The organism is Geomonas oryzisoli (assembly GCF_018986915.1).
Lineage (GTDB): Bacteria > Desulfobacterota > Desulfuromonadia > Geobacterales > Geobacteraceae > Geomonas > Geomonas oryzisoli.
Window position 1 is genome coordinate 948,581 of sequence record NZ_CP076723.1, and the last position, 57,671, is coordinate 1,006,251.

48 protein-coding genes, 1 tRNA gene and 1 riboswitch (1 of these 50 cut by a window edge) are annotated in these 57,671 nt (G+C 62.8%); of the genes, 42 read left to right on the forward strand and 7 right to left on the reverse strand.

Annotated elements, in window-relative coordinates:
- The 13 genes from KP004_RS04200 to KP004_RS04260 form a co-directional block, all read left to right on the forward strand.
- Window positions 1-1,001, forward strand: the 3' portion of a protein-coding gene (locus KP004_RS04200) for an efflux RND transporter periplasmic adaptor subunit (protein WP_216801142.1). The gene continues 217 nt to the left of window position 1, outside the view; the window shows 1,001 of its 1,218 coding nt (coding positions 218-1,218); its start codon lies off the left edge, out of view; it ends in the stop codon at window positions 999-1,001.
- A gap of 2 nt (window positions 1,002-1,003) precedes the next feature.
- Window positions 1,004-1,693: an ABC transporter ATP-binding protein gene (locus KP004_RS04205; RefSeq protein ID WP_216801143.1), complete on the forward strand. Its 690-nt coding sequence runs from the start codon at window positions 1,004-1,006 to the stop codon at window positions 1,691-1,693.
- Window positions 1,694-2,860, forward strand: coding sequence for an ABC transporter permease (locus KP004_RS04210; RefSeq protein WP_216801144.1), 1,167 nt, complete (start codon window positions 1,694-1,696; stop codon window positions 2,858-2,860).
- Between the two features lie 27 nt (window positions 2,861-2,887).
- On the forward strand, window positions 2,888-4,045 hold the full coding sequence (locus tag KP004_RS04215) for an ABC transporter permease (protein ID WP_216801145.1): 1,158 nt from the start codon (window positions 2,888-2,890) through the stop codon (window positions 4,043-4,045).
- Between the two features lie 257 nt (window positions 4,046-4,302).
- A complete protein-coding gene (locus KP004_RS04220; RefSeq protein ID WP_216801146.1) occupies window positions 4,303-5,046 on the forward strand; it encodes an MJ1433 family protein in 744 nt (247 codons plus the stop codon).
- Window positions 5,047-5,142: 96 nt separating this feature from the next.
- Window positions 5,143-6,222, forward strand: a complete 1,080-nt coding sequence (gene pheA / locus KP004_RS04225) for a prephenate dehydratase (RefSeq protein WP_216801147.1) — start codon at window positions 5,143-5,145, stop codon at window positions 6,220-6,222.
- Window positions 6,223-6,233: 11 nt separating this feature from the next.
- A complete protein-coding gene (locus tag KP004_RS04230; protein WP_216801148.1) occupies window positions 6,234-7,094 on the forward strand; it encodes a prephenate dehydrogenase in 861 nt (286 codons plus the stop codon).
- Between the two features lie 125 nt (window positions 7,095-7,219).
- Window positions 7,220-8,509: a 3-phosphoshikimate 1-carboxyvinyltransferase gene (gene aroA / locus KP004_RS04235; RefSeq protein ID WP_216801149.1), complete on the forward strand. Its 1,290-nt coding sequence runs from the start codon at window positions 7,220-7,222 to the stop codon at window positions 8,507-8,509.
- Window positions 8,506-9,207 (forward strand): (d)CMP kinase, encoded by a 702-nt coding sequence (cmk, locus tag KP004_RS04240; protein WP_216801150.1) that lies wholly within the window; start codon window positions 8,506-8,508, stop codon window positions 9,205-9,207. The genes aroA and cmk overlap by 4 nt, the downstream gene beginning before the upstream one ends.
- A gap of 2 nt (window positions 9,208-9,209) precedes the next feature.
- Window positions 9,210-10,061, forward strand: coding sequence for a 4-hydroxy-3-methylbut-2-enyl diphosphate reductase (gene ispH, locus KP004_RS04245; RefSeq protein WP_216801151.1), 852 nt, complete (start codon window positions 9,210-9,212; stop codon window positions 10,059-10,061).
- 68 nt (window positions 10,062-10,129) lie between these two features.
- Window positions 10,130-11,884: a 30S ribosomal protein S1 gene (locus KP004_RS04250; protein WP_216801152.1), complete on the forward strand. Its 1,755-nt coding sequence runs from the start codon at window positions 10,130-10,132 to the stop codon at window positions 11,882-11,884.
- Window positions 11,885-11,937: 53 nt separating this feature from the next.
- The gene (locus KP004_RS04255; RefSeq protein WP_183347696.1) at window positions 11,938-12,219 is read left to right on the forward strand and encodes an integration host factor subunit beta; all 282 of its coding nucleotides are present in this window, start codon (window positions 11,938-11,940) and stop codon (window positions 12,217-12,219) included.
- A gap of 23 nt (window positions 12,220-12,242) precedes the next feature.
- Window positions 12,243-12,329: transfer RNA gene (locus KP004_RS04260), tRNA-Leu, on the forward strand.
- A 129-nt stretch (window positions 12,330-12,458) separates the two neighbouring features.
- On the opposite strand, the gene KP004_RS04265 is transcribed toward KP004_RS04260, so the two are convergent.
- On the reverse strand, window positions 12,459-13,067 hold the full coding sequence (locus KP004_RS04265) for an outer membrane protein (RefSeq protein ID WP_216801153.1): 609 nt from the start codon (window positions 13,065-13,067) through the stop codon (window positions 12,459-12,461).
- A gap of 228 nt (window positions 13,068-13,295) precedes the next feature.
- On the opposite strand from KP004_RS04265, the gene KP004_RS04270 reads away from it, so the two are divergent.
- The 3 genes from KP004_RS04270 (at window position 13,296) to KP004_RS04280 (ending at window position 15,374) form a co-directional block, all read left to right on the forward strand.
- The gene (locus KP004_RS04270) at window positions 13,296-13,520 is read left to right on the forward strand and encodes a hypothetical protein (protein ID WP_216801154.1); all 225 of its coding nucleotides are present in this window, start codon (window positions 13,296-13,298) and stop codon (window positions 13,518-13,520) included.
- 62 nt (window positions 13,521-13,582) lie between these two features.
- On the forward strand, window positions 13,583-14,212 hold the full coding sequence (locus KP004_RS04275) for a DUF3109 family protein (protein ID WP_216801155.1): 630 nt from the start codon (window positions 13,583-13,585) through the stop codon (window positions 14,210-14,212).
- Between the two features lie 535 nt (window positions 14,213-14,747).
- Entirely contained in the window at window positions 14,748-15,374 is a 627-nt protein-coding gene (locus KP004_RS04280; protein ID WP_216801156.1) for a fibronectin type III domain-containing protein, read from the forward strand.
- An 81-nt stretch (window positions 15,375-15,455) separates the two neighbouring features.
- Here KP004_RS04280 and KP004_RS04285 read toward each other — a convergent pair whose 3' ends face one another.
- A complete protein-coding gene (locus KP004_RS04285; protein WP_216801157.1) occupies window positions 15,456-15,878 on the reverse strand; it encodes a pyridoxamine 5'-phosphate oxidase family protein in 423 nt (140 codons plus the stop codon).
- 233 nt (window positions 15,879-16,111) lie between these two features.
- On the opposite strand from KP004_RS04285, the gene KP004_RS04290 reads away from it, so the two are divergent.
- Together KP004_RS04290 and KP004_RS04295 are read left to right on the forward strand one after the other, a co-directional pair.
- Entirely contained in the window at window positions 16,112-16,471 is a 360-nt protein-coding gene (locus tag KP004_RS04290; RefSeq protein WP_216801158.1) for a VanZ family protein, read from the forward strand.
- Between the two features lie 16 nt (window positions 16,472-16,487).
- Entirely contained in the window at window positions 16,488-16,661 is a 174-nt protein-coding gene (locus KP004_RS04295) for a hypothetical protein (protein ID WP_216801159.1), read from the forward strand.
- An 80-nt stretch (window positions 16,662-16,741) separates the two neighbouring features.
- On the opposite strand, the gene KP004_RS04300 is transcribed toward KP004_RS04295, so the two are convergent.
- Entirely contained in the window at window positions 16,742-17,191 is a 450-nt protein-coding gene (locus tag KP004_RS04300; protein WP_216801160.1) for a BON domain-containing protein, read from the reverse strand.
- A gap of 222 nt (window positions 17,192-17,413) precedes the next feature.
- Here KP004_RS04300 and fusA point away from each other — a divergent pair, with 222 nt between their 5' ends.
- Window positions 17,414-19,483, forward strand: coding sequence for an elongation factor G (fusA, locus tag KP004_RS04305; protein WP_216802378.1), 2,070 nt, complete (start codon window positions 17,414-17,416; stop codon window positions 19,481-19,483).
- 49 nt (window positions 19,484-19,532) lie between these two features.
- Here the strand turns inward: fusA and KP004_RS04310 are convergent, their stop codons facing one another.
- On the reverse strand, window positions 19,533-22,340 hold the full coding sequence (locus tag KP004_RS04310) for a PAS domain-containing sensor histidine kinase (RefSeq protein ID WP_239026937.1): 2,808 nt from the start codon (window positions 22,338-22,340) through the stop codon (window positions 19,533-19,535).
- 579 nt (window positions 22,341-22,919) lie between these two features.
- Here KP004_RS04310 and KP004_RS04315 point away from each other — a divergent pair.
- The 12 genes from KP004_RS04315 to KP004_RS04370 all read left to right on the forward strand — a co-directional run bounded on the left by KP004_RS04315 (window position 22,920) and on the right by KP004_RS04370 (window position 41,606).
- Window positions 22,920-23,876, forward strand: coding sequence for a YbgA family protein (locus KP004_RS04315; RefSeq protein WP_216801161.1), 957 nt, complete (start codon window positions 22,920-22,922; stop codon window positions 23,874-23,876).
- Between the two features lie 103 nt (window positions 23,877-23,979).
- Complete coding sequence (locus KP004_RS04320) at window positions 23,980-25,983, forward strand: heterodisulfide reductase-related iron-sulfur binding cluster (RefSeq protein ID WP_216801162.1); 2,004 nt, start codon at window positions 23,980-23,982, stop codon at window positions 25,981-25,983.
- Between the two features lie 197 nt (window positions 25,984-26,180).
- A complete protein-coding gene (locus KP004_RS04325; RefSeq protein ID WP_216801163.1) occupies window positions 26,181-27,989 on the forward strand; it encodes a transporter substrate-binding domain-containing protein in 1,809 nt (602 codons plus the stop codon).
- Window positions 27,986-29,392, forward strand: a complete 1,407-nt coding sequence (locus KP004_RS04330) for a sigma-54-dependent transcriptional regulator (RefSeq protein ID WP_216801164.1) — start codon at window positions 27,986-27,988, stop codon at window positions 29,390-29,392. The genes KP004_RS04325 and KP004_RS04330 overlap by 4 nt, the downstream gene beginning before the upstream one ends.
- Before the next feature lie 398 nt (window positions 29,393-29,790).
- Complete coding sequence (locus tag KP004_RS04335) at window positions 29,791-31,104, forward strand: dicarboxylate/amino acid:cation symporter (RefSeq protein ID WP_216801165.1); 1,314 nt, start codon at window positions 29,791-29,793, stop codon at window positions 31,102-31,104.
- A gap of 165 nt (window positions 31,105-31,269) precedes the next feature.
- Complete coding sequence (locus KP004_RS04340) at window positions 31,270-33,519, forward strand: NADP-dependent malic enzyme (RefSeq protein WP_216801166.1); 2,250 nt, start codon at window positions 31,270-31,272, stop codon at window positions 33,517-33,519.
- Window positions 33,520-34,015: 496 nt separating this feature from the next.
- The gene (sucC, locus tag KP004_RS04345) at window positions 34,016-35,185 is read left to right on the forward strand and encodes an ADP-forming succinate--CoA ligase subunit beta (protein ID WP_216801167.1); all 1,170 of its coding nucleotides are present in this window, start codon (window positions 34,016-34,018) and stop codon (window positions 35,183-35,185) included.
- 10 nt (window positions 35,186-35,195) lie between these two features.
- Window positions 35,196-36,068 carry a succinate--CoA ligase subunit alpha gene (gene sucD, locus KP004_RS04350; protein ID WP_216801168.1) on the forward strand — a complete coding sequence of 291 codons (873 nt, stop codon included), beginning with the start codon at window positions 35,196-35,198 and terminating at the stop codon, window positions 36,066-36,068.
- A gap of 38 nt (window positions 36,069-36,106) precedes the next feature.
- Complete coding sequence (locus KP004_RS04355) at window positions 36,107-36,268, forward strand: DUF6290 family protein (RefSeq protein ID WP_216801169.1); 162 nt, start codon at window positions 36,107-36,109, stop codon at window positions 36,266-36,268.
- 59 nt (window positions 36,269-36,327) lie between these two features.
- The gene (gene nifJ / locus KP004_RS04360) at window positions 36,328-39,912 is read left to right on the forward strand and encodes a pyruvate:ferredoxin (flavodoxin) oxidoreductase (protein ID WP_216801170.1); all 3,585 of its coding nucleotides are present in this window, start codon (window positions 36,328-36,330) and stop codon (window positions 39,910-39,912) included.
- 198 nt (window positions 39,913-40,110) lie between these two features.
- On the forward strand, window positions 40,111-40,695 hold the full coding sequence (locus tag KP004_RS04365) for a DUF4124 domain-containing protein (RefSeq protein ID WP_216801171.1): 585 nt from the start codon (window positions 40,111-40,113) through the stop codon (window positions 40,693-40,695).
- Entirely contained in the window at window positions 40,692-41,606 is a 915-nt protein-coding gene (locus KP004_RS04370) for a M28 family peptidase (RefSeq protein ID WP_216801172.1), read from the forward strand. Before KP004_RS04365 ends, KP004_RS04370 begins: the two co-directional genes overlap by 4 nt.
- Here the strand turns inward: KP004_RS04370 and KP004_RS04375 are convergent.
- Window positions 41,551-42,510, reverse strand: a complete 960-nt coding sequence (locus KP004_RS04375) for a CHAD domain-containing protein (RefSeq protein WP_216801173.1) — start codon at window positions 42,508-42,510, stop codon at window positions 41,551-41,553. The genes KP004_RS04370 and KP004_RS04375 overlap by 56 nt on opposite strands.
- Before the next feature lie 84 nt (window positions 42,511-42,594).
- The gene (locus KP004_RS04380; RefSeq protein WP_216790678.1) at window positions 42,595-42,759 is read right to left on the reverse strand and encodes a hypothetical protein; all 165 of its coding nucleotides are present in this window, start codon (window positions 42,757-42,759) and stop codon (window positions 42,595-42,597) included.
- A 186-nt stretch (window positions 42,760-42,945) separates the two neighbouring features.
- On the opposite strand from KP004_RS04380, the gene KP004_RS04385 reads away from it, so the two are divergent.
- Together KP004_RS04385 and KP004_RS04390 are read left to right on the forward strand one after the other, a co-directional pair.
- The gene (locus KP004_RS04385) at window positions 42,946-43,338 is read left to right on the forward strand and encodes a hypothetical protein (RefSeq protein ID WP_216801174.1); all 393 of its coding nucleotides are present in this window, start codon (window positions 42,946-42,948) and stop codon (window positions 43,336-43,338) included.
- 374 nt (window positions 43,339-43,712) lie between these two features.
- A complete protein-coding gene (locus KP004_RS04390; RefSeq protein ID WP_216801175.1) occupies window positions 43,713-44,681 on the forward strand; it encodes a peptidylprolyl isomerase in 969 nt (322 codons plus the stop codon).
- Window positions 44,682-44,789: 108 nt separating this feature from the next.
- Here the strand turns inward: KP004_RS04390 and KP004_RS04395 are convergent, their stop codons facing one another.
- On the reverse strand, window positions 44,790-46,286 hold the full coding sequence (locus tag KP004_RS04395; protein WP_239026938.1) for a sigma-54-dependent transcriptional regulator: 1,497 nt from the start codon (window positions 46,284-46,286) through the stop codon (window positions 44,790-44,792).
- 726 nt (window positions 46,287-47,012) lie between these two features.
- Here KP004_RS04395 and KP004_RS04400 point away from each other — a divergent pair.
- The 9 genes from KP004_RS04400 (at window position 47,013) to gmk (ending at window position 57,653) form a co-directional block, all read left to right on the forward strand.
- Window positions 47,013-47,504 carry a tetratricopeptide repeat protein gene (locus KP004_RS04400; RefSeq protein ID WP_216801176.1) on the forward strand — a complete coding sequence of 164 codons (492 nt, stop codon included), beginning with the start codon at window positions 47,013-47,015 and terminating at the stop codon, window positions 47,502-47,504.
- Between the two features lie 58 nt (window positions 47,505-47,562).
- Window positions 47,563-49,575, forward strand: coding sequence for a PAS domain-containing protein (locus KP004_RS04405; protein ID WP_216801177.1), 2,013 nt, complete (start codon window positions 47,563-47,565; stop codon window positions 49,573-49,575).
- 185 nt (window positions 49,576-49,760) lie between these two features.
- Window positions 49,761-49,836, forward strand: a riboswitch (cyclic di-GMP riboswitch).
- Between the two features lie 186 nt (window positions 49,837-50,022).
- A complete protein-coding gene (locus KP004_RS04410; RefSeq protein ID WP_216801178.1) occupies window positions 50,023-51,804 on the forward strand; it encodes a putative bifunctional diguanylate cyclase/phosphodiesterase in 1,782 nt (593 codons plus the stop codon).
- A 23-nt stretch (window positions 51,805-51,827) separates the two neighbouring features.
- Window positions 51,828-52,547, forward strand: a complete 720-nt coding sequence (locus KP004_RS04415; protein ID WP_216801179.1) for a hypothetical protein — start codon at window positions 51,828-51,830, stop codon at window positions 52,545-52,547.
- The gene (locus tag KP004_RS04420; protein ID WP_216801180.1) at window positions 52,525-53,115 is read left to right on the forward strand and encodes a DNA-3-methyladenine glycosylase I; all 591 of its coding nucleotides are present in this window, start codon (window positions 52,525-52,527) and stop codon (window positions 53,113-53,115) included. The genes KP004_RS04415 and KP004_RS04420 overlap by 23 nt, the downstream gene beginning before the upstream one ends.
- Window positions 53,116-53,288: 173 nt before the next feature.
- A complete protein-coding gene (gene pyk / locus KP004_RS04425) occupies window positions 53,289-54,737 on the forward strand; it encodes a pyruvate kinase (protein WP_216801181.1) in 1,449 nt (482 codons plus the stop codon).
- A gap of 342 nt (window positions 54,738-55,079) precedes the next feature.
- Entirely contained in the window at window positions 55,080-56,066 is a 987-nt protein-coding gene (gene galE, locus KP004_RS04430) for a UDP-glucose 4-epimerase GalE (protein WP_216801182.1), read from the forward strand.
- A gap of 28 nt (window positions 56,067-56,094) precedes the next feature.
- Window positions 56,095-56,973 (forward strand): YicC/YloC family endoribonuclease, encoded by an 879-nt coding sequence (locus tag KP004_RS04435; protein ID WP_216801183.1) that lies wholly within the window; start codon window positions 56,095-56,097, stop codon window positions 56,971-56,973.
- Window positions 56,974-57,044: 71 nt separating this feature from the next.
- On the forward strand, window positions 57,045-57,653 hold the full coding sequence (gene gmk / locus KP004_RS04440) for a guanylate kinase (RefSeq protein ID WP_216801184.1): 609 nt from the start codon (window positions 57,045-57,047) through the stop codon (window positions 57,651-57,653).
- The last annotated feature ends 18 nt before the right edge of the window (window positions 57,654-57,671 follow it).

Consider the following 57,671-nt stretch of genomic DNA (forward strand, 5'->3'; position numbering starts at 1 on the left):
CAAGCGGCTACGTGGTGGCCCAGAGAAAGGCCGCGGTCTCCTCCAAGGCCACCGGCAGGCTGGAATGGCTCGGGGTGGAAGAGGGGAGCGTGGTACGCGAGGGGCAACTGCTCGCCCGCCTGGAGAACCGCGACGTGGCTGCCCAAAAAGGGCAGGCGTCGGCCTCGCTTTCGGCTGCGCGCGACAACCTGGAACAGGCCAAGGTGGAGCAAAAGGACGCCGCACGCGCCCTCACACGCGCCAAGGAACTGATCGGACAGGGGATTATCGCCCAGGCCGACTACGACACGGCCGAGGCGCGCTACCAGCGCGCGCAAGCCGCCGTGGCGGCCGCGCAGGCCAATATCAGCGGAGCGCAAAGCGCCCTGCGCGGTGCCGAAGCCTCCCTGGACTACACCCTGATCCGCGCCCCCTTCGACGGGGTGGTGCTCACCAAGAACGCCGATGTGGGCGACATCGTCTCCCCGCTAGCCGCCGCGGCCAACGCCAAGGCCGCCGTGGTCACCATGGCCGACATGGGATCGCTGCAGGTCGAGGCGGATGTCTCGGAGGCTAACCTGGGCAAGGTGAAGGTGGGGCAACCGTGCGAAATCGTCCTCGACGCACTCCCCGACGTCCGCTTCCGCGGCGCGCTCTCCACCATCGTCCCCACGGCCGACCGCAGCAAGGGGAGCGTGATGGTCAAGGTCCGCTTCCTGGACCAGGACAAGCGTCTGTTGCCGGAGATGAGCGCGAAGGTCGCCTTCCTGGAGCGTGAGTTGAAGGGGGGGGAAGGGGCGCCCCGCGTGGGGCTGCCACCGGCCGCGGTGCTGCATCGCGATGGCAGGGACTATGTCTTCAAAGTGGTCAAGGACAGGGCGCAGCTCACCCCGGTGGTGCTTGGGGGGAAGCTTGGCGACCTGGTGCAGGCGACCTCCGGCGTCAACGCCGGCGAGCGCATCGTGACCAAGCCCCTGGACAAGTTGCGCGACGGCAGCCGCGTGAAGACGGCGGAAAAGTAGCCATGGCCGAAGCGAGCGAGCCTATCGTCCGGATCAGGAACCTCACCAAGGCCTACCGCCGGGGTACCCAGCTGATCCCCGTGCTGACCGGTATCAACTTCGACATCGCGCGGGGGGAGTTCGTCGCCCTCATGGGGCCCTCCGGCTCCGGCAAGAGCACCCTTCTCAACCTGATCGCCGGCATCGACAGCGCCGATGAGGGATCGATCCTCGTGGGAGACGTCGAGATCACCCGCCTGGGCGAAAGCGATCTCGCCCGCTGGCGCGCCGGCAGCGTCGGCTTCATCTTCCAGTTCTACAACCTCATCCCGGTCCTGACCGCCTTCGAGAACGTGGAGCTTCCCCTTTTGCTGACCCACCTGAACCGCCGCGAGCGGCGCGAGCACGTGGAGGCGGTCCTGAACGTGGTGGGGCTTGCCGACCGGATGGACCACTATCCTTCCCAGCTCTCCGGCGGTCAGCAGCAGCGGGTCGCCATCGCCCGCGCCATCGTCACCGACCCGGAGATACTGGTGGCGGACGAGCCGACCGGCGACCTGGACCGGGCCTCGGCCGAGGAGATTCTGCAGCTCATGGACCGGCTGGTGCGGGAGTTCGGCAAGACCGTGATCATGGTCACCCACGACCCGCGTGCCGCGGAGAAGGCACACCTGATCCGGCACCTGGAGAAGGGTGAGCTGAGCGTGACCTAGATGGGCATCCCCTATTCCTACAGCTTTCGCAACCTCTGGACCCGCAGGCTCACCACGGTCCTCACCGCAAGCGGCATGGGGCTCGTGGTGTTCGTCTTCGCGGCCACCCTGATGCTGACCGAGGGGCTGCAAAAGACCCTGGTGCAGACCGGCTCCGCCGACAACGTGGTGCTGCTCAGGAAATCCTCCAACTCCGAGGTGCAAAGCGCGGTGGAGAGGGACCAGGCGTCCCTCCTGGAGAGCCAGCCGGAGATCGCCGTCGGAGCCGATGGGGAGCCGCTTTTGGCCAAGGAGCTGGTGGTTCTCATCAACCTGAAGAAGCGGGTGGGGGACAAGCCTTCCAACGTGATCATCCGCGGCATCGATCCGGCCTCGCTGAAGTTGCGCCCGGCGGTCCGGCTGAAGGAGGGGCGTATGCCGCGCCCCGGTTCCGCCGAGGTCGTCGCCGGAGAGAGCGTGGCGCGTCGCTTCAAGGGGTGCGGGCTGGGCGAGACCCTTCGGTTCGGCATGCGCGACTGGCGCGTGGTAGGCGTCTTCGATGCCGGTTCCACCGGTTTTTCCTCCGAGATATGGGGCGACCGCGACCAGATGATGCAGGCCTTTCGGCGGCCGGTCTACTCCTCGATCATCTTCCGGCTGCGCGACACCACCGCCTTCGACGCCTACAAGGCGAGGGTGGAGGCCGATCCGAGGCTCACCGTCGAGGCGAAACGCGAGACCCAGTACTACCTGGACCAGTCCGAGGCGATGGCGAAGTTTTTACGCATCCTGGGCCTGGTGCTCACAGTCATTTTTTCCATCGGCGCCGTCATCGGGGCAACCATCACCATGTACGCCGCAGTCGCCAACCGGGTCACCGAGATAGGCACCCTGCGCGCGCTCGGGTTCCAGAAAAAGAGCATCCTCTCCGCCTTCGTACTCGAGGCACTCCTTTTGGGGCTGTGTGGCGGAGTGCTCGGCGTCTGTGCCGCCTCGTTCATGCAGCTCATCACCATTTCCACCATGAACTGGAACTCGTTTTCGGAACTGGCCTTTTCCTTCACCCTCAACGTCAGCATCGTGTGGAAGTCGCTGCTCTTCTCCGCCGTCATGGGGCTTGTCGGAGGCGCACTCCCCGCCCTGCGCGCCGCGCGGATGAACATAGTCGAGGCCCTGCGGGCCACTTAAAAACGGTTTGGGTTTTTCGAGGTTTTGATGTTCTTCCTGAAATACATCCTCAGGAATCTCTTCCGGCACAAGCTCCGCTCCGTCCTCACCATCGTGGGGGTGGCCGTGGCGGTGCTCGCCTTCGGCCTTTTGCGCACCCTGGTGGGGCTTTGGTACGCCGGCGCCGAGCACGCCTCCGACACGCGTCTGGTCACCCGTAACGCCATCTCCCTGGTCTTCCCGCTCCCCATCTCCTACCTGGAGCGGATCCGCGGCACCGCTGGGGTGACCTCGGTCTCCTACGGCAACTGGTTCGGCGGGTTCTACAAGGACGAGAAGAACTTCTTCGCCAACTACGCCATCGAGCCGCGCGGGTACCTGGAACTCTATCCGGAGCTCGTGCTTTCCCCCAAGGAGAAGAACGACTTCCTCCTGGACCGCAAAGGGTGCATCGTCGGCGCACGTCTGGCCAGGACCTACGGCTGGAAGGTCGGCGACCTGATCACCCTCAAGGGAACGATCTACCCCGGGCAGTGGGAGTTCGTGCTGCGCGGCATATACCACGGCAAGGAGAAGGCGACCGAGGAGCGGATCCTGCTCTTTCACTGGAGCTACTTGAACGAGAGCATGCGTCAGACCGTCCCCCGCCGCGCCGACCAGGTGGGGTACTTCGTCGTGGGGGTGAAAAAGCCGGAGCTCGCCCCCGACGTCTCCCTCGCCATCGACTCGATGTTCAAGAATTCCCTCGCGGAGACCCTCACCGAGACGGAGAAGGCGTTCCACATGAGCTTCGTCTCCATGACCGAAGCGATCATGATCGCCATCCAGATCGTCTCCTATATGGTGATTGCCATCATCATGGTGGTCGCGGCCAATACCATGGCCATGACCGCGCGGGAGCGTATCGCCGAGTACGCCACCCTGAAGACGCTGGGCTTCAAGGGGGGGCACCTGGCCGGGCTCATCTTCGGCGAGTCGGTGCTGATCTCGGTGGTGGGAGGCGTGGTCGGGGTGGTTGCGACCTTCCCTGCCGCCCACTGGATCGAAACCGAGCTGGCCCAGTTTTTCCCCTATTTCAGCGTCTCGACCGAGACCATCCTGCTCGAATTGCTCGCCGCCCTGTCGGTGGGCGTGGTCTCCGGGATCTTCCCCACCTGGCGCGGCGCCACCATCCGCATCGCCGACGGGCTGAAGCGGATCGGGTAAGGCCAGAGCGTTAAAATCCTCAACGCAAAGACACCAAGCCGCAAAGGCGCGAAGAGAAACCAAATTCTTGTGTTTTCAAGCAAAACCCAGTATAAGACCCGCCTGTATTCCGCTTTCCAGCCGTACTCTTAGAGGTTCCCCCCTCGGCGCCTTTGCCTCTGATGTGCAATGCTCTTGGTTTTTTCTCAGCGTCTTAGCGGCTTTGCGCCTTCGCGTTAGAGCTTTTTCTTTGTGTTTTTGATTTTAGGAGGTACCCGTTGAGATTTTTTCGTCTGCCCAAGGACCGCATCGTCTGGCTGCTGCTGCTGGTTTCCCTGGCCCTGTACCTCGCTGATTACTTCCTGTTCCCCCGCGCCGAGGAGATCGGCTTCAACTTCATGTCTAACGTGGCCTTCCTCCCGGTCTACGTCCTGTTCGTCACCCTCATGATCGAGCGTGTCCTCAAGGAGCGCGAGCGCGAGGCGATGATCAAGAAACTGAACATGGTCATCGGCATCTTCTTCAGCGAGGTCGGCTCGCCGCTTTTGCGGGATCTGCACGATTTCTACCCGGACGGAAAGGAACTCTCGACCAGACTCGGCATCACGGTGCGCTGGCGCGCCGAGGATTACCGACAGGCCCGGGAGTTTCTCAAGGATCACGAGATTCGCCCCGATTCACGGGCCGGCGACCTCGCCGCCCTCAAGGCCTTCCTGGCCGAGAAAAAGGGGGTGATGCTGTCGCTCATGGAGAACCCGAACCTTTTGGAGCATGACTCCTTCACCGACCTGCTCTGGGCCGTGTTCCACCTGATCGAGGAACTCCAGGCCCGCCACTCCTTGTCCGACCTGCCGGCCAGCGACCTGGAGCACTTAAGCGGGGACATGAAGCGCGCCCACACCCACCTGCTCATGGAATGGCTCTCCTACATGGCGCACCTGCAGAAGGACTACCCCTACCTCTTCTCTCTGGCGGTCCGCATGAACCCCATGAACCCCGAGGCGCACCCCGAGGTGACCTGACAAAGAGAAAAAAAGTTGCATCTTTGCGGCGGGTGCCTTATAAGTATCAGCTCCGCAAAAAGTGCCACTATCCCTCCTGAAAGGTGACCGAAAGCTTTGAAAGAAAAGCAGACTCTGGCAAAACTCCGTCAGGAAATAGATGCGGTGGACGATCGCATCCTGGAACTTCTCAACGAGCGGGCCAAGCTCGTGATGCAGGTCGGCGCGGTGAAGACCGAAAACCGCAGCGACTTCCACGTGCCCAGCCGTGAGCGGGAGATCTATGACCGGCTCACCGCGGCCAACCCCGGCCCCTTCCCGGCCGAGGCGGTGCGGGGCGTGTTCCGCGAGATCATCTCGGCGTCTCTGGCGCTGGAGAAGCCTCTGAAGGTCGCCTTCCTGGGGCCCAACGCCACCTTCAGCCACCTGGCCGCCATGCAGCATTTCGGCCTTTCGGCCTCGCTCTCGCCGGAGCGCTCCATCCCGGCCGTGTTCGAGGCGGTGGAGAAGGGTGAGGCGTACTACGGCGTGGTCCCGGTGGAGAACACCACCGAGGGGATGATCTCCCACACGCTCGACATGTTCATGGAGAGCGAGCTGAAGATCAACGCGGAGGTCCTTTTGGAGGTATCGCACTTCCTGCTCTCCAGGACCGGCCGCTTCGAAGACATCAAGAAGGTCTACTCGCACCCGCAGCCCCTGGCCCAGTGCCGCAAGTGGCTCGCCGAGAACCTCCCCAACGTGCCGCTGGTCGACGTCGCCTCCACGACGCTCGCCGCCCAGATCGTGGCCGAGGACTACACCGCGGCGGCGATCGCCAGCGAGTATGCCTCCTCCATCTACAATCTGAAGATCGTGAAGGCCCGCATAGAGGACCAGGTCAACAACTTCACCAGGTTCCTGGTCATCGGCCGGAAGGTGGCAGAGCGCAGCGGCGACGACAAGACCTCGCTCATGTTCTCCGTACGTGACGAGCCCGGCATCCTGCACCGCATGCTGGAGCCGTTCGCCAAGCGCGGCATCAACCTCTCCAAGATCGAGTCCCGCCCGCTCAAGAAGAAGGCGTGGGAGTACATCTTCTACCTGGATCTTTCCGGGCACATCGCCGATCCGGAGGTCGGCGAGGCGGTCAAGGACCTGTCCGGCTGCTGCCAGTTCGTCAAGGTGCTGGGATCGTACCCCCGGGCGCGCCAGTGAAAGGGACGGGCATGGTCTATTTCAAGAAAATGGCCGTGATCGGCGTCGGTCTTATCGGCGGTTCCCTGGCCCGGGTCCTGCGTGAGAAGGGAGCCGTGGGCGAGGTGGTCGGCGTCGGCCGCGGCGAAGCGAACCTGAAGCGCGGCGTGGAGCTCGGCGTCTTGGACAGCTACACCACCGACGCGAGGGAAGGGGTGGCCGGGGCCGACCTGGTCTTCGTGGCCACGCCGGTCTGCACCATACCGAAGGTCGTTGCCGAGATAGCCCCCTTTCTTGCTCCGGGCTGCATCGTCACCGACGGCGGCAGCGTGAAGGAGACCGTGGTGACTGCCTGCGAGCCGCTCATGCCGGCCGGGACCTTCTTCGTCGGCGGGCATCCCATCGCCGGGACCGAGCATTCCGGAGTCGAGGCCTCCTTTTCCACCCTGTACATGGGGAGGCGTTGCATCGTCACCCCCACCGCCAGCACCGATCCGGCCGCATTGGAGAAGGTGGTCGAGCTCTGGAAACTGGCCGGTTCCACCGTGCCGCTCATGGATCCCGTGCAGCACGATCGGGTGGTTGCCGCCATCTCGCATCTGCCGCACATGGTCGCCTACTCCCTGGTGAATGCGGTGGATGGTTACGACCGTTTCGGCGGCGATCTGCTCTCCTTTTCTGCGGGCGGTTTCAGGGATTTCACCCGGATCGCCTCCTCCGATCCGGTCATGTGGCGCGACATCGCCCTCACCAACCGGGAGGCGATACTGGAGATGATGGACTTTTTCTCCGTGTACCTGGAGAAGCTGCGTGGGCTGGTCGCCGAAGGCGATGCCGACGGCCTGCAGGCCTTCTTCCTCAACTCGAAGCAGAAGCGGGACGCGATTCTCTAGCGCCGCTTCTGTCCGGCCCGGTCGCCCCGGCAGATCGACTGGTCCGACTGGTCCGACTGGTCCGACTGGTCCGACTGGTCCGACTGGTCTGACAGCAAAAAATGAAAGCGGCAGCGAGGTGCTTCATGCAAAGCTACACCGTTCAACCCGCCAAGGGGGTGCGCGGCGAGATCCGTGTTCCCGGCGACAAGTCCATATCGCACCGCTCCATCATGTTCGGCTCCATCGCCAACGGCGTGACCAAGGTCTCGGGCTTTCTGCGCGGCGAGGATGCCCTCGCCACCCTGGAGGCCTTCCGCGCCATGGGCGTCCAGATCGACGACGACGGCGAGACGGTCACCATCGTGGGCAAGGGGCTGCACGGACTCGAGGAGCCGACCGACGTCTTGGACTGCGGCAACTCCGGCACTTCCATGAGGCTCCTTACCGGCCTCTTGGCCGGACAGAGCTTCTTCTCGGTCCTCTCCGGAGACAAGTACCTGCGCGCCCGTCCCATGAAACGCGTGGTGGGGCCGCTCTCCAGGATGGGCGCCCGCATCGGCGGCCGCGCCGGCGGCGAAAAGGCGCCGCTCGCCATCCAGGGCTCCCCCCTCAAGGGGATCGAGTACGACTCCCCGGTCTCCAGCGCGCAGGTTAAGTCGGCCATCATGCTGGCCGGACTCTACGCAGAGGGTGAAACCGTGGTGCGCGAGCCGCACCTCTCCCGCGACCACTCCGAGCGGATGCTGCGTGCCTTCGGCGCCAACGTCGAGACGTTTCCGGGCGGGGTCAGGGTTCGCGGCGGCGCCGAGCTGACCGGACGCGACATCGTGGTCCCCGGCGACATCTCCTCGGCCGCCTTCTTCATGGTCGCGGCATCCATCGTCCCGGGAGCGGACCTCATCATCAAGGGCGTCGGCATCAACCCGACCCGTACCGGCATCATCGACATCCTGAAAGGGATGGGGGCGAACCTCGAACTTCTGAACGAGCGCGACGAAACCGGAGAGCCGGTGGCCGACATCCGGGTGCGCCACGCGCAGCTCAAGGCAATGGCGATCTCCGGCGAAGTGGTGCCGCGCGCCATCGACGAGTTCCCCGCCATCTGCGTCGCCGCGGCACTCGCCCAGGGGACGACCGTGGTAAGCGGGGCGGAAGAACTGCGGGTCAAGGAAACCGACCGCATCGCCGCCATGGCGGACAATTTAAGACGGGCCGGGGTCACCGTGGTGGAGACGCCGGACGGCATGGAAATTACCGGCGTATCCGCCCTCAAGGCGTGCGCCGCCGACAGCTTCGGCGACCACAGGATCGCCATGTCCATGATGGTGGCAGGGCTCGTCGCACAGGGGGAGACCACCATCTCCGACGTCGACTGCATCGCCACCTCGTTCCCCGGCTTCCGTGAACTTCTCGAGGGGGTAGTACAGCGTTGAGTGCAGTTAGAGAAAACGGCGTAATCGTAGCCATAGATGGTCCCTCAGGGGCTGGGAAAAGCAGCCTCACCAAGCTCTTGGCCCAGCGCCTGGGCTATATCCACATCGATACCGGCGCCATGTTCCGCGCCGTCGCCCTCATGGCCAGACGCGCGGGTATAGCCGTCGACGACGACGCCCGCCTGGCTGAGCTGTGCCGCGGCCTGGAAGTGAGCTTCGTGAGAGATGGCGAGAACTGCCGCGTGCTCGCCAACGGCGAGGACGTGTCCAGGGAGATCCGCACCGAGGAGATCGGGCTGCTCACCTCGGCGATCTCGGCCCGAAAGCCGGTACGGGAGGCCCTGTTGACCATGCAGCGCGCCATGGGCACCAAGGGGGGCGTCATCCTGGAGGGACGCGACATCGGCACGGTGGTGTTTCCCGACGCCGAGGTGAAGTTCTTTCTCTCCGCCAGCGCGGAGGAGCGCGGCCGGCGCCGCTACCTGGAGCTCGCGGCCCGCGGCGACCAGGCAACGCTCGAGGAGACCATCGCCAAGGTGATCCAGCGCGACAAGCAGGACGAGGGGCGCGAGCATGCGCCGCTCAGGCAGGCCGAGGACGCGCTTCCCATCGACTCCACCACCCTGTCCATCGACGAGGTGCTGGCGGTCATGGAGAACGCGGTGCGCGAACGCCTGGCCCAGGGAGACAAGGGGTAGTCATGGAAGTGATACTGGCCAAACACGCAGGGTTCTGCTTCGGGGTGAAAAGGGCCACCCATCTCGCCTTCGACGCAGCCGACCGCAGGGGAGACACCTACACCCTGGGCCCCATCATCCACTCGCCGCAAGTGGTGCAGCGGCTCGAGGAGATGGGGGTGAAGTCGGTCGAGAACGTGAGCGACATCGACAACGGCAGCACGGTGATCATCCGCTCGCACGGGGTCGCCGCCGAGGAACTCGAGGCCGCCGTTCGCGCCAACCTCGAAATCGTCGACGCCACCTGCCCCTTCGTCAAGAAGGCCCAGGAGCATGTCGCCACCCTCTCCAGTGAGGGGTACGACGTGGTCGTGGTAGGGGACGCCGTGCATCCCGAGGTGCAGGGGATCGTTTCCTACGCCACCGGACGTGTCTACGTGGTCAGCTCCGGCAAGGACGTGGAGAGGCTGCCGCGGATGGCCAAGATGGGCGTGGTGGCTCAGACCACCCAGTCCTTCGAGCACCTGAACGAGGTGGTCGCCGCCTGCCTCGCGCGCGGCGGCGAGACCAGGGTCTACAACACCATCTGCGATGCGACCGCGGTGCGCCAGGAGGAGACGAAGAAACTGGCCGGCGAGGTGGATTGCATGATCGTGATCGGCGGCTTCAACAGCGCCAACACCAGGCGCCTCACCCAGATCTGCCGCGAGCTTTTGCCGCGCACCCATCACATCGAGACCGCGGGCCAGATCGACCCGGCCTGGTTCGAGGGGGTGCAGCGGGTGGGGGTGACGGCGGGAGCGTCGACGCCGAAGTGGTTGATCGACGAGGTAACGGAAAGAATTTCGGCCATCGATAGAGATAAAATAGGTTGATATTTTTGTCCGATGTGCTAAATTAGCTCGATTTTATATGGAGATTACACGAGGGGGTAACGGTTTCAATGGGTGAAGAAAAACGTACGTTCAAGAAAAAAGATATGCCGATTAGGCGGTTACACGATAATGACGAGGAGCTGGACCAGGCAGAAATGGGTGGCGAGTTTGCTGACCTTTTCCAGGACAGTCTGAGGCAGCCGCAGAGCGGCGAAGTCGTCAAGGCTGTCGTGGTTCAGATCGAGCAGGACGTGGTGCTGGTTGACGTCGGCTACAAGTCCGAGGGCGCCATCCGCATCGCCGAGTTCATCGACGAGAACGGCGAGTTGACCGTCAAGGTCGGCGACGAGGTGAACGTCTACTTCGAGCGCGGCGAGAACATCCGCGGCCACATGGTTCTTTCCAAGAAGAAAGCCGATTCCCAGGTCGCCTGGGAAGCCATCGCCGCTGCCGGCGAAGGCGGCAGCATCGAAGGCAAGATCACCGGCAAGGTCAAAGGCGGCATGACCGTCGATGTCGGCGTCGAGGCGTTTCTCCCGGCTTCGCAGGTTGACCTGCGTCCCGGCGGCAACATGGACCGCTTCATCGGCCAGACCTACGAGTTCCGCATTCTCAAGCTGAACAGAAAGCGCGGCAACCTGGTGCTGTCTCGTCGCGTGCTCCTCGAGGAGGAGCGTGACAAGGCAAGGACCGAGACCCTGGCCACCCTGAAGGAAGGCGACATCGTCAACGGCCAGGTGAAGAACATCGCCGAGTACGGCGCGTTCGTCGACCTGGGCGGCGTGGACGGCCTGCTGCACGTCACCGACATGTCCTGGGGCCGCCTGGGCCACCCGTCCGAGATGGTCAAGGTAGGCGACACCCTGAAGGTCATGGTGCTCAAGTACGACCGCGAGAAAGGCAAGATCTCCCTGGGGCTCAAGCAGACCGTGCCCGATCCGTGGATCAACGTGGCTGAGCGCTACCAGGAAGGCGAGCGCGTGCGCGGCAAGGTGGTGAGCCTCACCGATTACGGCGCATTCATCTCCCTGGAGGACGGCATCGAAGGTCTCGTGCACGTCTCCGAGATGTCCTGGACCCGCCGCGTCCGTCATCCGTCCGAGATCCTCAAGGTAGGCGAGGAAGTCGAGGCGGTTATCCTGGGCGTAGATCCGGGCAACCGCAGGATCTCCCTCGGCCTCAAGCAGACCGAAGTGAACCCCTGGACCGTGATCGGCGAGCGTTACCCGGTCGGCACCAAGATCGAGGGGCAGATCAAGAACATCACCGACTTCGGCGTCTTCATCGGCATCGAGGACGGCATCGACGGCCTCGTTCACGTCTCCGACATCTCCTGGACCCGCCGCGTGAAGCACCCGGGCGAACTGTTCGGCAAGGGTCAGACCGTTCAGGCCGTGGTTCTCAACATCGACGTCGAGAACGAGCGTCTCTCCCTGGGCATCAAGCAGCTGGTTCCGGATCCGTGGGAAGAGATCCCCAGGAAGTACAAGCCGGGCTCCAAGGTCAAGGGCAAGGTGACCTCCGTGACCGACTTCGGCATCTTCGTCGAGATCGAAGAAGGGATTGAAGGGCTGATCCACGTCTCCGAGATCTCCTACGAGAAGGTCGCTTCCCCGAAAGACTTCGCCAACGTGGGCGACGAACTCGAGGCAGTGGTGCTGAACGTGGACATGGTCGATAAGAAGATCGCCCTTTCCATCAAGGCGCTGCAGACCGCAATGGAGAAGGCCGAGATGGCTTCCTACATGGGTAGCCAGGGTGAGGCGACCTCCAGCTTCGGCGACCTCCTGAAGGAGAAGCTGAAGAAGAGCACTGAAGAATAGACCAGTCACTTCGCCGACTGAGTAATCTAATAGGTTCATATTTGAGGTGTTAAATGACTAAGAGCGAATTGATCGACAAACTGGTAGAAGTACGCGGTGCTCTGACCCGCAAGGACTCCGAGGCTGTGGTCTCCATGGTGTTCGACGCCATGAGCGAGGCTCTGACCAACGGCGACAAAGTGGAAATCCGCGGGTTTGGCAGCTTCACCATCCGTGACCGCGAGCCGCGCGAGGCGAGGAACCCCAAGAGCGGCGAAATCGTCAGCATCCCGAGCAAGAAAACCCCGTTCTTCAAGACCGGTAAGGACCTGCGCGAGCGCGTGAACAACATCTAGCAGGTTGACACCGACGGGAATCGGCCCGGATGGCGGAATTGGTAGACGCAACGGACTTAAAATCCGTCGGCCTCACAGCCGTGCCGGTTCGACCCCGGCTCCGGGCACCACGGTAATCAAGAAAATGGGAGCTAGGCTTTGCCTAGCTCCTTTTTTGTACCCAAACCTGTTGGACTCAGAATTTAAAAAAGGCCACGAACGTATGTTCGTGGCCTTTTTGTTCTTCTTCTGATGTAGATCTAGAACTTCACCCTAACGCCTGCGAGGATGTTGCTGCTGCCATAGGACATGTCGACACCGTCCATAGAGAAGTCGCTTGCCGCCCCCTGATACCGGTAGCTCAGATCAAGGTTGACGTTGGGTGCAGCCTTAAGGGTGACGCCTACCATCGCCTGATAGCCAAAGGTGGTGTCGCTTATGTCGTCGAAACCATCGGAGAGTTTCCCGTCAACGATGCCAAGTCCGGCGCCCACGAAGGGGGACACCGAGGAGTCCTTAGAGAAGTCGTAATAGGCGTTGATCATGTAGCTCGTTACGCCCAGGTCTCCTTCCACCTTCTCCGAGGGGATGCCCGGGGCCGAAAGTTTGTCTGTGTCGCACTTGCGGTAAGCTATCTCAGCTTCAAGCCTCGGGCCAGTCGCCCACTCGTAGCCTACAACGCCACCTACTTCAAATCCTGGATCAAAGGTGAGATTGGCCTTCGTGCCGAATCCGTCCTCAAGATCGCTTTCGTGCATGATTGCGATGCCGGCGTTAAGACCAACATACGGTCCAGGCTGTGCTGCCATTACGGACGTAGCCGATGCTGCCACAAAGAGTGCGGTTGCTGCGATCACTTTGAACTTCATTATTCTACCTCCTATAGGGAATAGGCTCATTCTGAGCCGAACAGCTGGTAGCCGGTAGCCGTTTCCGGACCCCGAGAACCAGGTGCCGGGACGGGCGTGGTGAGACTGACACGAGAAGGCAAGGTGCCTGAATATGGCATTGTTTATAAGTTTTTTATGCTAAATGTTAACTTATAATGTGGCAATATTGACTTAAAAAACGAACAGGTCAAGTATTTAATCAGTTTTGTGGTCGATTATTACCATTTGTCGTATCGAAATGACTATGGCTGGGCGATCAAAGACTTGGATTTGATAATTTTCTTTAAATTGGACTTTGTGATGGTCTATCTCAGCCAAGCCTTTTTAGAGTTGATTGCAATGCTGTCTCCCATTGCGAACAAGGGCACATATGCTGGTATGACTACCGAAGGGAAACAAGGTGACAGTGCGACGGGAACGGTGTATGTATAGCAGGTTGATACCCTAGCAGTGCTGATTGGAAGCTCACGCCGAATATGTCAAGCCACGTAAGTATGATGGTGAAAGGTTGCGACCCGGCGGGATGCCAGGGGCTTTGTTGCTACGACGGGGTGTACCTGTTGCCGGGGGAGGATGAGCTGATACGGGCGGTGGTGCAACGCTACCCGGATCATTTCCGGGATCTGCCCGCCGAGTACCTCGTCGAGGGCGCGTGGCCGGACGGCACCCGTGGGATAAAGACCGCCACCACCCCCTTTACCTTCACCACTTCCGACTTCCCGCCCCATTTCAACAACACGAAGTGTGTTTTCGCCACCAGCGATCACATGTGTTTGCTGCAGTCTCTTGCCACTGAACTCGCCGTCCACCGATGGACCTTCAAGCCGACGGCGTGCTGGCTTTTTCCTCTGACCATCAATGACGGTGAACTGGCTCCCCCACCCATGCCCGGCGAACCCGATCCCGACTACATCGACGCATCCTATCCCGGTTACGTCACCTTCGTGCCGTGCGGTAAGTTCGCTCCGGACGGCATCCCCTGGGAGGAAGCGTTCGCCGACGAGATCGCCTTTTTCGACACCGTCGACCAACTCCCCCTCTGGGCCAACCGGGGGCTTTCCGTTGACGAGATCATCGAACTGGCGAAGGATGGACCGAATCCCTTTCAAACTTCTTCTGAATAACGATTTCCGATACTGACCGCCACGGTGGATGATGTCTATCCCATGCGGAAAAGGTCTCCCCCGGTGCGGAAGAGGTCTCCCCCGGTGCGGAAGAGGTCTCTCCCAGTGCGGAAGAGGTCTCTCCCGGTGCGGAAGAGGTCTCTCCCGGTGCGGAAGAGGTCTCCCCCGGCGCGGAAGAGATCTCCCCCGGCGCGGAATAGGTCTCTCCCGGTGCGGAAGAGGTCTCTCCCGGTGGGGAAGAGGTCTCCCCCGGCGCGGAATAGGTCTCTCCCAGTGGGGAAGAGGTCTCCCCCCGTGCGGAAGAGGTATTACCCGGCGCGGAAGACGTTTCTTGTCTGCGGATGAGACTTTCCTAAGGGGTAGTCTTCATCAGCCTGTAGAAGAAGGTACCGCTACTTCATGTTCCTGCCCCATTGGAAAGGCATCTCCCGGCTTACCTCCGCCTTTCGCGCGAATATTTATCCTTGCCAAGTTCATACAATCCCTTATACTGCTACGCGTAATTAGAAAATACCAATGTTTACAGGGAGGCGCTATGCGGATCAGCAGTTTGTATCGAAAAATGAACGCGGTAGCTCTCATCAATGAACTGGGCTCCGTCGCTGCGGCGATGGAAAACAACCCTGCCTTCAAGAATGGAGTGCCTCAAGGGGTGAGCAGCGCCGCCGCGTTGCTAACCGCGAGGGAAAAGGTAAGGTTCACCCATGAAGCTGCCTCGACACACGATTCTGTCAAGATCAAGGAGCGCAAGGCTGCTGAGGGGGAGGCCGTGAAGCACTTGGACTCTGTGGCGGCGTTCTACCAACTCGCCGCGGTTAGCGACCCCAACGTCCTCCTCTATACTGGATTCACTCCGGCGCCGACACGTAAGGGGGAACCGCTACTGTCGATGCCGCAGGGGCTTGCCATCTACCAGGGGCCGGTTCTCGGCAGCGCCGCTGTCACGGTAAATCATCTTCAGGGTGTGATGTTATGGGAGCTTCAGGTGGCGGAAGGGGACCTATCCCTGGAACGGAACTGGCGCCCACACATCTTTACCGTGGGAGATCCGATGATTATCAACGGCCTGACCGTCGAGCGGGAACACGGCTTCCGGGTCAGGGGGTATAACCGAGCGGGTGCGGGGCCGTGGTCGCCGCCGGTGACTTTTACCCCGAAGTAGGGATGGCCGGATAATGAAAAGGCGTCCTCCTGGTGCAGGAGGACGCCTTTTTTGAACTCGAACCAACGAACGGATGCGCAGCTAGAGCTGGATGAACTCTTTGGGGTCGGTATTGGTCGCCATGGTCCATACCGTAGCGATCCCCTTCTTGAGTACGTACACCGCCAATTGCTCGTAGCCGACCTTGTCGACCCATGGCTTAAGGAATTCCCGCTTGGCAACGATCTGCTTTTTAAGGTCGAGGTCTTCCAGCGACTCGACCGTGCCGGCAATCCGGACCTGGATCAGGTTCTCGAAGATGCCGTTGCTGAAGCAGAGCTCCACCTTCGGGTTCTTGGTCAACTGGTGGTAAAGATCCTTGATCTTGCCGGTGTTGAAGATGATGCCGTTCTCGTCCGCCCTGTACAACAGCATGCCTCGCACGTGCGGCGTATCGCCGTCGGCAGTGGCCATGTGGAATATCGGGTTGGAGTTCATAAAGCTCAGGATCTCTTGCTTGTTCATATGTCGCTCCTTCAAAGCCCGCTGATGGTCGCTGGTGCTCAGACAACGGATATTATACAACAAAGTTGAATGCTGCAAGACTGGGTGTTGGGTAACATGATTAGGAGTGGCCAATAAAAATACCGGCGGGCGGTAGCCAGGAAGCGGCCATCCGGTAAAATGGTGGCCTATCGGAATTCCTGTAGGCATATGGTGCAATCGGTCGCAGCACAAGAGTACAGGAGGTTACCGCAATGAAAACAGCCATCGCGCTCCTTGCATTACTGTTTGCCTTGCCGGCACACGCCCTCGACAAGGACAAGATCTCCCATTTCGGGGGCGGCACCATCCTGGGCCTGGCCTCGGACACGATACTGTACCACGCGACGGACCTGGAGCGGCCCAAACGGATGATAGCTGCCACGGGGCTGGCCATGGTACCGGGCTTTGCTATCGAAGTGGCGGACGAGTTTACGGGGACCCACTTCGGTTGGTATGATCTTCTTGCAGACGGCCTGGGAGCGGCGACCGGCGTGGTAGCCGGCGAACTGATCAACGGCAAGCTCTGGGTCAAGGCTTCGGCGCGCCAGGTGCAGTTGACCGGGCGTTGGTGATGTCGAGGTGGGGAGCATGAAAGAAGAACGCGATACAGATCCCGCGCAGCGCTGGGTCGCCACCTTCACCTGGGAAGACAGGCTCATCGCCAGGTTTTTCCCGCGCTTCTTCAAGCGTTATGCGCCCGAGGAGGTGCAGCGGCAGTGGGAACTGCTCCAGGCCCGCAAACGGGAGCGCAGCGACGGTTAGGTGCCGCAGTTTCCGGAAACGGCAAAGGCCAGGCTACCCGGGCAGCCTGGCCTTTGTCTTAGCTGTGCGCCTCAGCGCAGCTACTTCTGTTCTTTCTCGTCCTTCTTTTCCTTCTTTTCCTTCTTCTCTTTCTTCTCCTTGGGCGGCGCGACTTCCAGTTCGTTGCTCACCTTCCCCTTGCCGACCACGGCGACTGCGGCCTTTTCCACGGTCTTCTTCTCGTCTTCGCTCTTCACCGGCCCTTTCAGGGTGACGTGCCCGTCCTTGGTGATGATCTTCACGTTGTGAGCCGTGATGGACAGGGACTTGTCTTTGACCACCGTGCGCCGGATCTCCCGGGTGATCTCCCGGTCGGTCTTGTTCTCCTTCTGCTGATCGGCGGTCGCACCCTTGTTCTCTTCCTTGTTCTTCCTGGTGTTGTCGGCTTTGGTGGTGTCGGCTTTGTCCTGGGCTGCCTGCAGCATGGGCGGTGCGCCCAGGGCGACGGCGGCTGACAGTGTGGCGGCGAGTAGCAGATTGATCGTTTTCATCGTGGAAACCCTCCTTCATCTTTGTGTTATTGGGGTCATGCCCGTTTTGTGAATTAGTAAAAACTAATGCAAAGAGTGTAGGATGTCAACACATCGTGCAAGCAAAGTAACGGAAAGGGAGCCGCAGTACCTGCGGGGGGCTCTTTGACTTCTGCAGAATGTTGGATATCATTGGACTTTTCGGACCACGGTTCGATGATCACGATGTAAAGGAGAACGACGATTCCAGCCCCCGACGTTTCTCACATCCGAAATATCGGCATCATCTCCCACATCGATGCAGGGAAGACTACTGTCACTGAGCGCATCCTCTTCTACAGCGGTGAAACGCACAAGATGGGAGAGGTGCATGACGGCCAGGCGGTCATGGACTGGATGCCTCAGGAGCAGGAGCGGGGGATAACCATCACCGCCAGCGCCACCTCATGCCGCTGGGGAGAATACCGGATCAACCTGATCGACACCCCGGGGCACATAGACTTCACCATCGAGGTGGAGCGGAGCGTCCGGGTGCTGGACGGCGCGGTGGCCATCTTCAGTGCCGTCGAGGGGGTGCAGCCCCAGAGCGAGCTGGTATGGCGCCAGGCCGATCGCTATCGCGTACCCCGGATCTGCCTGATCAACAAGATGGACCGCCTGGGGGCGGACCACGCCCATGTGCTGCATCACATGACCGAGCGGCTGGGGGCACGGGCGGTTCTGCTGCAGCTTCCCATGGGAACGGAGACCGCGTTTTCCGGTGTGATCGACCTGATCGATGAGGAGGCCTTCTCGTTTTCGGAGCAGGACCTGGGACGGACGGTGCTGCGCGCCCCGGTACCCGCCGAATACGCAGACTCGGTGCTTAAGGCACGCCTGCAGTTGACGGAGGTGGCCGCGGATTTCGACGACCAGGTGATGGCGGACTTCCTGGAGGGGCGCAAGGTGGCGCCTGCAGATCTGCACCGCGCGCTGCGCACGGGGACCCTTTCCTGCCAGATCTTCCCGGTGCTGCTGGGGTCGGCGCTGCGCAACAAGGGGGTGCAGCCGGTCCTCGACGCGGTCTGCCTCTATCTGCCGTCCCCGCTGGACCTCCCGGCCATGGTAGGGAGGCAGCCGGGCAACGGCGAGGCTGAGATCTTCAGTTGCGATCCGGACCATCCCCTGCGCGCGCTGGCCTTCAAGGTCATGGCGGAGGAGGGGCGGCGCCTTACCTACCTGCGCATCTATTCGGGGAGGGTGAAAACGGGAGCGAGCCTGCTCAATGCCAGCCGCGGCGGCAACGAGCGCATCAGGCACCTGTTTCGGATGCACGCCCACCGCAGAGAGGAGGTCGCCGAGGCCATCGCGGGGGACATCGTGGCGGTAACCGGCTGCCAGTCGACCCTCACCGGCGACACCCTCTGCGATCCGGAGCATCCCCTGATCCTGGAGGGGGTGAGCGTGCCCGACCCGGTCGTCTCTCTGGCCGTGGAGGCAAAGGGGGTGGAAGACCGGGCGCACCTGTTGGGCGCGCTGGAGTTTTTCCAGTGGGAGGACCCCACCTTCCGGGTGCACGAGGACAAGGAGACCGGGCAGACCATCCTCACCGGGATGGGAGAACTGCATCTGGAGATCGTCATCGACCGCCTGCGGCGCGAGTACGGCGTGCAGGTGAAGACGGGGCGGCCGAGGGTGGTGTACCGCGAGGCGCTGCGGCGCGAGGTGTCCCGGCGCGAGGTGTTCCAGTCCATGGCCGACAAGCGCCCGGAACCTGCCGAGCTCTTGCTGCGCCTGGTTCCGCTGCCCCGGGGCGCCGGAGTGAGGACCATGCTTCCGGCGCCGGCGGCCCCGATCACCCCTGAGCTGCTGGCCGCAGTGCAGGAGAGCCTGCTGGAGGCGTGCCGCGGCGGCTGTGTGACGGGGTACGCCCTGACCGACCTGGAGGTGCGGGTGGAGGAGATCCCGGTGGAGCCGGGCGCTCCGGCCCCCTCTGAGCTCTCCCTGCGCGGTGCGGCGCAGCGCGGGGTGGTGCTGGCGGCGCGCGAGGGGGATCCCATGCTGCTGGAGCCGATCATGAAACTGGAGCTGGAAACGCCGACGGAGCACCTTGGGAAGGTGCTGGGGGGGCTGCAGCAGAAAAGGGGGCGGGTGGAGGGGCTGGACCGGCGTGGGGAGCTCGAGCTGGTCAAGGCAACCGTCCCGCTGGCCGAGATGTTCGGCTACATGACCGAGCTGCGCAGCGCAACCAAGGGGCGCGGGAGTTACACCATGGAGTTCCAGGGATTCGAAGAGGCCCCGGCGGAGGTGCAGCAGCGCTTCGGTTTGCAGTAGCGGCAGGAAAAGTGAGGGGACTGGCTCCGCAGGTGCCAGTCCCCCTGTGTCAGCTCCTGGGGCCCCTGCGCCGGGTGTCGCAGCGTTTCATCACCTCGGCAAGCGCCTGCATGCTGTAGGGTTTCTGGATGAAGGCGAGGTAGCCCGCTCCCGAGAGTTTCCGGGTCACCTCCTGCTCGCTGTAGCCGCTGGAAATGATCACCTTCACCTCCGGATCGCATTTCCTCAACTCCTGGTAGGTCTGTTCCCCATCCATGTGCGGCATGGTCAGATCGAGGACGACGAAGCGCACGTCGCCCCTGGCACGGTACAGTTCCACGGCAGCGGCTCCGCTGAGCGCGGTAACCACCTGGTAGCCCAACTGCTCCAGCATGGAAGCCCCCACGCTGCAGATGAACTCCTCGTCGTCCACCAGCAGCACCGTCCCGCTTCCCTGCCAGGTTTCCTCCGGCGCCGGCTGCTGCTCCGCCGCCTCATCCTGGACCGGCAGTTCGCTGGGAGGGAGGATGACGGTGAAGGTGGTGCCGCGACCGGGCGCGCTCTCCACCTTGATGGCGCCCCGGTGTCCCCTGATGATCCCCAGCACCGCGGACATTCCGAGCCCGCGGCCGGTGAACTTGGTGGTGAAGAAGGGGTCGAAGATGCGCGACAGCGTGGCGTCGTCCATGCCGCAGCCGTCGTCCTCCACCTGCAGGAACAGGAATTCCCCTTCCTTGATTTCCTTCTCGCTCCAGGCACCTTTCAGGTACTGCTCGTTGAAGTGGCGCAAGCCGCTGCGGATGGTGATGGTACCGCCACGGTCGCCGATCGCCTCGGAGGCGTTGATAACCAGGTTCATCACGATCTGGCGCAACTGGGTGGAGTCCGCCTGCACCGGCGGGAGTTCCTGCGTCAGCTCCAGCACCAGGCGGCACTTCTTTGAGATGGAGACTTCCAGCAGGTGGGCCATCTCGGTCAAGAGGCCGTTCAGGCTGACCGGTTCGACCACGAACATCCCCTTGCCGGAGTAGGCGAGCATCTGCCTGGCCAGATCGGCCGCCCTGATGGCCCCCTTTTCTATGTTCTGCAGGTTCTCAACCGCCGGTGAGCCGGGGTCGATGCGCATGAGGCCGAGGCTCGAGTTGCCGAGGATCCCGGTCAGGATGTTGTTGAAGTCGTGGGCGATACCTCCCGCCAGGATCCCCAGGCTCTCCAGCTTCTGGGCGTGCAGCAGCTGCTGCTCCAGCCTCAGGCGCTCCTCCTCGTGGAGACGCCGTTCCAGCTCCGCGGCGGCGCGCGCGCTCACCATCTGCAGTATCTCTTCCGCAAGCTCCCGGTTCGACAGCGGCTTGCAGCCGATGGTGGCGATGAGCCCGATGGGGACCCCGGTGGAGCTCCACAGCACCACGCCCAGGTAGCTCTCGGCCTTCAGGTCCTGCAGCACCTGGTCGTTGGGGAAAAGCTGGCGCACCCCCTGACGGTAGCAGCAGATGTTGTGCCCCACCACCTCTCCGCAGGGTGTCTCCTTGAGTGTGTAGCGCACATTCTCCTCGAAGTTGCCGTTGTAGTAGACGGCCAACGTACGGGCCCAGAGGTTTCCTTCCTCCAACTGGTCGATGCAGATGAAATCCATGTCCAGGGTGGCGGCCAGGTAGCGGGCCAGGCGGTGGAAGAACTGCTCGTCGGGCGCGGTCGAGGTGTGGGGCTGGGCCAGGAAGGCGAGGCACTCCTCGGTGCGTTTGCGCTTGGTGATCACGTCGAACACGATGACGAAGCACCCCGGCTCGGGGCTGTAGACCGACACCGAGAGCCATTCGCTGATGGCGTTCACGTAACACTCCATCTGCTCCGGCTTCCCGGTCAAGGCCACCCGCCGGAAGGCGGCCAGCAGCTCGGGATCGGAATCCCACAGCCCGGGCAGCACTTCGCTCATCCGTTTCCCACCCGTCACCCGCAGCCCGGTGAGCCGCTCGAAGCTCTGGTTGACCTCCAGGAACACGAAATCCAGGGGAATGGCGGAGTCCAGGATCATCCTGCAGTAGGCGAAGCCGTTCAGCATGTTGTCGAACAGGGAACGGTAGCGCTCTTCGCTCTTCTTGAGGCTCTCTTCGGCCTGCTTGCTCCGGGTGATGTCCATGCCGCTGGCCTGGAATTCCACCACCTGCCCGGCGTCGTCCATGATGACGCTGCTGTTCCATTTCTGCCATACCAGGCGGCCGTCCGGGAGCCATGCCCGCACCTCCAGCGCCTGCCCCTGGGTTTCCTCGGTCATGCTCTCGACGCAACGGATCAGGGCCTCGCGGTCCTGCAGGAAAAAGAAGGGGTAGAAGTTTTGCCCCAAAAGTTCCTCCCGCTCCTTCTGGAGGTAGCGGCAGTAGGTGTCGTTCACGAAGGTAAGCGTCCCGCCGCGCCGGTAGCGGACTACGAATTCGCCCTGGGTCTGCACCATGGCGCGGTAGCGTGATTCGCTCTCGTAGAGCGCACGTTCCGCCTCCCGGGTTTCCCTGAAGATGACGCAGACGTGGGGGGGGGCGGATGCGTCCTTTGACGCGAGCGGCATGGCGTCCATGCAGACCGGCACCAGGCGCCCCTTGCGGCGGTTGTGGATGGCGAGGTTGACCTCGCGCGAGGGAGTCCCCTGGAGGGCGGACATGGCGGGGTGCTGGGCGGGCGGAACCGGGGTCCCCTGCACGGTGCAGAGTTGCCACTGGGGGGATGCGGTGTTGTGCCGCAGGAACAGGTCGCGCTCCATCCCGAAGATCTCGAGAGCCGCAGTATTGACGTACAACGGGGCGCCGTCCGCCCCCTGGATGAACATCGCCAGGGGCAGTTCGTCGAACAGGGCAAGGCATTGCTCCAGCGAGTCGAACATCGGCATTGCTCCGCTTCCTGGTTTTGCCAACGAGGGTGAAGAAACACAACAGATAGGTTTATATCAGATAGTGCTGAATGTTCAATTGCAGGAGGTCCTATGGGGCTCATCGAATGACAGTTGCAGCGACGGCTGAGTTGTTGACAGTGACAGGGCGTGCTGTCAATGGTTCGGCGCATGGCGTCGGTTTTTTGTGTCGCTGCCGCCTTTTTTGCACCGCTTTGCCAGTGTCACGGGCGCAAGATCGAGGGTTTATGTCATTGGTTGGATTATTGCATACACATGTGGGCTTGCCTATACTGTCTAAAAAGGAGCAACCCCGTGTTCTTGATGCTCAAAACGTTCCCCGACCGCAGGGAGAATCGTCACCCCAAGCAGCAGCCTCTGCTGGACGGTAACACGAACCACGTTGCCAGGCATGATCTGAGAATGCCGCTACCTCCCCGACAGGTGCGGCTCTGCATCGGCGAGGGGCTCTTCGGCCAAGAGGCGCCGCTCTTTTAACGACAGTCCTTCCCGCTGGCGCAGGAGGCGTTTTTCTGCCACAATGTCTCCCGCCCCATCGATGCACCAGGGAGGTTATTCATGTCCGGATCCGGCGCACCCATAAAAATCGGCGTCAGCTCCTGCCTTTTGGGAGAGAAGGTACGCTACGACGGCGGCCACAAGCACGACCCCTACATCACGGCGGTCCTGGGACGGTTCTTCAGTTTCGTGCCGGTCTGTCCGGAGGTGGAGTGCGGCATGACCACGCCGCGCGAGGCGATGCGCCTGGAGGGCGATCCTGAAAAGCCGCGGCTCATGACGCACCGCAGCCGCATCGACAAGACCGAACAGATGCTCGAGTTCTGCCGCAACAAGGTGGAGCAGTTGGCGCACGAGGACCTGTGCGGCTTCGTCTTCAAGAAGGGCTCCCCCTCCTCGGGGCTGTTCCGGGTCAAGGTGTACCGGGAGGGAATGGCGCCGGCAACCGGCAGCGGCCTCTTCGCCGCTGCGGTGGCGCGACGCTTCCCGCAACTCCCCATGGAGGAGGAGGGGAGGCTGAACGACCCGGTACTCAGGGAAAACTTCATCGAGCGGGTGTTCGCCTTCAGGCGCTGGAAGGACTTTCTCGGCCAGGGACCGGACCTTGGCAAGCTGGTGCAGTTTCACACCTGCCAGAAGCTGCTGATCATGTCGCACAGCACCCAGCTCTACCGCGAACTCGGGGCGCTGGTGGCACGGGGGAAGGAGCTTCCTCTGGCCGAGCTGCTGGAGCGCTACCAGGAGCTCTACATGAAGGCCCTGGAGCTGCACGCGACGGTGAAGAAGCAGACCAACGTACTGATGCACATCATGGGGTACTTCAAGAAGGAACTCTCCGCCGACGAGAAACAGGAGCTTTTGCAGCTGATCGGCCAGTACCACGACGGGATGGTGCCGCTGGTGGTCCCCCTGACGATGCTCAAGCATTACGTCGCCAAGTACCGGCAGGAGTACTTGCGGCAGCAGGTCTATCTCTCCCCCCACCCGGCGGAGCTCATGCTGCGTAACCACGTCTAGCCGCCCGGGCTCACCATCCCCAAACCCGCCTATTAGATTTTCTCTATCCTGGAACGCCCTCTTCGGCTATAGTTTGCCCATTCCGCAACTGCAGAGGTGCCGTATGGAAGCGACACGCGAGATCTACTGGAACGTCAACCATGCCCTGATCTGGGTCATGTACCTGTTCGCCTTCCTCGCCCTGGGCGGATGCGCCTGGGGCTTCTGGTCGCGGCTGCCGCTGTACCGGCAGGGGAAGCCCCTGGACCGGCTGGATCGGCTCTCGCTGCGCCTGAAGCTCATGGTGCGCGGCGCACTGACCCAGGCCAAGGTGCTCCGGGTGCAGGTGCCGGGGACGCTGCATGCCTTTTTCTTCTGGGGATTCCTGCTCCTGTTCATCGGCACGCTGCTCATCATGCTGCAGGCCGACTTAACGGCGCCGCTGGCGGGATGGACCTTTCTGAAGGGGACCTTCTACAAGGGGTATTCCCTCACCCTGGACCTGGCGGGGATGATCGCCATCCTCATGCTGGCCGGGCTCTTCGTGCGCCGCTTCCTGGTCAGGCCCCCGGCGCTCCCCACCAAGAGGGACGACTACCTGGCGCATGCGCTCCTCTTCACCATCCTGATAACGGGATTCGTGGTGGAGGCGCTCCGGATGGCCGCCACCGAGGTGCACCAGAACCCGGAGTTGGCCAGGCTCTCCCCGGGGGGGCTGCTGCTAACCCCCCTGTTCGCCGGGATGACCCCCGCCGGCATCTCCATCACCCACAAGGCCCTGTGGTGGATTCACTTCTTCCTGGCCATGGCCTTCATCGTCGCCATCCCCTTCACCAAGCTGCGGCACCTGTTCACCGATCCGGCCAACTACCTCTTCACCGATCTGCGTCCCAAGGGGGCCATCGCGACCATCAACCTCGAGGACGAGACCGCCGAGCAGTTCGGCGCGGCCAAGGCCGCCGACCTCGCCTGGAAGGACATCTACGATGCCGACGCCTGCACGCTGTGCAAGCGCTGCCAGGACCGCTGCCCGGCCTGGAACACCGAGAAGCCGCTTTCCCCGATGCGGGTGGTGCAGCAGGTGGGGGAGCTGGCGCTCAACGACCCGCAGGGGGACCTGTGCCGTTACGTCACCGAGGAGGTGCTCTGGGACTGTACTACCTGCCGGGCCTGCCAGGAGATCTGCCCGGTAGACATCGAGCACGTCAACAAGATCCTTGAGATGCGGCGGAACCTGGCCCTCATGGAGGGGAAGTTCCCCGGCGACGAGGTGCGGGGCGCGATGGGGAACTACGAGGTGAACGGCAACCCCTTCGGCCTGGCCTGGGCCGAGCGCGGCGCCTGGGCCGAGGGGCTCGACGTGGTCACGCTGGAGAGCGGCGAGCCCTTCGACGTGATGTACTTCGTGGGGTGCTACGCCTCCTTCGACCGCAGGAACCGGGAGGTGGCCAAGGCCTTCGCGAGGATCTGCTCCGCGGCGGGGATCAGGCTCGGCATCCTCGGTAAGGAAGAGAAGTGCTGCGGGGAGCCGCCGCGCAAGCTGGGCAACGAGTACCAGTACCAGACCATGGCCCAGGAGAACATAGAACGGATCAAGGGGTACGGGGTGCGGGAGATCGTGACCACCTGTCCCCACTGCTTCAACACCCTGGCGCGCGACTACCGCGAGCTCGGCCTGGAGGTCCCGGTACGCCACTACAGCACCTTGCTGGCGGAACTGGTGCAACAGGGACGGCTGCAGCTGGAACCGGGCGAGAGCTTCGACTGCACCTACCACGATTCCTGCTACATCGGACGCTACGCCGACATCTTCGAACCGCCGCGCGAGGTCGTGCAGCTCTTGGGAGGCACCATCGCCGAGATGGATAGAAACCGCATGGAGAGCTTTTGCTGCGGCGGGGGAGGGGGGCGCATCCTCGCCGAGGAGAAGGTAGGCACGCGCATCAGCGCAGCCCGGGTGCAGATGGCCGGGGAAACCGGCGCTCCCATGCTGGTTTCCAACTGCCCCTTCTGCCTCACCATGTTCGAGGACGGCATCAAGACCGGCGGCCTGGAAGGAAGCCTCGCGGCGCGCGACCTGGCCGAGCTCGTGGCGGCGCGGCTCCCGGCGCCCGGCTCCGGCCGTTGACCGAAAGGGGACTGGCTCCGTAAGGTGCCTGTCCCCCTTTACTTCTGACTGGCACAAAGGGGACTGGCACCTGCGGAGCCAGTCCCCTTTCTCATGAGCTTCATTGACTTGTGCACTTCAGGCGTGCGATAGTGGGACGGGCTTCTGCGTCGCCGCCGGCGGCACAGAGCCCGCATCCCAGCTTTGAGGACGATGCAGTGGTCCACCGCGCCCTGACAGGCAAAACGCACACCTTCGGCACCAGGTTTCTCCGCTTTGTGCGGGCGCTCCCCGGCACGACGCTCCTGGTCTTGTTCCTTTTGCTGGTCCCGCTGTGCCTTGCCGCCCCCGCCGATTTCATCCCCGACCCCGCGCATCAGGCGCCCGCGACCGTCGTGGTGGGGGGGGACCGCGCCTATCCCCCCTACGAGTTCATCGACAAGGACGGCAACCCCGCCGGTTACAACGTCGACCTGACCCGCGCCATCGCCGAGGTGATGGGGATGAAGGTCCGCTTCGTCTTCGGCAACTGGTCCGAGGTGCGCGCCGGGCTGCAAAACGGCAGCATCGACATCCTGCAGGGACTCTCCTATTCCGCTCAGCGCCTGAGCTCGGTGGAATTCTCACCCCCCCACACCATCGTGCACCACGCCATCTTCGCCCGGCGCGACGCCAAACCGGTCAAGAGCCTGGAGGAGTTGCGCGGCAAGAAAGTGCTGGTCTTCCAGTCCGGCATCATGCACGAGCGCCTGAAGCAGATGGGGTTCGAGAAGGACCTGGTGCTCACGCCGACCCCGGCCGAGGCGCTCAGGCTGCTCGCCTCGGGGCAGGGTGACTACGCCGTGGTGGCGCAACTTCCCGGCATCTACCTGATCCGCGAACTGCGCCTCACCAACCTGGTGCCGGTCGCCAAGGCCGTGGTGAGCGAGCAGTACTGCTACGCGGTGCAGCGCGGCGACAAGGAACTGCTGGCCCGCTTCAACGAGGGGCTCGCCATCGTCATCAAGACCGGGCAGTACGCGCAGATCTACAACCGCTGGCTCGGGGTGAACGACCCCCCCCGGGTGACCCGCGAGCTGGCTCTCAAGTACGGCGCGATGATCCTGATCCCCCTGCTGATCGTGCTGGCGGTGACGGCGCTTTGGTCCAAGACCCTGCACAAGCGGGTGGCTGAGCGGACCACGGCGCTGGCCCAGGAGGTTGCCGAGCGCAACAAGGCGCTGGAGGAGCTGAAGCGCCACCAGGACAAGCTGATCCAGGCGGACAAGATGACCTCGCTGGGAACCCTGGTCTCCGGCGTCGCCCACGAGATCAACAACCCCAACGGCCTGCTTTTGCTGGACATCCCGGTGCTCAAAAGGGTGCATGACGACGCGGAGGAGATCCTGGAGGCGCATTACCGCGAGCAGGGAGACTTCATGCTCGGCGGGGTCCCCTACTCGGAGATGCGCGACGAGATCCCGCGCATCCTGGACGAGATGCAGGACGGCGCCCAGCGCATCAAGCGCATCGTCAACGACCTGAAGGACTTCGCGCGCAAAGACATGGGGCAGAAATCGCTCATCGACCTGGATGCGGTGGCAAGGACCGCGCTCCGGCTCGTGGACCCCACCATCCGTTCCTCGACCGACCACTTCCAGTCCGCCTTCCACGGCTCGCTCCCCCAGATCCTGGGCAACGGCCAGCGCATCGAGCAGGTCATCGTCAACCTGGTGCTCAACGCCTGCCAGGCGCTCCCCAACCGCGACTGCGGGGTCTTCATCGGCACCAGTTACGATGCCGAGCGCGGCCAGGTCCTGCTCCAGGTCACCGACCAGGGGGTGGGGGTGGCGCAGGAACACCTTCCCTACCTGCTCGACCCCTTCTTCACCACCAAGAGGGAGAGCGGCGGCACCGGCCTCGGGCTCTCCGTCTCGGCGGGCATCGTCAAGGAGCACGGCGGCGCCCTGCAGTTCCAGTCCACACCGGGGAGGGGTACCACGGTGACCCTCTCGTTTCCCGTCCCCGACAGGAGTCCGCTGACATGAAAAAGACACTCTTCCCCACCTTCGGCATCCTGCTGGTCGACGACGAGCCGGCCTGGCTCAAGTCGTTCGCGCTCACGCTGAAGAGCTGCGCGGGGATCAACAACATCGTCACCTGCCAGGAGAGCCGCGAGGTGATGGGGCTTTTGGACCAGGGAGACATCGGCCTGGTGCTGTTGGATCTCACCATGCCGCAGCCGTGCGGGGAAACGCTGTTGCAGCAGATCGGGGAGAGCCACCCCGAGATCATGACCATCATCGTGAGCGGGATGAACCAGCTGGAGACGGCGGTGCGCTGCATGAAGCTGGGGGCCTTCGACTACATCGTCAAGACCGACGAGGAGGACCGCCTGGTGAGCGGGGTGCTGCGTGCCGTGCGCATCCTGGAGCTGCAGCAGGAATTCCGCACCATGTCGGACCGGATGCTGTCGCGGGAGCTGAAGCACCCGGAGGCGTTCGTCGACATCGTCACCTGCGACCCCCGCATGCACGACCTGTTCAACTACGTGGAGGCGGTTTCCCCGAGCCACCAGCCGCTGCTGATCACCGGGGAAAGCGGAGTGGGCAAGGAACTGGTGGCCCGCGCCGTGCACGCCCTGAGCGGCTGCTCCGGTCCGCTGGTCGCCGTCAACGTCGCCGGGCTTGACGACACGGTGTTCGCGGACACCCTGTTCGGCCATGTCCGCGGCGCCTATACCGGCGCCGACCAGGCCCGTCCCGGCATGATCGAGCAGGCCGGCAACGGGACGCTGTTTCTGGACGAGATCGGCGATCTGAGCATCGCCTCCCAGGTAAAGCTGTTGCGCCTGCTCCAGGAGGGTGAGTACTTCCCGCTGGGGGGTGACCGCCCCAAGCGGATGAACGCGCGCATCGTGGTGGCGACCCACCGCGACCTGGCCGCCCGGGAGGCCGCGGGGCAGTTCCGGCGCGACCTGTACTACCGCCTGTGCACCCACCGCATCAACATCCCCTCCCTCAGGGAGAGGGTAGGGGACATCCCGCTGCTGCTCGATTACTTCCTGAACGAAGCGGCCAAGTCGCTGGGGAAGAAAAAGCCCACCCCGCCCAAGGAGCTGGCGCAGGTGCTGGCCACCTACAGCTTCCCCGGCAACGTCCGCGAGCTGCGCGGCATGGTCTACAATGCGGTCAGCCTGCACAAGGAACGCATCCTTTCCATGGAAAGTTTCCTGAAGGCGATCGGGCAGAGCCGCGACACCGCCAACCCGCCGCTCCAAAGTCAAAACCCGTTTGCGACTTTCGAACGGCTGCCCACCTTCGTCGAGGCCGCCGAGCTGCTGGTGGAGGAGGCGATCAGCCGCGCCAACGGCGTACAGGCTATTGCGGCGCGGCTTTTAGGCATTTCCGCGCCCGCACTGAACAAGCGTCTCAAGATGTCACGCAAGTAGGCCCGGCGGCGGAGAGTTTCCTCCCTCTCCGCCTCCGGATCGGCGATTTTTTTTCCCGCCCGCACCCCCGAAACTCACCCTGCCCGCGCCTTACCCCCCGTTACGGGGTGAATGGTCTTAACTTTGGTTAACTGCTTAACCATGGTTAAGCGCCGCATCCTGCCGAAACGTAAACGCTTCCCCGATTGCAACAGCAAAGGTGTTCACTTAGGTTAATGCCTTTTGCGAGCCTTTTTGCGCGTAAAACATTATTTTCCGATGTAAATACGGCAACTTGCATCCGTATACGTATGCTTGGTACCGCTCTTGCTGATATGGAGTGTCAAACAGTGTTATCGGCTAACGCCTTTGTCGGATCTACAATCCAGGTTCACGAGAACCAACCAAAAGGAGAGACCATGAAAACGAAGAAGTTTTACCAGGTTCTGTACTTCCAGGTGCTGTTGGCGATATCCATCGGTATCGCACTGGGCTACTACCTGCCCGACACCGGAGCGGCCATGAAGCCCCTGGGCGACGGCTTCATCAAGATGATCAAGATGATCATCACCCCGGTGATCTTCTGTACCGTGGTCACCGGCATCGCCGGCATGGACGACATGAAGAAGGTCGGTCGCGTCGGCGGCAAGGCGATGCTGTACTTCGAAGTGGTCTCCACCCTGGCGCTGGGTATCGGCCTGTTGGTGATCAACGTGATCCAGCCGGGCGTGGGCATGAACGCCGACGTCACCAAGCTCGACACCAAGGGGCTCGCGACCTACACCGCCACCGCCGCCAAGTCGCACAGCTTCGCCGACTTCGCCCTGGGCATCATCCCGACCAGCGTCGTGGACGCCTTCGCCAAGGGTGAGATCCTCCAGGTGCTCTTTTTCGCCATCTTCTTCGGCCTGGCGCTTGCCGCCCTCGGCGAGAAGGGCAAGCCGATCTACAAGTTCATCGACGACGTCTCCCACGCCCTGTTCGGGGTGGTCAACCTGATCATGAAGTTCGCACCGATCGGCGCCTTCGGCGCCATGGCCTTCACCATCGGCAAGTTCGGCCTGGGCTCGCTGGCCAAGCTCGGCATGCTGATGGGCAGCTTCTACCTCACCTGCCTCCTGTTCATCTTCGTGGTACTCGGCACCATCGGTAAGATCTGCGGCTTCAACATCTTCAAATTCATCTCCTACATCAAGGAAGAGCTACTGATTGTGCTGGGAACCTCCTCCTCGGAATCCGCGCTGCCGCGCATGATGGCGAAGCTTGAGAACCTTGGCTGCACCAAGTCCGTCGTCGGCCTGGTCATCCCGACCGGCTACTCCTTCAACCTGGACGGCACCTCCATCTACCTGACCATGGCCGCCATCTTCGTGGCGCAGGCCACCAACACCCCGCTCACCATGACGCAGACCCTCACCATCCTGGGTGTGCTTATGCTGACCTCGAAAGGCGCCGCGGGCGTTACCGGCAGCGGCTTCGTGACGCTCGCTGCGACCTTCGCCGCCATCCCCACCATTCCGGTGGCGGGTCTGGCCCTGATCCTTGGCATCGACCGCTTCATGTCCGAGGCGCGCGCCCTCACCAACCTGGTCGGCAACGGCGTCGCCACCGTGGTGGTCTCGCGCTGGGAGAACGAGCTCGACGTTGAGCGCATGAACCGCGTGCTGAACAACCAGGAGGTCGAGGAGGAGCCCGAGATGGGCCTCCTGGAGCCGGAGCCGGAAGAGGCGTAAGCCGGCGATGGCACCTTCCCCCACCCCCTAACCCCCTCCCGCAAGGGGAGGGGGGATTCAAACATTTCCGCCCCGAGAGGGGCTTTCCGAGAGAGGGCTAGCACAGTGTTGCTGCTGCCCTCTTTTTTTGAACCTGAATTTGGCTGAACAGAGGAGGAAACATAGATGAGCAAGAAACTGGGAGCCCTCGACTACCACTGCAACGGTAGGAAAGGGAAGATAGAAGTCATCGCCACCAAACCATGTCAGACCGCGGCAGACCTGTCGCTTGCCTACTCTCCGGGGGTAGCCGAGCCCTGCCTCGCCATCCAGCAGAATCCGGACGACGCCTACAAGTACACCGCCAAGGGGAACCTGGTGGCGGTCGTCTCCAACGGCACCGCCGTCCTGGGCCTTGGCAACCTGGGTGCTTTGGCCGGCAAGCCGGTCATGGAAGGGAAGGGTGTCCTCTTCAAGCGCTTCGCCGACATCGACGTCTTCGACATCGAGCTGAACACCGAGAACCCGGATGAGATCATCAAGGCGTGCCAGCTCCTGGAGCCGACTTTCGGCGGCATCAACCTGGAGGACATCAAGGCGCCCGAGTGCTTCTATATCGAGGAAGAGCTGAAAAAGACCATGAACATCCCGGTCTTCCACGACGACCAGCACGGCACCGCCATCATCTGCTCGGCGGCCCTTCTGAACGCGCTCAAGCTTACCGGCAAGAAGATCGGGGACATCAGGATCGTCGTGAACGGCGCCGGCGCCTCGGCCAACTCCTGCGCGAAGCTCGCCATCGCCCTGGGTGTCAAACCCGACAACATGATCATGTGCGACACCAAGGGGGTCATCTACAAGGGGCGGGTAGAGGGGATGAACAAGTACAAGGAGCTCTTCGCCGCCGACACCCCCTTCCGCACCCTCGAGGAGGCGGCCAATGGGGCCGACGTCCTCTTCGGCCTTTCCGTGAAGGGGGCCTTCACGCCGGAGATGATCCGGAGCATGGCACCCAACCCGATCATCTTCGCCATGGCGAACCCCGACCCGGAGATCACCCCCGAGGAGGCGCACGCGGTGCGTGGTGATGTGATCATGGCCACCGGCCGCTCCGATTATCCCAACCAGGTGAACAACGTGCTCGGCTTCCCCTTCATCTTCCGTGGGGCCCTCGACGTGCGTGCCACCGCCATCAACGAGGAGATGAAGCTTGCCGCGGTGCACGCGCTGGCGAAGCTCGCCCAGGAGGAGGTCCCCGACTCCGTATCCAAGGCCTACGGCAACGAGAAGTTTTCCTTCGGCGTGAACTACATCATACCCAAGCCGTTCGACCCGCGTGTCCTCCTGCACGTTGCGCCCGCCATCGCCCAGGCGGCCATGGACACCGGCGTGGCACGTCAGCCTATCGAAGATATGGCGAAGTACATCGAGCAGCTCGAGTGCTCCCAGGGACGTTCCAAGGAGATCATGCGCATGGTCATCAACAAGGCGAAGAGCGACCCGAAAAAGGTCGTCTTCCCCGAGGGTGACAACGAGAAGATCCTGCGGGCCGCACAGACCCTGGTAGAGGAGGGGATCGCGCAGCCGATCCTGGTGGGTGACCGCAAGAAGATCCAGCAGAAGATGGACGACCTGAACCTCGACCTCGAGGTACCCATCGTCGACCCCGCCGAGAGCGAGCTCACCGAGGAGTACGCCCAGGAGCTTTACCAGTTGCGGCAGAGGAAGGGGATCACCAGCTCCGAGAGCAGCCGCATCATGCGCAGGAAATCCAGGACCCACTTCGGCACCATGATGGTGCACAAGGGGCATGCGGACGCGCTTTTGGGCGGGATCGACACCCACTACCCGGAGACCATCCGTCCGGCCCTGGAGGTGCTCGGCAAGCAGGCGGGGCTTTCCAGCGTGCACGGTCTCTACATGATGGTGTTCAAGAAGGGGGTCTACTTCCTGGCCGATACCACGGTGACCATCGACCCGACCGCTGAGGAGCTGGCCGAGACCGCCATTCTCGCCGCCGAGAAGGTCGCCATGCTCGACATCGAGCCGAGGATCGCCATGCTCTCCTTCTCCAACTTCGGTTCGGTGGACCATCCCCAGGCGAACAAGGTGAAGCGCGCCGTGGAGCTGGTCAAGGAGCGTGCGCCTCACCTGATCGTCGAAGGGGAGATGCAGGCCGACACCGCGGTGGTGCCCGAGCTCCTGGAGGGATACACCTTCTCCAAACTGAAGACCCCCGCCAACGTGCTCATCTTCCCGGATCTGAACTCCGGCAACATCTGCTACAAGCTTTTGCGTCGCCTGGGAGGCGCCGAGTCCATCGGCCCCATCCTCATGGGGATGAATAAGCCTGTGCACGTGCTGCAGCGCGGCGACGACGTTCACGACATCGTCAACATGGCCGCTATCGCCGTGGTGGACGCCCAGAATCCCTAGCTGTGGGACCGTCGGGTCCCGGTCCCCCATTCCCGCCTTGAGGCGAGGAATGGGGGATTTTTTGTGCCTGTCTCCTTTTGCGTTTACGACGTGTTTTATTTTGGAACTTCGGTGTTTCTCCTGGTCTGTAACGGTAAATATTGCTGTATTACAATGTAACCAAATAACGTTGCCGAAGCTGTTCTATCGTTACCGACTGGTTGCGGCGGATCCCTGGTTTGTCTTGGTTTTACCGTGTAAATGTCGGTAATTCAAACAATCGTTCGGTGGTTTGGGCGCCGCGCGCGGCGGATGTGGTGCATCCATTTTCGGCAGATACCTTGGTCTTACCAATTTTTTTGTGGATCGATTATAAAAGTGTTTGCTAAATTTTCGTCATGGGAGTATATGAGTGTGGTGCGACGTTGACCCCCGTTTTTAGGCCAAAATAAAACAAGAAACGGTTAATGTTATGCACCCGGCAGGTTTGTTAAAACAGAGGCTTTAAGGAGGGAGTATGAACGTCCACGAGTACCAGGCCAAAGCGATTTTGAGGAAGTTCGGCGTGCCGGTTCCCGACGGCCACGTCTGCTACAACGGCGCGAGCGCGAGGGAATGGGCCAAACGTTTGGGCGAGGGGCCCTGGGTGGTGAAGGCCCAGATCCACGCCGGCGGGCGCGGCAAGGGGGGCGGCGTCAAGCTGGCGCGCACCTCCAGCGAGGTGCAGATGATCGCCCGCGACATGCTGGGGATGACTTTGAGGACGCACCAGACCGGGCCGGAAGGGAAGGTGGTGCACCGGGTGCTCGTTGAGAACGGCTGCAACATCGCCAACGAGCTCTACGTGAGCCTGCTGGTGGACCGCGGCAGCTCCCGCGTCACCGTGATGGCCTCCACCGAGGGAGGCATGGACATCGAGGAAGTGGCGGCCAACACTCCGGAGAAGATCATCACGGAGGCGGTTGATCCCCTGGTCGGGCTCACCCCGTTCCAGTGCCGCAAGATCGCCTTCAGCCTGGGACTCAAGGGAAAGCTGACCAACAAGGCCGTGAAGGTACTTTCCAACCTCTACACCACCTTCATCGCGTGCGACTGTTCGCTGCTCGAGATCAACCCGCTGGTGGTGACCGCCGAAGGGGACCTGCTCGCGCTGGACGCCAAGTTCGGCTTCGACGACAACGCGCTGTTCCGTCACCTGCAGATCGGCGACATGCGCGACTTCGACGAGGAGGATCCCAACGAGATCGAGGCCAGCCAGCACGACCTCTCCTACATCTCGCTCAACGGCAACATCGGCTGCCTGGTGAACGGCGCCGGCCTTGCCATGGCCACCATGGACATCATCAAGCACTACGGCGGCGACCCGGCCAACTTCCTGGACGTCGGCGGCGGGGCCACCATCGAGCGCGTCACCGAGGCCTTCAAGATCATCCTCTCCGACAAGAACGTGAAGGGGATCCTGGTCAACATCTTCGGCGGCATCATGAAGTGCGACGTGATCGCCACCGGGGTTATCGAGGCCGCGCGCCAGGTCGGCATCCAGGTGCCGCTGGTGGTGCGCCTGGAGGGGACCAACGTGGAGCTGGGCAAGAAGCTTCTGGCCGAAAGCGGCCTCAACATAGTAGCCGCCGACGGCATGGCCGACGGGGCGCAGAAAATAGTGGCCGCCGTCGCGGCTGCCGCCTAGGGGGGACGCCATGAGCATATTGATCGGCAAGGAGACCAAGGTCATCACGCAGGGGATCACCGGCGCGACCGGCCTGTTCCACGCGCAGGGCGCCCGCGAGTACGGCACGCAGATGGTGGGAGGGGTGACCCCCGGCAAGGGGGGGACCGTGATCGACGGCTTCCCGGTGTACGACACGGTCGCCGAGGCCGTGTACCAGACAGGCGCCACCGCGAGCGTCATCTACGTCCCGCCGCCGTTTGCCGCGGACTCGATCATGGAGGCGGTGGATGCGGGCGTGGAGCTAGTCTGCTGCATCACCGAGGGGATCCCGGTCCTCGACATGGTGAAGGTGAAGCAGTACCTGGTGGGCAAGAAAACCCGGCTGGTCGGTCCCAACTGCCCCGGCGTGATCACCCCCGGCGAGTGCAAGATCGGCATCATGCCCGGCTACATCCACAAGCCGGGCAAGATCGGCGTCGTTTCCCGCTCCGGCACGCTCACCTACGAGGCGGTCTGGCAGCTGACCTGCATCGGCCTCGGGCAGTCCACCTGCGTCGGGATCGGCGGCGACCCGGTGAACGGCACCAGCCACATCGACTGCCTCAGGCTCTTCGAGGAGGACCCGGATACCGAGGCGGTGATCATGATCGGCGAGATCGGCGGCAGCGCCGAGGAGGAGGCCGCCCGCTTCGTCAAGGAGAACATGACCAAGCCGGTGGCGGCCTACATCGCCGGGGTCACCGCTCCCCCGGGGAAGAGGATGGGACATGCCGGCGCCATCATCTCCGGCGGCAAGGGAACCGCGACCGAGAAGGTGGCGGTCCTCAAGGAGTGCGGCATCAGCGTCGCGGCCACCCCCGCCGAGATGGCGCAGGCGCTGCTCAAGGTCTACAAACCGTAACGACGCGGAGGCGCCACCCGGAGGTGGCGGAGGTCGATATGAAAAAGAAAGAAAACCCACGTTACCACGTGCTCTCGGTGCGGGTGAGCCGCGAGGAGCGCGAGACCATCGAGAAGATTTCCAAGGAAGTGAACATGAAGGTGTCCGACCTGATGCGGGAGGCCCTGCAGGACATGGTCCCCTGGCAGAGCGCGCCGTAGCGCAACCCGGGCAGACGGTAACAGAACTTCACTGCATTACAGATAAGAGGAGCGAGAGCATGAGCAGAAAAATGGTAACCATAGACGGCAACACCGCGGCCGCCCACGTGGCCCATGCCACCAACGAGGTGATCGCGATCTACCCGATCACCCCCTCGTCGGTGATGGGGGAGATCTCCGACGCGAAGAGCGCGGCGGGTGAGAAGAACATCTGGGGCACGGTGCCGCTGGTCTCCGAGCTGCAGTCCGAGGGGGGCGCCGCCGGGGCGGTGCACGGTGCGCTGCAGGCGGGGGCTCTCACCACGACCTTCACGGCGAGCCAGGGGCTTTTGCTGATGATCCCCAATATGTACAAGATCGCCGGCGAGCTCACCTCCACCGTGTTCCACGTCTCGGCCCGCGCCATCGCCACCCAGGCGCTCTCGATCTTCGGGGACCATTCCGACGTCATGTCCTGCCGTGCCACCGGCTGGGCCATGCTCTGCTCCAACAACGTGCAGGAGGTGATGGACTTCGCCCTGATCGCCCAGGCGGCGACGCTGCGTTCCCGGATCCCGTTCCTGCACTTCTTCGACGGTTTCCGCACCTCCCACGAGGTGCAGAAGGTGGAGGCGCTCTCCTACGACGACATGCGCGCCATGATCGACAACGAGCTGGTCAACGCGCACCGGGCCCGCTGCCTCACCCCGGACCGGCCGGTCCTGCGCGGCAGTGCCCAGAACCCGGACGTCTACTTCCAGGGGCGCGAGACGGTGAACCGCTTCTATCCGGCCACCATCGATATCGTGGAGAAGGAGATGGAGAAGTTCGCGGCACTCACCGGGCGCAGGTACGGCGTGGTCGAGTACGCAGGCGCGCCCGACGCCGAGCGGGTCATCGTCATCATGGGCTCCGGCGCGGACACCGTGCAGGAGACGGTGGCGACCCTGAACGCGCGTGGAGAGAAGGTCGGCGTGGTGAAGATCCATCTGTATCGCCCCTTCCCACTCAAGGCTTTCGTGCAGGCGCTTCCCGCGTCGGTGCGCCGCATCGCGGTCCTGGACCGGACCAAGGAGCCCGGCGCACTGGGCGAGCCGCTCTACCTCGACGTGCGCACCGCCATCGGCGAGGGGATGGCGGCCGGAATGAGCAACTTCGTCGGCTACCCGGTCATCGTCGGGGGGCGCTACGGCCTGGGCTCCAAGGAGTTCACCCCGGCCATGGTCAAGGCGGTCTTCGACAACCTGAACGAGGCGCAGCCCAAGAGCAACTTCGTGGTCGGCATCAACGACGACGTGACCGGCGCGAGCCTCGACTACGACAGCTCCTTCAGGACCGCGATGGAGGGGACCTACGAGGCGATGTTCTTCGGTCTTGGTTCCGACGGCACGGTGGGGGCCAACAAGAACTCCATCAAGATCATCGGTGAGGCGACCGACAACTATGCCCAGGCCTACTTCGTCTACGACTCCAAGAAGGCCGGTACCATCACGACCTCGCACCTGCGCTTCGGCAAGAAGCCGATCAACGCGCCGTACCTGATCGACAACGCCGACTTCGTCGCCTGCCACAACTTCACCTTCCTGGAGAAGTACGACATGCTGGGCAAGGCGAAGCCCGGCGCCACCTTCCTGCTCTGCTCGCCGTTCGACCACGGCGAGGTCTGGGAGAAGATGCCGGTCGAGGTGCAGAAGCAGATCATCGACAAGAAGCTCAAGGTCTACACCATCAACGCCATCAAGCTCGCCGAGGAGCTGGGCCTTGGTGCCCGCATCAACGTGATCATGCAGACCGCCTTCTTCAAGATCTCCGGCATCATCGAGCTCTCGAGCGCCATCGCCGAGATCAAGGGGGCCATCAAGAAGAGCTACGGCAAGGCGGGCGAGAAGGTCGTGGCCATGAACAACGCCGCCGTGGACCAGGCGCTTTTGAACATCCACGAGGTGGCCGTCCCGGCGGCAGCGTCGAGCGCCATCACCATGCCGCCGCCGGTCGGGGCGGGCGCGCCGCACTTCGTGAAGGAGGTCACCGGCCGCATCATCGCGGGCTTCGGCGACGACCTGCCGGTCTCGGCGCTGCCCATCGACGGCACCTTCCCCACCGCGACCTCGCAGTACGAGAAGCGCAACATCGCGGTTGAGATCCCGGTGTGGGACGAGAAACTCTGCATCCAGTGCGCCATCTGCTCCTTCGTCTGCCCGCACGCAGCCATCCGCGTCAAGGCCTACCCGGCCGAGGCCCTCGCCGGCGCACCGGCAGGGTTCAAGTGCGCCGACTCCAAGATCGCGGAACTCAAGGAGCACAAGGTGACCTTCCAGGTCGCCCCCGAGGACTGCACCGGCTGCGGCGCCTGCGCCCACAACTGCCCGGCCAAGGACAAGGAGAACCCGGCCCACAAGGCGCTGGACATGCAGTTCCAGCCTCCCTTACGTGCCGCCGAGGCCGCCAACTACCACTTCTTCCTGGGGCTTCCCGACCTCGACCCGGCGCTGGTCAAGCTGGACACCCTGCGCGGCAGCCAGCTGGTGCGCCCCCTGTTCGAGTACTCCGGCGCCTGCGCCGGCTGCGGCGAGACACCGTACCTGAAGCTCATGTCGCAGCTCTTCGGCGATCGTGCGCTCATCGCCAACGCCACCGGCTGCACCTCGATCTACGGCGGCAACCTCCCCACCACGCCGTGGGCGAAGCGTGCCGACGGGCGCGGCCCGGCCTGGTCCAACTCGCTGTTCGAGGACAATGCCGAGTTCGGTTACGGCATGAGGCTCGCGGTGGACAAGTTCAACCAGGCGGCACGGGAGCTCGTAGAAAAGCTCCTTACCTGCGGCTGCGGCAGCTGCACGGCGATCGCGCCGCTGATGCGGGAGATCCTCGATGCCGACCAGTCCGGCCAGGCCGCCATCGAGGCGCAGCGCGCCCGCGTGGCGAAGCTCAAGGAGGCCCTGGCCGGCTGCGAGGAGGAGGCTGCCACACAGCTCCTTCCCATCGCGGACTACCTGGTGCAGAAGTCGGTCTGGTGCGTGGGTGGCGACGGCTGGGCCTACGACATCGGCTACGGCGGCCTGGATCACGTCATCGCCTCGGGCAAGAACGTGAACATCCTGGTGCTGGACACCGAGGTCTACTCCAACACCGGCGGCCAGGCCTCCAAGTCGACCCCGATCGGCGCGGTGGCGCAGTTCGCGGCCGGCGGGAAGTCCATGGCCAAGAAGGACCTCGGCATGATGGCCATGGCCTACGGCCACGTCTACGTGGCGTCGGTTTCCCTGGCCAACCCCGGGCAGGTGGTAAAGGCGTTCATCGAGGCCGAGGCCTATGACGGTCCCTCGCTCATCATCGCCTACTCGCACTGCATCGCGCACGGCATCGACATGACCCGCGGCGTGGACGAGCAGAAGAAGGCGGTCTCCTCCGGCTACTGGCCGCTGTACCGCTACAACCCGGCCCTGGCGGCGCAGGGCAAAAACCCCCTGCAGCTGGACAGCAAGGCGCCCACGACCAGTTTCGAGGAGTACGCGGGGGGCGAAAACCGCTACAAGGTGCTCAGGAAGATGAATCCCGAGGCGGCGGAGCAGCTGATGCAAAAGGCGAGCGCCTGGGCCGCGGACCGCTTCGACTACTACACCAAGCTCGCCGCGCTCAGCTTCGGCGAGGACGGCAAACAGTAACAGACCGAGACTGCGGCAGCAAAAAAGGGCCGGGGATATCCCCGGCCCTTTTTACGTCTTGCTGCACCCTTTCCCGGTCTCCGTAGCGACGCCGGGAGATGGGGAAGATGAGACGCGTCAAAAGAAAATTGACAAACGTGGCCAGTTGCATATTATCTTCGGCCTGGAACTGCATCAACTTATCATCCCGGAGGGGACATGCGACGTACCACGATGCTTGCCGCTGTTTTGATCCTTGCAGCACCCGCGCTGGTCCTTAGCGGCACCTACCAGTGGCGCGACGATGCCGGAACCGTTCATTTCACCGACGATTCCGAGCGGATTCCCGACCGATACCTGAAGCGCGCGCAGGAGGTCGATTCCGCAGGCGCCGCGAAGCCCGCGGCGACCGCCCCCAAACAGGACGCCCCGGTGGCGCCCGCCGCAAAGGGAGTCGGTGCGGCACCCGAGGGTGACGTGACTAGCGCCCAGCGCACCCGGCTTACCGCGGAGCTGGCGCGGCTCCGCGGCGGACTGGAGGGGAAGAAAAAGGAACTGCAGAGGCTGCATCACAAGTGGATGGTGGCCAAGGGACGTACCCCGACCCTGGATGAGGCCAAGGAATTCCAGAAGGAACTGGCCGAGAGGAAGACGAGCGACAAGCAAAATCCCTATATAAGTAAGAACAGTGCCTTGTCTTCGTCGGGTGCCGCCCGTGCCGCTTACTACAAGAAGCTCGTGGAAGTCCGCGAGGACGACGCGCGGGTGCAGCAGCTGGAGCGCGAGCTCGAGGCGCTTAAATGAGCGCGCTGACGGCGGCGACCGTTTCCAGGGAGCGGATCGAGGGGCACCTGAAAGCCCTGGAGGGGGTAAGACATCCGGTGACGGCACCAGCCGCCCTGCAGCGTGCCTGCTGCTACGTCGAGGATACCCTGCGCGGCCTGGGCTACGCGGTCGACCTGCACCCCTTCGAGGACGGCGGCAGCGAGTACCACAACGTGGTCGCCACGAGGCTCGGGACCCGCCTCCCCGACAAGAGGGTCCTGGTGATCGCCCACTACGACACCGTTTCCGTTTCCCCCGGGGCGGACGACAACGCAAGCGGCGTGGCGCTGATGCTGGAACTGGCGACGATTTGCAGGGAGTGGCGTCCGGAGCTTACGCTTCATTTTATCGGGGTCAACCTGGAGGAAAACTCCGAAGAGGGGGTGCGGGGGACCGGGCTTCGAGGGAGCCGGGCCCTGGCCCGCTTCGCCGTGCAGCAAGGGTGGGATATCGAGGCCGTGCTGGTGCTCGAGTCGGTGGCCTATGCGGGGGCGTCGCTGCGCCAGAGTGTGCCTGCCGGACTGCCGTTCCAGGTGCCGCAGACCGGGGATTTCCTCGCCGTGATCGGGAACGAACATTCCCGGGGGGTGGTGGGGCGATTCGTGCTGGTGGTGCAGGACTTCGGCATCGCTCTTCCGGTGGTGCCCCTGGTGGTGCCCGGCAACGGCGAGGCGGTCCCGGACACCCGGCGCTCGGACCACGCTCCCTTCTGGGATGCCGGCTACCCAGCGATCATGCTGACCGATACCACCAATTTCCGCAACCCCCACTACCATGAACCCAGCGACACCCTGGAGACCCTGAACCTCGCCTTCGCGGCCCGCGTCTGCCACGCTACGGCTGCGTTTCTGCTGGGCCTGGCCTGCGGTGAAGGCCCAGTTCCAAGCTGATCTTCGCCGTCAGCGGCTCGATCGGCTGCTCCCGGTGGGTCCGGGCGAAGTCGGCGAAGAGGTCGTTGCGGCGGGCGGCCAGTAGCTGCAGCAGCTCGTCCCGTCCCGTTCCCGGCGCTACCCGCTCCTGCACCATCTCCTTGAAAACGTCGAGGTCGTGCAGTTTCCCCAAGAGGTCCTGGTAGCGCTTGAGGAGCCGGCGCAGTTTTTCGCCATGGTCCTCCAGAAGCGGTGCCAGGATCTCCAGCCGGTAACGCAGCTTCTTGAACGCGATGCGCAGCCTGTGCTGTGCCACCGTGTCTTCCTCGCGCAGCGCTGCCGGGAAAAGTTCCCTCACCAGGGCGATCCGCTCGGCCAACGCACCTTCGGCAAAGATGCCGACCTCTGTGAAGGGGTCGATCCCACCTGCTGCACGTTTTCTGAACGGGTTCAACTGCTCCGACAACCCCGCCAATTGTTTCTTCAATTTCCCCGCCTGGAACTGCGCCAGGGCCCCTGCCACTTCCGTTTGGGCCGCCTCCCGCTCCTTCGACAGCGATTGCTGCAGTTGATCGGCCTCGGTGCGGCAGCGCTCCCTTTCTTGTTCCTCCAGCCCTGAGAAGAAGAGCAGGGCTTCGTCGATGTTGCGCAACTCTCCCAGCAGGGTGGTGAGCTTTTTCACCCGGCGCGACAGCAGTGTCACCTTTTTCTGCGACAGGAGGGGGGCAAAGAGGGCAAGTCCTTCACGCAGACGGCGCGAGGATACCCGCAGGTCGTGCACCTCGTCCAGGTCGAACCCCCGCAGCGCGCCGCGCCAGTGGGCGAAGATATCCTTGCGGAGCACGGCAAGCAGGTGGGAGGCGGCAAACCACAGGTGCACCGGGCGGAGTTGCAAAGAGTCGGTGTGATCGGCTGGAGTAGTCATAAGCCTTTACCAAGACTGACACTATTATAGCATCTCTGCATAGAGGATAGCACAGCTGGTCTGAAGGTATGTCAACACGCCGAATCAGTGTGGTTTGTGGATGGAGATAAGGAATTCCATGACTGCCAGGAGGTTGGTGAGCCTTCTGAAGAGGATGTTCTTTTCCCGCAGGTCCTTGGTGGTCTTGAATTTCGCCATCAGCAGCTGGTACTGTTCATGGGCCAGATCGAAAGGTTTCATCTTTTTCAACGTGCCGCTCTCCTTTTGCTGTTATAAGATTAAAGTTTTATAACTGTATACGACTAATCTGTCAAGCAGGCGGTAGCGAAAAACGTCGTGGAGGCTCCAGGAAGAAAAAATGAAAGGCGTGATTGGTAAATTTTAATGCTGTGCTATAGTGGGGCGGTTGTTTATCAAACCATCGGGAGGCTGACTATGAAGAGAGTATTGTCCACCATCGTAACGACCCTGGTAGTCGTATCCTTCGCAGGCATGGTCTGGGCGGCAGACACGACCGGAACCGGTACGGGATCCTACGGCGGCCAGGGAACCGGCATGTCGACCGGGGCGCAGAGCGACCAGGGGACTGCGGAAACCACCCAGACCAAGACGAAGAAGACCAAGAAGAAGAGAAAGAAAAGCGGCAAAAAGTCCAAAAAACACACACGAAGGAACACGGGGACAGGTGCTTCGGGCATGGAACCTAACTATGGCACGCCGGCCACTGGCGGCCCCAGCGGTACCATGGGGACCGGAGGCGCAGGAACCGGCGGCACCGGCGGGGGCATGGGCACCGGAACCGGGGAGCCCGGGGGGACTGGACGCTAAGAGAAGTGCAGTGACAGGGGCAATTGGGGCCGCACCGCAAGGCGCGGCCTATTTCGTTGCACCCGTTTTACCGGTTGCGCGGGGTAGTGGAAGCGATCCTGTCGCCATTGCTCTCCGCAGGCCGGTCGTGATGGTTTACCCAGGTGTGGGTGATTTGCCCCACCTCTTTGCACCCCTCCTCGGCACCGCCGGTAAAGCACCTGGGCCGTCGCCGCGTCGAAAATCCTGAAACTGCCGAAAACATGACCTGTTTCCTGAACCGGCACAGGGACACAGAGTGATTAGGTTTCCCGTCACCGCCCAGCTCTTTTCTAGGTACGGCTCTTGCTGTGACATGGCTGTTTCAGCCCTACAATTCATAAAAGGAGATTTTCATGTCTGCATTGAAGAATTTGATCCCGGCGGCAGTGGCCGCCCTGGCCCTGTGCGTGCTTCCGGGGTGTTCGGAAAAGGGGCCCAGCGGCGCGCCGGTAGTCAAGGTGAACGGGACCACCATCACCAAGCCGGAGCTGGACCGTGCCGTGAAGACCCTCCTGGCGCAAAACCGGGTCAACCAGACCCTGCCGCCTGACCAGATGAAGAAGGCGACGGACGCAGCCCTGGAGCAGCTCACCTCGGCGGAGCTTCTCTACCAGGAGGGGAAGAAACTGGCCATTAAGGACCTGGATCAACTGGTCGAGCAGAGGTACCAGAAAAACCGGGCCGCCTTCCCGACCAAGGAAGAGTACGACAAGGCGCTCCAGGCAGTCGGCATGACCGAGGCCGAGGTGCGCGACTCGATGCGCAAGGAGATCGTGGTCAACTACTTCGTGGACCAGCAGTTCTCGGCCAAGGCGACCTGCTCGGACGACGAAGCCCGCAAATTCTACGACGACAACAAGGCGAAACTGTTCCAAAAGGGTGAGCGCCTGCGGGCCAGCCACATCCTGGTGAGCGTGGACCAGAAGGGGAGCGCCGAGGAAAAGAAAAAGGCACGCGACAAGGCGGAAGCGCTGTTGAAAAGGGTGCAAAAAGGGGAGGATTTCGCCGCGGTGGCCAAGGCCGAGTCGACCTGCCCCAGCCGCACCAAGGGCGGGGAACTGGGCGTCTTCGGCAAGGGGCAGATGACTCCCCCCTTTGAGAAGGCAGCCTACGCCCTGAAAACCGGGGAGATCAGCAAGGTGGTGGAGACGGAGTTCGGCTATCACATCATCAAGCTGCAGGAGCGGATCGCCCCCTCCACCGACCGGTTCGAGGACGTGAAGTTCCAGATCGTGCAGTACCTGAAGATGGAGCAGACCCGTAAGGCGGTGGCGGCCTTCCTCACCGAGGTACGCCGCAAGGCGAAGATCGAGAAGGTCTAGCCGCAGAGTCCCGGACGCAGATCGGCCCGGAGGGGAGTTCCCCTCCGGGCCGTTTTTTGTCATGGGGCATACCTACTGCGGGGCGCAGCGAGCGGCGGCCGGGTGAGCTCAGGCCCACCTCAGGCTGTCTGCGGAGGGCTGGGGCGTGCTGCCGCCGGCAACCGGCGTGTCGAAACACTCGCTCTCCCCTTCCTTTCCCGAATCGGAGAGCCCGAACTTCTTCATCCGGTAACGCAGGGTGTCCCTGCTGGTTTTCAGGAATTTGGCCGCCTTGGACTGGTTCCCCCCGGATTTCTTCAGGGCAAGCTGTATCAGCATCTTTTCCAGTTCCTCCAGGGAGATGCCGGTGGAGGGGAGCACGATGTGCTCGCCTGCGAAATCGGTGCTGATCACTCCCGGTGCGTCCGGTTCCGCCGCTGTGACCCTGCTCTGCTTGATTTCGGGGCTCAGGAACTCCGGGGTCAGGACCTTCCCCTGTTCCAGCATCATGAGCCGCTCCACGCAGTTGCGCAACTCGCGGACGTTGCCGGGCCAGTCGTACCTGGTCAGGTATTCGAGGGTTTCGGGCGACGCGTGGGTGACGCTTCTGCCGTATTCCTCATTGAGCGTATCGATGAAGTACTGCACCAGGGACTCGATGTCTTCCTTGCGTTCCCTGAGCTTGGGGAGGCAGATGTTCATCACGTTGAGCCTGAAGAAGAGGTCGCCGCGGAACTTCCCTTCCTTTACCATTCTGGGGAGATCCTGGTGGGTCGCCGTGATGATCCTCACGTTGGCCTCGACGTCTTCCTGGCCACCCAGCCTCCTGAAACGCTTGGTTTCGGTCGCTTTGAGGATCTTGGCCTGCATCTGGTACGGCATGTCCCCGATCTCGTCCAGGAACACCGATCCCCCCTCCGCAAGTTCGAAGACCCCCTTCTGGCGCCGCGACGCGTCGGTATAGGCCCCCTTTTCGTGGCCGAAGAGCTCGTTTTCCAGGAGGTTCTCCGGGATGGAGGCGCAGTTCACCTCGATGAACGGGGCGTCGGCCCGGGCGCTGTGGTAGTGGATCGCCTTGGCTACCAGCTCCTTGCCGGTGCCGCTCTCGCCGGTGATCAGCACGGTCTTCGCGTCGGCGTCGGCGCAGATCTTGATCATCTTGAAGACCTCGATCATCTTGGGGCTGTTGCCCACCATCTTCTCCTGATCGGACTTCCTGCGCAGCTCGTTTCTGAAGTAGTCGACTTCCTTCTTGAGGCGCCGTTTCTCGAAGGCCCGCTCGACCACGTGTTTGACCGCCTCGAGGTTGAACGGCTTGCCGAAATAATCCTCAGCGCCATCCTGCAGCGCCTGAACGGCTGAGTCCGCGTTGGCGTAGGCGGTGATCATGATGACGTAAAGGTCTTCGTTGCTTGCCTTGAACCGCTTCAGGAGCTCCAGGCCGCTGGTGTCGGGAAGACAGATGTCCAGCATGACCAGGTCCGGTTTAAAGCTCTCGTATTTCTGGATGGCCTCTGCACCGGAAGCCGCCGTGTCGACCTCGTAACCGTCCTTTTTAAGGCTGGCTGCGAGGGACCAGGAGATCAGCTTTTCGTCATCGACGACCAAGATCCTGTTTTTACTCATGGTGAACGTTCCTTCCTGGACCTGCTGCGGGAGACTCCGCAGATTCTCGCTAGGCTGAAACCGGTGATGGCCGTAGTGTGGGGACGCCCCCCGCGCCGGTCAGCAGGCGGCTGGACTTTATCATGCATTTAATAATTTGTGTATTGTTTTTTTTGAATACAATGCCGTAACCCGGTAACGAGGGAGCAGGCACCTGCAGAACCGGTTCCCCGTCATGGGGAAGTCGGCTCTTTCACTCCGTGTGGTGGGGGATATCACCCGCTTCTGCGGCATTTGCCCCACCGTTTCGGCCGCAATGACCGGTCTGGGTCGATATTGCGCGCCTAGTTACAATTTTGTGGCTACTGCGTTATTTGGCGCAAAAGGGTGGGGCTTTTGCAACAGCACACCTCCCCAAGACGCGGCAAAGCCCCTGCGCCGGCGTGCCCCGGCGGCGGTAGCATGGTCTTGCGGAACATGGGGCAAATGACCAACTTTCCGCCCCTTAGCCCACTGCCGGCGCGGTTTCGCGCAACGAGTCGGCGAGTTTCCTCTTTTCCCACCGGCGAATGTGCCATCTGCGGAGGTTACGTTAGCAGGATGCGTGCCGAGCCTCCCGCGTCATCCCGACCCCAGGGCGCCCCCCGCTCCGTCCCGCCTCCGGAAACGCACCTGCACCCCCACTCTGCACGGTATGGCAAGTAAAATGCATATACAATCTTCATTTCACTATGAAAGGTGGTTTCCATGAGACTGAAGCAGGTGGCGTTGTGGGTTTGCCTGTCGATTGCCGTCGGCGCCGGACAGGTAGCGGCTTACGATGGTGTGGATCTGAAGGAGATAAAGAAGCTGGCCGAGCAGGGTAACCCCGAAGCCCAGATGAAGCTGGGGGTGATGCTCTCATCGGGGGTGGGGGTTCCCCTGGACAAGCAGGAGGGGCTCAAGTGGTACCAGAAGTCGGCGAACCAGGGATATGCGCCGGGACAGTGGAACCTCGCCTTCGTGTACATCCGTGGCGAGGTGGTCTCCCAGGACTTCCAGAAGGCCTTCGACCTGCTGCAGAAATCCGCCGACGCCGGTTACGACAGCGCGCAGTACGACCTCGGCATGATGTACCTCCAGGGACTCTCCCTCTCCGCGCCTGACCAGGAGAAGGCGGAAGTCTGGTTCCGGCGGGCGGCCGCCCAGGGGAACCGGGATGCCAAGAAGATCCTGAAGGAGTTGGCCGCAAACCAATGATCCGGGAATGACCCGGGCTGCCGGTCAGCAGCGAGAACCACGTTTCCAGGAGTAGCCCATGCCTAACATTTTCAATGCCCAAAACGCGATCGCCCCGGCAGAATCGGGCTCTCGCGTCTGTTTCGATTTCAGCCACGTCGCCGGCGAACTGGAGGAGAGCCGCAAGCGGCTGAGCGCCGTATTCGATACCGTCCAGGTCGGCATCGTCATCATCGACGCCGAAACCCACACCATCGTCGATGCCAACCCCAAGGCGGTGGAGATGATCGGGAGGGTGAAGGAGGAGGTGGTCGGCTCCGTCTGTCACTGCTTCATCTGTCCCGAGGAGAGCGGGCACTGCCCCATCACCGACCAAGGTCAGCGCATCGACAACGCCGAGCGCCTGTTGATGAAGGCCAACGGCGAGAGCATCACCATCGTGAAGACCGTGGCGCGGGTGAAGCTGTACGGGCGCGACCACCTGATCGAGAGCTTTTTGGACATAAGCGACCGGAAGCGGGCCGAGGAAGAGCTGAGGGAGAGCGAGGAGCGCTACCGCGACATCCTGGAAAATGCCAACGACCTGATCCAGAGCGTTGACGCCAAGGGAAACTTCATCTACGTGAACAGCGCCTGGAAGAGGACCTTGGGGTATTCGGACCAGGATATCGCCTCGATGAACATCTTCGACGTGATCAAGCCCTGCTGCCAAAGCCACTGCGCCACCATGTTCGATCAGCTGAAGAGCGGCGCGAGGATCCCGCGGGTCGAGGTGGAGTTTCTCGCCAAGGACGGCCGCAGCATCATCCTCGAAGGGAGCATAAACTGCAACACCAGCGACGGGCAGGTCAGCACCAGGGGGGTCTTCCGCGACATCACCGAGCGCAAGCAGATGGAAGCCGAACTCACCCAGAGTGAGGACCGTTACCGCAAGCTCTTCGAGAACGCGCCTGAGGCGATCCTGGTGCAAAGCGAAGGGCGCTACGTGTGCGCCAACAGGGAGGCCTGTCACCTTCTGGGGGTGGGGAGTCCCGAGGAACTGGTCGGTCAGTCCATCTTCTCATTCGTGCATCCCGACTTCCACGGCATGGTGGTCGAGCGCATCCAGCACATCCACGAAACAGGTGATCCCTCGCCGCTGCGGGAATCGCGCATGGTGCAAAAAAACGGAACCGTGATCGACGTTGAGGCTGTGGCGACCGGGATCGTGTTCCAGGGGCAGCAGGCGATCCAGGTCATCATCCGTGACATCACCGAAAGAAAGCAGGTCGAGGAGCAGCGCAGGGAGCTGAACAGCCGTCTGGAAAAGATGGTGGAGGAGAAGACCCGGCACCTCAAGGAGGCCCAGGCCAAGCTGATCCAGTCGGAAAAGATGGCGACCCTGGGCGAGGTCATCGCGGGCGCGGCCCACGAGCTCAACAACCCGCTGGCCGGAATCCTGGGTGCCATCCAGATGCTGCGCAGCAACGCGCTGGCCCATCCGATCGATCCCGAGTTGATGGAGGGAATCGACGTGCTGGAGAGCATCGAGAACGCCGCGGTGCGCTGCCAGAAGATCGTCGAGGACCTGGTCCGCTTCACCACCCAGGCCCGCTGCAACTTCAGCGACATGGATATCAACGAGGTGCTCAAGGACACCATGGAGATCATGGCCGGCCCCTTCGAGGAGCAGAAGATCAAGGTCGCGCTGCACCTGGACCCGGAGGTGCCCCAGATCGAGGGAGACTTCGTGAAGCTGCTGGAGGTCTACGTGAATCTCCTGCAGAATGCGAAGAGCGCCCTTCCCAACGGCGGCCGGATCGACATCAGCACCGCACTGGTGAAGAAGTACGGCGAGCCGCTGCAGGTGTCGGTGGTGATCCGCGATAACGGCTGCGGCATCCCGCCCCAGAACCTGGCCAAGATCTTCGATCCCTTCTTCACCACCAAGCCGGCAGGGAAGGGGCCCGGGCTCGGCCTCACCGTAAGCTACGGCATCGTGAGGCGGCACGGAGGCGATATCGACGTTCGCTCGACAGTGGGGAAGGGGACCGAAGTGACGGTCACCGTCCCGGTCCGGCAGCAAAAAGCCACCACCTACCAGGCCGGCTGACCCCGGCAGCGGGGGGCGGATTTGCGGCGGCTACGCCGTGAGCTTAATTTCATTTGACATTTCCCTCCCTATCTGGTTAAACCTTCTACGCGATGGCAAGGGCAGCAACCGCTGCCTGAGCCAATCGGGGGGGCTTGCGGGTCCGACTCGAAGCGCGCCAGAACGGACAGCACCGGAAAAAAGATAAACGATAATACTAAACCATCCGCGAGGGTGGGACGGAAAGCCCAAGGGTCTCCCTGAGACAGCCGGGTTGCCGAAATATCTGGCAGAAATTCAGCTAAGATACCGGCAACCCGTTTTTTTTTGCCCGCTTCTAATGATGTTTCCCTAAGCCTGCCCCCTGGCCGTGACGGCGCAGCAGCGCAACCGCCGCACCCATCGCTTTTTTCTTTAACGCAGACATTCATGCCAAGGCCCTCAGGGGCGGCGGCAGGAGAGACCCACATGCACGATGCGGCTAACGCCCCACAAAGTAGCCTGCAGCTGGGGTCCTGCTCCGGGCAGTTGCTGAGTCAACTGCAGCAGGACGATGAGCGCCTGGCGATGCTGAAGGAAGCCATCGACTGTCTTCCCATCGGCGCGGGGATCACCATAAGCGACCGGGACGGCAAAATCGTCTACGCGAACCACGCGGAGTCGGAGATGCACGGTTACGCTCCCGGCGAGCTCGCCGGCAGGCCGGCCCACATCCTGGCTCCCGAGGGCAAAGGGGGGGGGCGTATCAACCACCGCACGGCGGGCCTGTGGAAGCGCGAGTGCCTGAACGTGCGCAAGGACGGCAAGATCTTTCCGGTCCAGCTCACCTCCCGGCCGATCAGGAACGCCGCCGGCGACTACCTCGGTATGCTGACCGCTTGCGAGGATATGACCCAGAAAAAGCTCTGCGAACAGCAGCTCGAAACCCTCGCCTACTACGACAGCGTCACCAAGCTCCCCAACCGGGCGCTGCTCATGGACCGCCTGCACCAGGCCCTCGCCCTCGCCCAGCGTGAGCGGCGCGAGCTGGCTCTGCTCTTTCTCGACCTGGACAACTTCAAGGACCTCAATAGCTCCAAGGGGCACGAGGTGGGGGACAAGTTCCTGCAGGAAGTGGCGGGCCGGCTGGCGGGGTGTCTGTGCGAATCCAACACCCTGGCGCGGCTTGGGGGGGATGAGTTCGTCATCGTGATCAATTCCGTCCCCGGGGAAGAAGGCGTGGCCGCCACCGCGGCCAGACTGCAGGCCCTCTTCGCCGAGCCCTTTCTTATCAATGGGGAGGAACTCTACGGCAGCACCAGCATCGGCATCGCCCTGTTCCCCGAGGACGGCCGGGACGTGGAGAGCCTCTTGCGCTGCGCGGATGCCGCGCTGTACCAGGCCAAGAGCCAGGGGAAGGCAGGCTACCAGTTCTTCTCCCAGGAGATGAACCAGGTCAACATGCGGCGCGTGGCGCTGGAGAACGGGATGCGCCAAGGGCTGGCGCGGGGGGAATTCTACCTGTACTTCCAGCCCCAGTGGGACCTTAAGAGCCTGCGGCTCACCGGGGCGGAGGCGCTTTTACGCTGGCACAGCGCCGAGTTCGGCGTGGTGGGGCCGGACGAGTTCATCCCCATCGCCGAGTCGTGCGGCTTCATCTTCGACCTGGGGGAGCTGGTGCTGCGGGAGGCCTGCCTGCATGCGGTGGAGTGGGGACGGTTCTGTCCCGGCCTCAAGGTCGCCGTCAACATCTCGGGGCGGCAGTTCCGGCAACCAGACTTCCTGGAGACGGTGGCGCGCATCGTCCAGGAGACCGGTGTCCGCCCAAGCTCCCTCGAGCTGGAGTTCACCGAGAGTGTCATCATGGAACGTGCCGAGAAGAACGTCCATGCGCTGCAGGCGCTGAAAAAGATGGGGATGAAGCTCAGCATCGACGACTTCGGGACGGGCTATTCCTCGCTCAACTATCTCAAGCACTTCCCCATCGATGCCATCAAGATAGACCGCTCCTTCATCGCCGACCTCGTCACCGACAGCGACGACGCCGCCATCGCCGAGGCCATCATCTCCATGGCCCACAGCTTGAAGCTCAAGGTCATCGCCGAAGGGGTCGAGGGGGACGCGCAGCTCGACTTCCTGGTGGAACGAAGCTGCGACGAGGCGCAGGGCTTCTACTTCGCCCCCCCCATGCCGGGGGAGGATTTTACCGGCTACGTCAAGCGGTTTTCCGTAGCGGAAGGTGATCTCAAACCGTTGAGTGTCGCAGGCTGACCTCATCATCCAAGGAGGAACACATGTCAACGATGCAACAGATAGCGCGTGCGCTCGTACTGCAGGCAGTCGCCCTGCCGCTCATGCTCTCACAGGCACAGGCTGGCAACGTCGGAGTCGACGTCAACATTCACCTGGGCAGCGACCCCCGCCCCGTGGTGGTGGCCCCGGCCCCCGCACCCCGTCCGGTCGTGGTGGCGCCCGCGCCGGTGCCGGTGTACCAGCCCGATCCCTACTACTACGACGAGCCCGAGGAGGACGTTCAGTTCATCTACCCGCAGCCGTTGGGGTTCTACGTGGCGGTCGGGGTGCCCTATGACCTCTTCTACCTCAACAACGTCTACTTCGTCTTCCGTGACGGGCGCTGGTACAGCTCGCCCAACAACCGCGGCGGCTGGGTTCCGGTCGGGTACCGCGAGCTTCCCTCGCCGCTGCGCCGCTACCGCATCGAGCGCATCCGCGAGTACCGCGCCCGCGAGTACGCCGTGTACCAGCGCGACCGGGACCACTACCATGGCAGGCACAGAAGCGACCGCGGCTACTGGAAGGCGCGCCACGAGCAGCAAAAGGACGAGAAGAGGTTCGCCAAGGAGCAGAGAAAGGAAGAGAAACGCTTCGAAAAGGAGCAGAGAAAGGAAGACAAGCGTTTCGAGAAGGAGCAGAGGAAGGAGCAGAAACGCTACGAGCACGAGCAGCGCAGGGAAGAGAGGGGCTTCGACCGTGACCGTCACGGCCGCGACTAGCCCGAAGCGCTGCGGCTGGGCCGGGAGCGATCCCCTTTACTGTGCCTACCATGACCTCGAATGGGGAGTGCCGGTGCACGACGACCGCCTCCTCTTCGAGTTCCTGACCCTGGAAGGGGCGCAGGCGGGGCTCTCCTGGATCACCATCCTGCGCAAGCGCGAGGGATACCGCCGCGCCTTCGCAGGCTTCGATCCGGAGCTTGTGGCCCGCTTCTGTGAAGCCGACCAGGCCCGGCTCATGGCGGACCCCGCCATCGTCCGCAACCGCCTCAAGATAGGTTCGACAGTCGACAACGCGCGCGCCTTTCTCGGGGTGCAGCAGGAGTTCGGCTCCTTCGACGCCTACCTCTGGCGCTTCGTGGACGGCGTCCCCGTGCAGAACGCGTGGCGCAGCCTCTCCGAGATTCCCGCAAGAACCGACCTCTCGGACCTGTTGAGCCGCGACCTCAAGCGGCGCGGCTTCCGGTTCGTGGGGAGCACCATCTGTTACGCCATGATGCAGGCGGTCGGCATGGTGAACGACCATACCGTCGACTGCTTCCGCTGGTCCGAGCTGCAAAACCGCTGACCCGCCCAACTCCCAGGAAAAACCTACCGATACGCATTGCGCCCCGCCCCGATTTCGGGTAATTATTTAGGGTCGTTCCTCAAGCAGTACATCCCCCTTTCACGAGCCGGCACGGCACGGCGGGCGGGTTCAATGAACCGTCTCCCGCGCCCCCGGTTCCACCAGGAGAACCCATGTTCCGTCGCACCAAGATCGTTGCCACCGTCGGCCCCGCTTCCGATTCCGAGCAGATGCTGGACGCCCTGATCCACGCCGGCGTCGATGTCTTTCGTCTCAACTTCTCCCACGGCGATTACGCCTCCAAGGCCGCCGTGATCGGCCATATCCGAAAACTTTCCCAGGAGCACGAGCACGCCGTGGCCATCCTCGGCGACCTGCAGGGGCCCAAGATCCGCACCGGTCTCATGGTGGGAGGCTCCATGCAACTGGTGGCCGGCAGCGAGGTGGTGGTCACCACGCGTGAGGTGCTCGGGCAGGACAACGTGATCCCTACCATCTACCAGGGGCTGCCGCGCGACGTGAAGCCGGAGGACCGGATCCTCCTCGATGACGGCCTGATGGAGCTGAAGGTGCTCGGCGTGGAAGGTGATGACGTGCGCTGCCAGGTGGTGACCGGCGGGCTCCTGAAGGACCGCAAGGGGATCAACCTCCCCGGTGCCAAGGTCTCCGCCCCCGCCCTCACGGAAAAGGACAGGGAAGACCTGCGGTTTTGCATGGAGCAGCAGCTGGACTACGTCGCCCTCTCCTTCGTGCGCGAGGCCTCGGACGTTGCCGAACTGAGGGAGATCATCGATCGGGCCGGCTCCCCGCTGCGCATCATCGCCAAGATCGAGAAGCCCGAGGCGGTGCTCAACTTCGCCGCTATCCTCAGGGAATCCGACGGCGTCATGGTGGCGCGCGGGGACCTCGGCGTGGAACTGAACCCGGAGAAGGTGCCCCTGATCCAGAAGCGCATCATCCGCAGCTGCAACGACGCCGGCAAGCCGGTGATCACCGCGACCCAGATGCTGGAGAGCATGGTGAACAACCCGCGCCCGACTCGCGCCGAGACCTCCGACGTCGCCAATGCGATACTGGACGGCACCGACGCCATCATGCTTTCCGCCGAGACCGCGTCGGGCAAATACCCCATCGAGGCCGTTTCCATGATGGTGCAGGTTGCGCGCGACATCGAGACCGATCCCCAGCTGATGGCCCAGTGCTGCAAGGCGCCCAACGGCCAGGGGAGCCTCCCCAACATCTCGGAGGTGATCGGCATGGCGGCCTGCCGCGCCGCGGAGAGCGTCAAGGCCTCGGCCATCCTCGCCTTCACCCAGACCGGCAGCACGGCGGCCCTGGTGTCCAAGTACCGCCCGGCCCAGGCCATCATCGCGGTGACCCCATCGCCGCAGGTGCGCCGCAGACTCGCGCTCTACGCCGGGGTGCACGCGCTCAGGGTCGACATCGAGGGGGACACCGAGTCGCAGATCATCTCCGTGGAGGCGGCGGTCCTGGCCATGGGGTGGCTCAAGAAGGGGGATCTCGTGGTGATCACCATGGGGAGCCCGCTCTCAAGCCCCGGCACCACCAACCTGATGAAGGTGCACCGGCTGGAGGAACCTGGGCTCCGCCCAGAGCGTTGATCCTGCTTCTGTATCGGGGCGGCCTGGTGCCGCCCCCTTTTTGTTTGTGCAGCTTTGAGCAGCGCCCTCAACGGCATAAGAGGGGCAACCCGCAGGCTTTCCGAGCGACAGTTCCCGCAGCAATCACGGCAGGTAGCTCTCAGATTACGTTCATTTAGGCGTTGCGCTGGGGTGGGGTAGGTGTTATAACTATCGCGATCGCTCGTATGAGGATCGGCGCTGCGCTCTGGCCGACGATGGGGCTGATATATCACAATCCGTCCTGTCCCGTTGCCGCGTACCGAGGGTTTAGTCCAATGGCTAGACCCTCTTTCATTATCTCATGTCATGGAGGTAGCTGTTATGAGCGTCATACTCGTTACCGGCGGCGCCGGTTACATAGGAAGTCACGTTGTCAGGCAGCTCTCTGAGGCCGGGCATGAGGTGGTGGTCTACGATAACCTCTCCACCGGATCGGCCGACGCGCTGGTGCACGGTGAGCGGCTCATCGTCGGGGATCTGGCCGACCAGGGCAGGATACGCGACGTACTCAAGGAGACCGGGGCTAGGTCGGTGCTGCATTTCGCCGCGGCGATCATCGCGCCGGAGTCGGTGACGCTGCCGCTCAAGTACTACGGCAACAACACCAGGAACACGCTGAACCTTTTGCAGGCCTGCGTGGAGCACGGTGTTGAGCGCTTCATCTTCTCCAGCACCGCCGCGGTGTACGGCATTCCCGAGGGGGGAGCGGCCTCGGAAGAAAGCCGCACCGCCCCCATCAACCCCTACGGCACCTCCAAGTTGATGAGCGAGTGGATGCTCAGGGATGCCGCCTTCGCGCACGGCTTCTCCTATGTGGCGCTGCGCTATTTCAACGTGGCGGGGGCCGACCCGCAGGCGCGCATGGGGCAGCGGACGCCGGAGGCGACCCACTTGATCAAGGTGGCCTGCCAGGCGGCGCTTGGAGCACGCGACAGTGTCTCCATCTTTGGAACCGACTACGACACCCCCGACGGCACGGGCATCCGCGATTACATCCATATCGAGGACCTCGCCTCGGCGCACCTGGCCGCCCTGGGCTACCTGGAGCGCGGCGGCGCCTCCCAGGTGATCAACGTGGGGTACGGCAAGGGGAGCAGCGTGCGTGATGTAATCAGGGTGGTGAAGGACGTAAGCGGCGTCGACTTCAAGGTCAACGAGGCGCCCAGGCGTCCGGGCGACCCCGACAGCCTGATCGCGGTGGCGGACAAGATCCGCACAGTCCTTGGCTGGACCCCGTCTTACAACGACCTACATACCATCGTCGCCGACGCGTGGCGCTGGGAACAGAAGCTTTGGCAATCCCGCTAGTAGCAAAGAGCGGGGACAAGGAGAAGGCATGATAAAAAGCATGACCGGCTATGGCAAGGGCGAGGCCGTCCACGAAGCAGGACGCTTCGTCGTCGAGGTGCGCTGTGTGAATCACCGCTACGGCGAAATCACCGTGAAGCTCCCGCGCGTGCTGCTGCAGTTCGAGAACGAGATCAAGAAGAGGGTGGGCGAAAGGCTCGTGCGCGGCAAGATCGACGTCTTCATCCAGGTGGAGAACGCGGTGGCGCTCGGTGTGCCGACTGCCAACCTGCCGCTGGCCCGCGGCTACCTGAAGGCCTTCCAGAGCATCGGCGAGGCGCTGGGCCTCTCCGGCGAGGTGGATCTCGCGCTGGTCGCGTCGCAGCGTGACGTGGTCACCGTGGCGGCCGAGGCGGAGGCGACCCTCGAGGAGATGCCGCAGGAACTGACCTCCGCGCTGGAGGACGCCCTGCGCCGGGTGGACGAGATGCGCCTGTTCGAGGGTGAGTCGCTGTACGCCGACTTCCAGAGACGTCGCGAGACCCTGGCCCAGCTGATCGCCCAGGTCGCCGCGCGCGCCCCGCAGGTGGTGGCCGAGTACGGTCAGCGCCTGAAGGAGAGGATCGCGCAGCTCTTGGGCGAGGCATCCCTTCCCGAGGAGCGCCTGGTCCAGGAGGTCGCGGTCATGGCCGACAAGTGCGACGTCACCGAGGAACTGGTGCGTCTGGAGAGCCACCTGCGCCAGTTCGACGAGACGCTGGCCAAGAGCGAACCGGTGGGGAGAAAGCTCGATTTCCTGCTCCAGGAGATCAACCGCGAGGTGAACACCATCGGCTCCAAGGGGAACGACGCCCAGATGGCGGTGCTGGTGGTGGAGCTGAAGGCTGAGCTGGAGAAGATCCGCGAGCAGGTCCAGAACATAGAGTAGGGGAACTTTACAGTTTGGGGTTCCGCCTGCCTCTTTTCGTAGCGGATCCCGACAACGGCAACGGGTGAACTATGAAACGAGAAGGCGTATTGTACGTGATTTCGGCCCCTTCGGGGGCGGGCAAGACCTCGCTGTGTAAGGAAATAATTGACATCTTTCCGAACTTGCGGCATTCTGTCAGCTACACGACGCGCCCTCCCCGGAACGGAGAGGTGCACGGGCGTGATTATTTTTTTGTGGGTAAGGAAGAGTTCGACCGGATGGTCGAGGCCGGGGAGTTCGCAGAGTGGGCCGAGGTGCACGGCAACTTCTACGGCACGTCGCTCGCCACCCTCAAGGAATCCCGTGCCGAGGGAATCGACCTTATCCTTGATATCGACTGCCAGGGTGCGCGGCAGCTGAAAGGGCGTTTCGAAGGAGGGGTCTACATCTTCGTACTCCCGCCCAGCATCGAGGAGCTCAGGCGCCGCCTGGACAACCGCTCCTCCGACTCGCAGGAAGTCATCGAGCGCCGCATCCACAACGCCTCCGGCGAGATCAAGGAAGCGCGCTGGTACGATTACATCATCGTCAACGACAAGTTTTCCGAGGCCCTGGACCAGCTCAAAAGCGTGCTGATCGCCGAGCAGTGCCGCACCACCCGCCTGCTGCACGGCCTTTCCAGGGTCTTCACGATTTAGACGTTTAACATCACAAAG

What these genes read in the sequence shown, in the direction of transcription:
- KP004_RS04300 (WP_216801160.1), bottom strand. Translation starts at nt 17,191, where the DNA reads ATGAAAACGATCAATCTGCTACTCGCCGCCACACTGTCAGCCGCCGTC.
- ispH (WP_216801151.1), top strand. Translation starts at nt 9,210, where the DNA reads ATGGAAGTGATACTGGCCAAACACGCAGGGTTCTGCTTCGGGGTGAAA.
- KP004_RS04285 (WP_216801157.1), bottom strand. Translation starts at nt 15,878, where the DNA reads ATGAACAAGCAAGAGATCCTGAGCTTTATGAACTCCAACCCGATATTC.
- KP004_RS04340 (WP_216801166.1), top strand. Translation starts at nt 31,270, where the DNA reads ATGAGCAAGAAACTGGGAGCCCTCGACTACCACTGCAACGGTAGGAAA.
- KP004_RS04275 (WP_216801155.1), top strand. Translation starts at nt 13,583, where the DNA reads ATGATGGTGAAAGGTTGCGACCCGGCGGGATGCCAGGGGCTTTGTTGC.
- KP004_RS04410 (WP_216801178.1), top strand. Translation starts at nt 50,023, where the DNA reads ATGCACGATGCGGCTAACGCCCCACAAAGTAGCCTGCAGCTGGGGTCC.
- KP004_RS04395 (WP_239026938.1), bottom strand. Translation starts at nt 46,286, where the DNA reads ATGAGTAAAAACAGGATCTTGGTCGTCGATGACGAAAAGCTGATCTCC.
- KP004_RS04215 (WP_216801145.1), top strand. Translation starts at nt 2,888, where the DNA reads ATGTTCTTCCTGAAATACATCCTCAGGAATCTCTTCCGGCACAAGCTC.
- sucD (WP_216801168.1), top strand. Translation starts at nt 35,196, where the DNA reads ATGAGCATATTGATCGGCAAGGAGACCAAGGTCATCACGCAGGGGATC.
- KP004_RS04320 (WP_216801162.1), top strand. Translation starts at nt 23,980, where the DNA reads ATGGAAGCGACACGCGAGATCTACTGGAACGTCAACCATGCCCTGATC.
- KP004_RS04330 (WP_216801164.1), top strand. Translation starts at nt 27,986, where the DNA reads ATGAAAAAGACACTCTTCCCCACCTTCGGCATCCTGCTGGTCGACGAC.
- KP004_RS04370 (WP_216801172.1), top strand. Translation starts at nt 40,692, where the DNA reads ATGAGCGCGCTGACGGCGGCGACCGTTTCCAGGGAGCGGATCGAGGGG.
- KP004_RS04290 (WP_216801158.1), top strand. Translation starts at nt 16,112, where the DNA reads ATGAAAACAGCCATCGCGCTCCTTGCATTACTGTTTGCCTTGCCGGCA.
- KP004_RS04335 (WP_216801165.1), top strand. Translation starts at nt 29,791, where the DNA reads ATGAAAACGAAGAAGTTTTACCAGGTTCTGTACTTCCAGGTGCTGTTG.
- KP004_RS04250 (WP_216801152.1), top strand. Translation starts at nt 10,130, where the DNA reads ATGGGTGAAGAAAAACGTACGTTCAAGAAAAAAGATATGCCGATTAGG.
- gmk (WP_216801184.1), top strand. Translation starts at nt 57,045, where the DNA reads ATGAAACGAGAAGGCGTATTGTACGTGATTTCGGCCCCTTCGGGGGCG.
- KP004_RS04255 (WP_183347696.1), top strand. Translation starts at nt 11,938, where the DNA reads ATGACTAAGAGCGAATTGATCGACAAACTGGTAGAAGTACGCGGTGCT.
- KP004_RS04230 (WP_216801148.1), top strand. Translation starts at nt 6,234, where the DNA reads ATGGTCTATTTCAAGAAAATGGCCGTGATCGGCGTCGGTCTTATCGGC.
- pyk (WP_216801181.1), top strand. Translation starts at nt 53,289, where the DNA reads ATGTTCCGTCGCACCAAGATCGTTGCCACCGTCGGCCCCGCTTCCGAT.
- KP004_RS04355 (WP_216801169.1), top strand. Translation starts at nt 36,107, where the DNA reads ATGAAAAAGAAAGAAAACCCACGTTACCACGTGCTCTCGGTGCGGGTG.
- KP004_RS04310 (WP_239026937.1), bottom strand. Translation starts at nt 22,340, where the DNA reads ATGCCGATGTTCGACTCGCTGGAGCAATGCCTTGCCCTGTTCGACGAA.
- galE (WP_216801182.1), top strand. Translation starts at nt 55,080, where the DNA reads ATGAGCGTCATACTCGTTACCGGCGGCGCCGGTTACATAGGAAGTCAC.
- aroA (WP_216801149.1), top strand. Translation starts at nt 7,220, where the DNA reads ATGCAAAGCTACACCGTTCAACCCGCCAAGGGGGTGCGCGGCGAGATC.
- KP004_RS04315 (WP_216801161.1), top strand. Translation starts at nt 22,920, where the DNA reads ATGTCCGGATCCGGCGCACCCATAAAAATCGGCGTCAGCTCCTGCCTT.
- KP004_RS04415 (WP_216801179.1), top strand. Translation starts at nt 51,828, where the DNA reads ATGTCAACGATGCAACAGATAGCGCGTGCGCTCGTACTGCAGGCAGTC.
- KP004_RS04205 (WP_216801143.1), top strand. Translation starts at nt 1,004, where the DNA reads ATGGCCGAAGCGAGCGAGCCTATCGTCCGGATCAGGAACCTCACCAAG.
- nifJ (WP_216801170.1), top strand. Translation starts at nt 36,328, where the DNA reads ATGAGCAGAAAAATGGTAACCATAGACGGCAACACCGCGGCCGCCCAC.
- KP004_RS04365 (WP_216801171.1), top strand. Translation starts at nt 40,111, where the DNA reads ATGCGACGTACCACGATGCTTGCCGCTGTTTTGATCCTTGCAGCACCC.
- sucC (WP_216801167.1), top strand. Translation starts at nt 34,016, where the DNA reads ATGAACGTCCACGAGTACCAGGCCAAAGCGATTTTGAGGAAGTTCGGC.
- KP004_RS04295 (WP_216801159.1), top strand. Translation starts at nt 16,488, where the DNA reads ATGAAAGAAGAACGCGATACAGATCCCGCGCAGCGCTGGGTCGCCACC.
- KP004_RS04375 (WP_216801173.1), bottom strand. Translation starts at nt 42,510, where the DNA reads ATGACTACTCCAGCCGATCACACCGACTCTTTGCAACTCCGCCCGGTG.
- KP004_RS04390 (WP_216801175.1), top strand. Translation starts at nt 43,713, where the DNA reads ATGTCTGCATTGAAGAATTTGATCCCGGCGGCAGTGGCCGCCCTGGCC.
- KP004_RS04400 (WP_216801176.1), top strand. Translation starts at nt 47,013, where the DNA reads ATGAGACTGAAGCAGGTGGCGTTGTGGGTTTGCCTGTCGATTGCCGTC.
- KP004_RS04280 (WP_216801156.1), top strand. Translation starts at nt 14,748, where the DNA reads ATGCGGATCAGCAGTTTGTATCGAAAAATGAACGCGGTAGCTCTCATC.
- KP004_RS04265 (WP_216801153.1), bottom strand. Translation starts at nt 13,067, where the DNA reads ATGAAGTTCAAAGTGATCGCAGCAACCGCACTCTTTGTGGCAGCATCG.
- KP004_RS04385 (WP_216801174.1), top strand. Translation starts at nt 42,946, where the DNA reads ATGAAGAGAGTATTGTCCACCATCGTAACGACCCTGGTAGTCGTATCC.
- KP004_RS04210 (WP_216801144.1), top strand. Translation starts at nt 1,694, where the DNA reads ATGGGCATCCCCTATTCCTACAGCTTTCGCAACCTCTGGACCCGCAGG.
- KP004_RS04405 (WP_216801177.1), top strand. Translation starts at nt 47,563, where the DNA reads ATGCCTAACATTTTCAATGCCCAAAACGCGATCGCCCCGGCAGAATCG.
- KP004_RS04435 (WP_216801183.1), top strand. Translation starts at nt 56,095, where the DNA reads ATGATAAAAAGCATGACCGGCTATGGCAAGGGCGAGGCCGTCCACGAA.